Annotated in this window: 38 protein-coding genes and 1 pseudogene (1 of these 39 running past the window's edge); 27 read left to right on the plus strand and 12 right to left on the minus strand. The window is 73.2% G+C overall.

The window, feature by feature from the left end; all coding sequences use genetic code 11:
- Positions 1 to 977: aminoglycoside phosphotransferase family protein (locus AB0M28_RS19910; RefSeq protein ID WP_365406244.1), on the minus strand; the 977-nt coding region annotated here is incomplete at its 3' end.
- 329 nt (positions 978 to 1,306) lie between these two features.
- Between AB0M28_RS19910 and AB0M28_RS19915 the strand changes: the two genes are divergently transcribed.
- Entirely contained in the window at positions 1,307 to 2,809 is a 1,503-nt protein-coding gene (locus AB0M28_RS19915) for a hypothetical protein (protein ID WP_365406247.1), read from the plus strand.
- Positions 2,810 to 2,872: 63 nt separating this feature from the next.
- Here AB0M28_RS19915 and AB0M28_RS19920 read toward each other — a convergent pair whose 3' ends face one another.
- On the minus strand, positions 2,873 to 4,228 hold the full coding sequence (locus tag AB0M28_RS19920) for a SpoIIE family protein phosphatase (RefSeq protein ID WP_365406250.1): 1,356 nt from the start codon (positions 4,226 to 4,228) through the stop codon (positions 2,873 to 2,875).
- 292 nt (positions 4,229 to 4,520) lie between these two features.
- Between AB0M28_RS19920 and AB0M28_RS19925 the strand changes: the two genes are divergently transcribed.
- The 5 genes from AB0M28_RS19925 to AB0M28_RS19945 all read left to right on the plus strand — a co-directional run bounded on the left by AB0M28_RS19925 (position 4,521) and on the right by AB0M28_RS19945 (position 13,187).
- Positions 4,521 to 5,933, plus strand: coding sequence for a HEAT repeat domain-containing protein (locus tag AB0M28_RS19925; RefSeq protein ID WP_365406252.1), 1,413 nt, complete (start codon positions 4,521 to 4,523; stop codon positions 5,931 to 5,933).
- Between the two features lie 210 nt (positions 5,934 to 6,143).
- Entirely contained in the window at positions 6,144 to 7,268 is a 1,125-nt protein-coding gene (locus AB0M28_RS19930) for a glycosyltransferase family 1 protein (protein ID WP_365406255.1), read from the plus strand.
- Entirely contained in the window at positions 7,265 to 8,674 is a 1,410-nt protein-coding gene (locus tag AB0M28_RS19935) for a glycosyltransferase (RefSeq protein ID WP_365406258.1), read from the plus strand. The genes AB0M28_RS19930 and AB0M28_RS19935 overlap by 4 nt, the downstream gene beginning before the upstream one ends.
- Complete coding sequence (locus AB0M28_RS19940; protein ID WP_365406260.1) at positions 8,671 to 9,585, plus strand: SGNH/GDSL hydrolase family protein; 915 nt, start codon at positions 8,671 to 8,673, stop codon at positions 9,583 to 9,585. The genes AB0M28_RS19935 and AB0M28_RS19940 overlap by 4 nt, the downstream gene beginning before the upstream one ends.
- Complete coding sequence (locus tag AB0M28_RS19945; RefSeq protein ID WP_365406263.1) at positions 9,582 to 13,187, plus strand: hydantoinase B/oxoprolinase family protein; 3,606 nt, start codon at positions 9,582 to 9,584, stop codon at positions 13,185 to 13,187. Before AB0M28_RS19940 ends, AB0M28_RS19945 begins: the two co-directional genes overlap by 4 nt.
- A 575-nt stretch (positions 13,188 to 13,762) precedes the next feature.
- On the opposite strand, the gene AB0M28_RS19950 is transcribed toward AB0M28_RS19945, so the two are convergent.
- Positions 13,763 to 14,764 carry a transcriptional regulator TrmB gene (locus AB0M28_RS19950; RefSeq protein WP_365406266.1) on the minus strand — a complete coding sequence of 334 codons (1,002 nt, stop codon included), beginning with the start codon at positions 14,762 to 14,764 and terminating at the stop codon, positions 13,763 to 13,765.
- A gap of 137 nt (positions 14,765 to 14,901) precedes the next feature.
- Positions 14,902 to 18,636, minus strand: coding sequence for a S8 family serine peptidase (locus AB0M28_RS19955; RefSeq protein WP_365406270.1), 3,735 nt, complete (start codon positions 18,634 to 18,636; stop codon positions 14,902 to 14,904).
- Positions 18,637 to 18,856: 220 nt separating this feature from the next.
- On the opposite strand from AB0M28_RS19955, the gene AB0M28_RS19960 reads away from it, so the two are divergent.
- The 8 genes from AB0M28_RS19960 (at position 18,857) to AB0M28_RS19995 (ending at position 28,831) form a co-directional block, all read left to right on the plus strand.
- Positions 18,857 to 19,270, plus strand: a complete 414-nt coding sequence (locus AB0M28_RS19960) for a hypothetical protein (RefSeq protein ID WP_365406273.1) — start codon at positions 18,857 to 18,859, stop codon at positions 19,268 to 19,270.
- Positions 19,240 to 20,796, plus strand: coding sequence for a gluconokinase, GntK/IdnK-type (locus AB0M28_RS19965; RefSeq protein ID WP_365406276.1), 1,557 nt, complete (start codon positions 19,240 to 19,242; stop codon positions 20,794 to 20,796). The genes AB0M28_RS19960 and AB0M28_RS19965 overlap by 31 nt, the downstream gene beginning before the upstream one ends.
- A gap of 32 nt (positions 20,797 to 20,828) precedes the next feature.
- On the plus strand, positions 20,829 to 21,746 hold the full coding sequence (locus AB0M28_RS19970; protein WP_365406344.1) for a cyclase family protein: 918 nt from the start codon (positions 20,829 to 20,831) through the stop codon (positions 21,744 to 21,746).
- A gap of 149 nt (positions 21,747 to 21,895) precedes the next feature.
- Positions 21,896 to 23,476, plus strand: a complete 1,581-nt coding sequence (locus AB0M28_RS19975) for a GMC family oxidoreductase (protein WP_365406346.1) — start codon at positions 21,896 to 21,898, stop codon at positions 23,474 to 23,476.
- A 209-nt stretch (positions 23,477 to 23,685) separates the two neighbouring features.
- Positions 23,686 to 24,525, plus strand: a complete 840-nt coding sequence (locus AB0M28_RS19980) for an SDR family oxidoreductase (protein WP_365406279.1) — start codon at positions 23,686 to 23,688, stop codon at positions 24,523 to 24,525.
- Positions 24,526 to 24,567: 42 nt separating this feature from the next.
- Positions 24,568 to 26,031 (plus strand): cytochrome ubiquinol oxidase subunit I, encoded by a 1,464-nt coding sequence (locus AB0M28_RS19985; protein WP_365406282.1) that lies wholly within the window; start codon positions 24,568 to 24,570, stop codon positions 26,029 to 26,031.
- The gene (locus AB0M28_RS19990; RefSeq protein ID WP_365406285.1) at positions 26,028 to 27,059 is read left to right on the plus strand and encodes a cytochrome d ubiquinol oxidase subunit II; all 1,032 of its coding nucleotides are present in this window, start codon (positions 26,028 to 26,030) and stop codon (positions 27,057 to 27,059) included. Before AB0M28_RS19985 ends, AB0M28_RS19990 begins: the two co-directional genes overlap by 4 nt.
- Positions 27,056 to 28,831 (plus strand): cation:proton antiporter, encoded by a 1,776-nt coding sequence (locus AB0M28_RS19995; protein WP_365406288.1) that lies wholly within the window; start codon positions 27,056 to 27,058, stop codon positions 28,829 to 28,831. Before AB0M28_RS19990 ends, AB0M28_RS19995 begins: the two co-directional genes overlap by 4 nt.
- Before the next feature lie 45 nt (positions 28,832 to 28,876).
- Here the strand turns inward: AB0M28_RS19995 and AB0M28_RS20000 are convergent, their stop codons facing one another.
- Entirely contained in the window at positions 28,877 to 30,703 is a 1,827-nt protein-coding gene (locus tag AB0M28_RS20000) for a glycoside hydrolase family 15 protein (RefSeq protein WP_365406291.1), read from the minus strand.
- A gap of 253 nt (positions 30,704 to 30,956) precedes the next feature.
- Here AB0M28_RS20000 and AB0M28_RS20005 point away from each other — a divergent pair, with 253 nt between their 5' ends.
- The 7 genes from AB0M28_RS20005 to AB0M28_RS20035 all read left to right on the plus strand — a co-directional run bounded on the left by AB0M28_RS20005 (position 30,957) and on the right by AB0M28_RS20035 (position 42,713).
- Positions 30,957 to 32,243, plus strand: a complete 1,287-nt coding sequence (locus AB0M28_RS20005) for a DUF2254 domain-containing protein (protein ID WP_365406294.1) — start codon at positions 30,957 to 30,959, stop codon at positions 32,241 to 32,243.
- 111 nt (positions 32,244 to 32,354) lie between these two features.
- Positions 32,355 to 33,887 carry a hypothetical protein gene (locus AB0M28_RS20010; RefSeq protein ID WP_365406296.1) on the plus strand — a complete coding sequence of 511 codons (1,533 nt, stop codon included), beginning with the start codon at positions 32,355 to 32,357 and terminating at the stop codon, positions 33,885 to 33,887.
- A 17-nt stretch (positions 33,888 to 33,904) separates the two neighbouring features.
- On the plus strand, positions 33,905 to 34,780 hold the full coding sequence (locus AB0M28_RS20015; protein WP_365406299.1) for a hypothetical protein: 876 nt from the start codon (positions 33,905 to 33,907) through the stop codon (positions 34,778 to 34,780).
- A 71-nt stretch (positions 34,781 to 34,851) separates the two neighbouring features.
- Positions 34,852 to 39,408: a hypothetical protein gene (locus AB0M28_RS20020; protein WP_365406302.1), complete on the plus strand. Its 4,557-nt coding sequence runs from the start codon at positions 34,852 to 34,854 to the stop codon at positions 39,406 to 39,408.
- Between the two features lie 44 nt (positions 39,409 to 39,452).
- Entirely contained in the window at positions 39,453 to 39,896 is a 444-nt protein-coding gene (locus AB0M28_RS20025; protein ID WP_365406305.1) for a helix-turn-helix transcriptional regulator, read from the plus strand.
- 10 nt (positions 39,897 to 39,906) lie between these two features.
- On the plus strand, positions 39,907 to 40,317 hold the full coding sequence (locus AB0M28_RS20030; protein WP_365406308.1) for a VOC family protein: 411 nt from the start codon (positions 39,907 to 39,909) through the stop codon (positions 40,315 to 40,317).
- 2 nt (positions 40,318 to 40,319) lie between these two features.
- Complete coding sequence (locus tag AB0M28_RS20035) at positions 40,320 to 42,713, plus strand: excinuclease ABC subunit UvrA (protein ID WP_365406311.1); 2,394 nt, start codon at positions 40,320 to 40,322, stop codon at positions 42,711 to 42,713.
- A gap of 32 nt (positions 42,714 to 42,745) precedes the next feature.
- Here the strand turns inward: AB0M28_RS20035 and AB0M28_RS20040 are convergent.
- Positions 42,746 to 43,114, minus strand: a pseudogene (locus AB0M28_RS20040) (hypothetical protein); the annotation flags it as partial.
- A 325-nt stretch (positions 43,115 to 43,439) separates the two neighbouring features.
- Here AB0M28_RS20040 and AB0M28_RS20045 point away from each other — a divergent pair.
- From AB0M28_RS20045 to AB0M28_RS20055, 3 genes are read left to right on the plus strand one after another with little or no spacing between them, the layout of a single operon-like run.
- On the plus strand, positions 43,440 to 45,797 hold the full coding sequence (locus tag AB0M28_RS20045) for a nitrate- and nitrite sensing domain-containing protein (protein WP_365406314.1): 2,358 nt from the start codon (positions 43,440 to 43,442) through the stop codon (positions 45,795 to 45,797).
- Entirely contained in the window at positions 45,794 to 46,222 is a 429-nt protein-coding gene (locus AB0M28_RS20050) for a roadblock/LC7 domain-containing protein (RefSeq protein WP_365406317.1), read from the plus strand. Before AB0M28_RS20045 ends, AB0M28_RS20050 begins: the two co-directional genes overlap by 4 nt.
- A 4-nt stretch (positions 46,223 to 46,226) precedes the next feature.
- Positions 46,227 to 46,616 carry a DUF742 domain-containing protein gene (locus AB0M28_RS20055; protein ID WP_365406320.1) on the plus strand — a complete coding sequence of 130 codons (390 nt, stop codon included), beginning with the start codon at positions 46,227 to 46,229 and terminating at the stop codon, positions 46,614 to 46,616.
- A 28-nt stretch (positions 46,617 to 46,644) separates the two neighbouring features.
- On the opposite strand, the gene glpK is transcribed toward AB0M28_RS20055, so the two are convergent.
- The 4 genes from glpK to AB0M28_RS20075 form a co-directional block, all read right to left on the minus strand.
- On the minus strand, positions 46,645 to 48,156 hold the full coding sequence (gene glpK, locus AB0M28_RS20060) for a glycerol kinase GlpK (protein WP_365406323.1): 1,512 nt from the start codon (positions 48,154 to 48,156) through the stop codon (positions 46,645 to 46,647).
- A gap of 19 nt (positions 48,157 to 48,175) precedes the next feature.
- Positions 48,176 to 48,922 carry an MIP/aquaporin family protein gene (locus AB0M28_RS20065; protein ID WP_365406326.1) on the minus strand — a complete coding sequence of 249 codons (747 nt, stop codon included), beginning with the start codon at positions 48,920 to 48,922 and terminating at the stop codon, positions 48,176 to 48,178.
- A 266-nt stretch (positions 48,923 to 49,188) separates the two neighbouring features.
- Complete coding sequence (locus tag AB0M28_RS20070; RefSeq protein ID WP_365406329.1) at positions 49,189 to 50,376, minus strand: lipid-transfer protein; 1,188 nt, start codon at positions 50,374 to 50,376, stop codon at positions 49,189 to 49,191.
- Positions 50,373 to 50,801, minus strand: a complete 429-nt coding sequence (locus tag AB0M28_RS20075; protein WP_365406332.1) for a zinc ribbon domain-containing protein — start codon at positions 50,799 to 50,801, stop codon at positions 50,373 to 50,375. The genes AB0M28_RS20070 and AB0M28_RS20075 overlap by 4 nt, the downstream gene beginning before the upstream one ends.
- 157 nt (positions 50,802 to 50,958) lie before the next feature.
- On the opposite strand from AB0M28_RS20075, the gene AB0M28_RS20080 reads away from it, so the two are divergent.
- Both AB0M28_RS20080 and AB0M28_RS20085 read left to right on the plus strand, forming a co-directional pair.
- On the plus strand, positions 50,959 to 51,723 hold the full coding sequence (locus AB0M28_RS20080) for an NUDIX domain-containing protein (protein WP_365406347.1): 765 nt from the start codon (positions 50,959 to 50,961) through the stop codon (positions 51,721 to 51,723).
- Between the two features lie 64 nt (positions 51,724 to 51,787).
- Complete coding sequence (locus AB0M28_RS20085; protein ID WP_365406335.1) at positions 51,788 to 53,107, plus strand: adenylosuccinate synthetase; 1,320 nt, start codon at positions 51,788 to 51,790, stop codon at positions 53,105 to 53,107.
- Here AB0M28_RS20085 and AB0M28_RS20090 read toward each other — a convergent pair.
- On the minus strand, positions 53,090 to 53,935 hold the full coding sequence (locus tag AB0M28_RS20090; protein ID WP_365406338.1) for a M15 family metallopeptidase: 846 nt from the start codon (positions 53,933 to 53,935) through the stop codon (positions 53,090 to 53,092). The genes AB0M28_RS20085 and AB0M28_RS20090 overlap by 18 nt on opposite strands.
- A gap of 42 nt (positions 53,936 to 53,977) precedes the next feature.
- The gene (locus AB0M28_RS20095; protein WP_365406340.1) at positions 53,978 to 56,329 is read right to left on the minus strand and encodes a glycoside hydrolase family 31 protein; all 2,352 of its coding nucleotides are present in this window, start codon (positions 56,327 to 56,329) and stop codon (positions 53,978 to 53,980) included.
- Positions 56,330 to 56,586: 257 nt separating this feature from the next.
- On the opposite strand from AB0M28_RS20095, the gene AB0M28_RS20100 reads away from it, so the two are divergent.
- Positions 56,587 to 57,671, plus strand: the 5' portion of a protein-coding gene (locus AB0M28_RS20100; protein ID WP_365406342.1) for an acetoacetate--CoA ligase. 919 nt of this gene lie beyond the right edge of the window; 1,085 of the gene's 2,004 nt are visible here — the first part of the coding sequence; it begins with the start codon at positions 56,587 to 56,589; the stop codon falls past the right edge of the window.

The following is a 57,671-nucleotide window of genomic DNA, read 5'->3' on the forward strand; positions in this document are numbered from 1 at the left end:
CGAGCCCTCCCTCCCGTCCCAGGCCGAGGCGCCGTCCGGCGAGGACACCGAGCGGGAGAAGGTCCCCGCCGGCGTGTGACGCCATCGGTTGTGTGCTGGCTGATCTGCCGGCGCGCGTCGGGGGCGTCGCCCAGCACCATCCACATGGTGGCCAGGTCGTACCCCGGCAGGTACCAGCCCGCGCGCTCCCAGTCGAGCAGCACCGGGCCGGCGGGGGAGAGCAGCATGTTGGACAGCAGCGCGTCGCCGTGGCAGAACTGCCCGTGTCCGTGCGCCAGTCCGTGCAGCAGGGACTGCATGTCGCTCATGTCGCGGTCGGTGAGCAGCCCCAGCTCGTGGAAGCGCCGCATCTCCTCGGGGTAGTCCAGCGGCGCGCCGAACACGCCGGACGGGGGCCGCCACAGGTTCACCCGGCAGATCGCGCCCAGCACCGTGCGGATGTCCGACCGCGGCGGCGCCTCCGCCGGATGCCGCTGCAGCGCCGCGACCCGTCCGGGGCTGCGTTCGATGACCAGCGTGCACTTCTCCGGGTCCGCGGCGATCAGGCGCGGCACCCGCACGGGTGGCCGGTGGCGGACGAAGGACCGGTAGGTGGCTATCTCGTGCTGGAAGCGCTCGATCCACTGCGGGGAGTGGTCGATCAGGCATTTGGCGACCGCGGTGGCGCGGCCCGTCGTCCCGATCAGCAGGACGGACCGGCTGCTGCGCCGCAGCACCTGCACCGCGTTGAAGTCGGGGCAGATCCGCTGCACCGAGGCCAGGGCCGCGCGCAGCGGCGCCCCTTGCGGGCCGGACAGGTCGAGTCTCCCGCTCAGGGTCTGGCGGCCGTTCGCCGGCGTCCGCCGTACCCGCGCGCCTCCCGGGACCGTAACCGGCGCCAGGCCGGGCTCGGCGTGGGGGTGTCCGCCGCCCACGGGCACGGTCAGCGTCCGGTGCGGACGGACCTGGGTGGGCGCGGAGGCAGATGTTGCGTACATGGGCGTAACGGGTCCCTTCGCGTGCCGACACAAGGCGTGCACGATGCCGGCCGGGAGAACCGGTGGCGGTCCCGGTCGTTGTACTGACCGGATGCCGCACCGGTGCCGGATCGGTAGGCAGAGGCGGCACCACTGACAGGATCGCCCGCACCCTGGGGAATGCGGTTGGCATGTGCCACCGGTCTACCGGCCGGATCGCGCATCCCTACACCACACCCTGGAGCGGGTGGCACACCATCTGGCGGACCCTGGCGAACCATGGCGAATAGTCGCCCGGCAAGTGAAGCAGGACTAGTGTCCAACTCAGCCGAGCAACCTGGGGGCTTGACGTGAGCAGGGAACCCAACACCAGACTGGCCGACCTCTTCGGGCTGGCCGGCTGGTCGAAGGGCGAGCTGGCGAGACTCGTGAACCGGCAGGCGGGGTCGATGGGTTATCCGCAGCTGGCGACCGACACCTCGCGGGTACGGCGCTGGATAGAGACCGGAGAGATCCCCCGCGATCCCGTGCCGAAGGTGCTGGCGGCCCTGTTCACCGAGCGTCTCGGCCGTGTCGTGACCATTGAGGATCTCGGTCTCGCCCGGGCCGGGCGCGCGAAGCGGCGCCGTTCCGACGGGAACACCGACGGGCTGCCCTGGGCGCCGGAGCGTACGGCCGAGGTACTCACCGAATTCACGGGAATGGACCTCATGCTCAATCGACGCGGCCTGGTCGGCGCGGGCGCCGCGCTCGCCGCCGGCTCAGCACTCACCAGCGCCATGCACGACTGGCTGCACGCGGATCCCGCGTACGCGGCCGAGTCCGCACTGTCCCGCGCCCTCGACCCCCGCTCCTCCTACGACTCCTTCGACCGCGCCACCCCCGTCTCCTACGACCGCTACGAGGCCACCCCCGTCGGCACCGCCGAGGTCGAGGCCCTCGAGCGCTCCGTGGAGGTCTTCCGCGCCTGGGACGCGGCCCGCGGCGGCGGCCTGCAGCGCAAGGCCGTGGTCGGCCAGCTCAACGAGGTGGGCGGCATGCTCGCCTACCAGCACCCCGCGCAGCTGCAGCGGCGGCTGTGGGGGGTGGCGGCGAACCTCGCCGTGCTGGCCGGCTGGATGTCCCACGACGTGGGCCTGGAGCCCACCGCGCAGAAGTACTTCGTCATCGCCACCCACGCGGCCCGCGAGGGCGGCGACCGCCCGCGCGCGGGCGAGGCGCTGTCCCGGGCGGCCCGCCAGATGGTCCATCTGGGCCGGCCCGACGACGCGCTGGATCTGATGAAGCTCGCCCGGTCCGGCTCCGGTCACGCGACACTGCCGCGCACCCGCGCCCTGCTGTGCACCATCGAGGCGTGGGCGCAGGCGGCCAAGGGCAAGGGGCAGGCCATGCGGCGGACGCTCGGGCAGGCGGAGGAGCTGTTCGCGGCGGACAAGGGCGATGTGCCGCCGCCCAGTTGGATGCAGATGTTCGACGAGGCCGATCTGCACGGCATGGAGGCCCTGGCGTACCGCACGCTGGCCGAGTTCGACGCGACCGCCGCCGGGCACGCGCAGGAGCACGCCCGCCAGGCCATGCTGCTGCGGGCGGGCGGGCGGCAGCGGTCGCAGATCTTCGACTACATCTCGATGGCGTCGGCCTGCTTCATCGCCGACGACCCGGAGCAGGCGGACCGCTATGCCCGGCTGGCCCTGCTGACCATCGGGGAGACCTCCTCGCACCGCACCTGGGACCGGCTGCGCGAGATGTACCGGCTGACGGGGCAGTACGCGGGCTATCCGAAGATCCACGAGCTGCGCGAGGAGATCCGGCTCGCGCTCCCGCGCGGGGGGCGCAGGACGGCGAAGGCCTGAGGGCGGGCGGCTCGCGGTCGGGTCGACGTCACGCGGGGGTTCAGTCCGCCGTCACGCAGGGATTCAGTCCGTCGTCACGCGGGCGACGAGCAGGCACGCGCCCGGCGCGCCCGAGGTGGCGTCCGTCAGCACGCTGAGGCACGACTGCGCGTCCGGCGCCTCGGTGATCGCCGGGGCCAGGGACTGCGGGTCGAGTACGGCGTTGAGCCCCGCGGTGTGCAGCACCAGCACCTCGCCGCCGCCGAGTGCGTGCTTCGCCAGCCCGTACAGGGACTGCGCGCCGGTGCCCAGCACCTCGCCGTGCGGCCGGTCCAGGGCGCGCCCCCGGCCGGCGGCGAAGAGCAGCGGCGGCGGATGGCCGGCCTGTGCCCACTGCAGGGTGCGCGTCGCGGGGTCGTACCGGCAGCACAGCGCGCTGCCCAGCATGGGCTGCGCCGAGGCCTCCAGCAGCTGGTTGAGCCAGCCCAGCAGGGGGCCGGGGCCGACGCCGGAGAGCGCCATGCCGCGCAGCGCGCCCAGCAGCATCGCCAGCCCCGAGGTCACCGTCGCCCCGCGGCCGGCGAGATCGCCGACGCTCAGCAGGGTGCCGCCGTCCGGCAGCTGGGTGGCGTCGTACCAGTCGCTGCGGGCCGCCGCCTCGCCGGGCTCGGGGACGAAGTGCACGGCGAGGTCCAGCCCCGCCGGACCGCCGTGCGGGAACCGCAGCGGGCCGCGCCACGGCGGCAGCACGGCCTCCTGCAGCTCGACCGCGAGCCGGTGCTCCTGGCGGCTCAGGGAGTCACGGGCCGCCTTCATCGCCTGTTCGCTGCGGCGTAATTCGCTGACGTCGCGCAGCACCGCCCACATGGAGGCCGTACCGCCGTCCGGGTCGAGTACGGGCTCGCCCACCATGTGCACGGTGCGCTGGGTGCCGTCGGGGCGTACGACGCGGAACTCGCCGTCGATGGTGCGGCCGTCGATCAGGCAGTCCGTGACCATCGCGGTCAGCCGGGACTGGTCGGCGGGCGCTATGGCGGACGGTAGCTCGTCGAGGGAGAGCGGTCCCTCCTCGGCCGTCCGGCCGAATATCGCGTACAGCTCCTCCGACCAGTCGATCCGGTCGGTGAGCAGATCCCACTCGGCGCTGCCGACCCGGGTCAGCAAGGAGCCCGCCGTGCGTCCGGGCGCCGCGGCGCGGGGTTCGCGCAGCTGGGCGAGCTGGGCGTCCAGATCGTCGAGCTGGCTGTCGGCCAGATCGCACACCGCGCGCCGCCAGCGCGCTCCGGGGTCCGCGGTGCCGTACTCCGCGCCGCCGGCCTCGTCCCGTACCGCGTCCACCCCACCGCGTAAGCGCCTGAGCTGCTCGAGCAGCGCATCCACGGCGCCCCGGTCGTGCGGCTCGGCCGCCGGGGAGCGGTCCGGGGAGAGAGGGGACGGCATGAGCACTCCGTTGTCTGCCAGGAACTGCCAGGTGAGGTGGAGAGGGCCGTTACGACTGTGGCACAGAGCGCGACCAAGTGTAAGCAATTTCGCAATACTCGGGGTGGTCATTCCTCTGGCATATGCCAAAGGCCCGCGTTCCGGACAGCGGGGCCGCCGGAACCGGCCGGTCCAGGTAGGCTTCCTCGACGCCGCGGCCCGGACTCCCCCTTCCTGCCGGACGTGGTGTCCGGTACGTCCGTTCGCGGATAATTCCGTTGCCAGCCCAGTCCCCACAACGGATGCTGACCTCATGTTCGAGCCAGTCATAGCGCCCAGCGGAACCCTGCTCGGCCTCCTGCAGAGAGGCCGCGGTGACGGGACTCTGCATGCTCTAGCCGCACCGAAGGCGGAGGCCGCCGTCGCGCTGCAGCAATGCGTCACCCAAGACCCGCGGCGGGACTGGCAGGTCGAGAACCGCTCCTTGTACTACGCCCGGCTCTGGCTGGATCTGGACGCCGGTCTGCAGACCGTGGAGGACCACCTCTTCCACCCCGACGACGTCACCGCCCCCGACGAGCAGCGCACCGGGCTCACGCTCGCCGTCCTCGGCCATCTGGCCGGCTACGGGCGCACCGACGCCCTGGCGCTGCTGCGCCGCTACGCCGCCGGCGGAGCCGGCTGGCAGTGGGCGCTGGACGAACTCGCCGTACGCGACGACGACGAGGGCCTGCGCCGGCTCGGCCCCGCGATCCTCGCCCGCTTCCCGCGCACCCCCGAGGGCGAACAGGCGCTGTCCGCCGCCGTCGCCGAGTCCTTCGAACCGCGCCCCTGGAACCTGTGGGCCGACGACCCCGTGCTCGGCGAGCGCGTCCGGGCCGCCCAGGAGCGCCGCAGCTTCGAACTCTGGCAGCGGCAGCTGCGTCCCCGCGGCCCGCGCCCCGACTGGAGCGTCACCGCCGTACTGGAGTGGGCGCAGCAGGGCTACGAGGAGAATCCCGGACAGCCCCGCCACTCGGCGGCCGCCCGCTGTCTCGCCGCGGTGGCCGTCGCCGGCGACTATCCGGAGCTGCTGTCGGCCGCCCGCGGCGGCCCCGACGGAGCCCGTGCCGCCGCACTGGCCCATCTGGCGGCCGTGCACGACGCACAGGCCCTCGACCTCATCGAGACGGCTTCCCAGACCGGCTCCGCCTATGTGGCGGAGGTCGCGCTCTGTGTGTACGGCTGTATGCGCTCCGTCGCCGCGGTGGCACGGGCGCGACGCTGGGTGCACCGGGACGACGCGCTCGGCACGGCCGCGGGGGTGATGCTCGCCCGGCGCGGCGGTGCGAAGGACGCCGAGTCCGTGCGCGCCGCCCTGCTGCGGACCGTGCGCCTGCACGGGCCCGACACGGCGTCCCTGTGGGCGCTCACGGAGGGCGCCGGACGGCTGGCGATCCGCGACGCCGCACCGGTGCTGCGGCACATCTACCGGGAGACCGCCTCGTCCCAGCTGCGGGGGCTCGCCGCCACCGCCCTGGCGGTCACCGATCCGGCCTTCGGCAAGGGCTTCGCCGTCGAGTGCCTGTGGGACTGCGAGGAGACGACCCGCGAGCTGGCCGCGCGCAGCGCCGAGACGGCCGACTCCCGGGTGGTGGACCAGCTGCGGCGGCTCGCCGCCGATCCGGCCGAGGAGGCCGGCGTACAGACCGCCGTCCGCACGCGCATCGCGCCGGAGGGCACGTGAGGGGCTGAGCCCTCCTTGACGGGCGGGTGGCGAGTGACCCCCGCTGAGTCCTCGCAGTGCGCGCGGCACCCGGCGCGGTGGGCGCGACAGAGGCTGATTTCCGTCTTGCGGTCACGGCTCCGGCGGTGCGCGCCAACTGCTCATGGGACGTTCTCCGCGGCGACAGCTTGACGTGGCCCGGACCACGACCGGCCCGGCCAGAACTCGGGTATGCGTATCGCCATCGTCACCGAGTCCTTCCCGCCCGACGTCAACGGCGTGGCCCACTGCGCCCTGCAGACCGCCCGCCATCTGGTCCGCCGCGGCCACGACGTCCTGGTCGTCGCCCCTGCCGCCCCCCAGGGCACGCCCGAGGGCGCGCCATCCCCCTGCCGGGTGGTGAGACTGCCCGCGATCTCCCTGCCCGGCTACCCCCAGGTGCGGCTCGCCCTGCCGAGCCGGCGGCTGGCCGCAGAGCTGACCGCCCACCGCACCGACCTCGTCCACCTGGCGAGCCCCTTCGTGCTCGGCGCACGCGGCGCGGCGGTCGCCGCCCGGCTGGGCATACCGGCCGTCGCCGTCTACCAGACCGACCTCGGCTCCTACGCCCGCACCTACATGGGCGCCGGCGAGGCCCTCGCCTGGCGGCGGATCCGCGCCGTGCACACGGCAGCGGCCCTCACCCTCGCCCCTTCCTCCGCCGCCATGACACACCTGACGGGCCACGGCGTGCCCCGGGTCCGGCTGTGGCCGCGCGGGGTGGACGCGCACCGCTTCGACCCCGCGCGGCGGGACGAGGCGCTGCGCGCGGGGCTCGTGGGCGACGCGCACACGCTGGTCGGCTACGTGGGACGGCTGGCGCCCGAGAAGCACGTCGAGCTGCTGGCGCTCGCGGCCCGGCTGCCGGGGGTACGGGTCGTGGTGATCGGTGACGGACCGAGCGCCGCCTCCCTGCGCGAGAGCCTGCCGCAGGCGCGCTTCCTGGGGATGCGTACGGGCGACGAACTCGCCCGCCTCTACGCCTCGCTGGACGTCTTCGTCCACTCGGGTCCCTTCGAGACGTTCTGCCAGACGGTGCAGGAGGCCATGGCCTCGGGCGTGCCGGTCGTCGCACCCGCGGCGGGCGGCCCGCTCGATCTGGTGACCCACGGCCGGACGGGGCTGCTCGTGCCCCCGATGGACGCGGAGGCGGTGCGGGACGCCGTCGCGGAGCTGGCGCAGGACCCGGCGCGCCGGGCGGAGTTCGGCGCCCAGGGGCGCGCGGCGGTGGCGGGGCGCACCTGGGAGGCGGTGGGCGACGGGCTGCTGGCGTACTACGACGAGGTCCTCGCGGAGCGCACGGCGGTGGCGGCATGAGCGAGACACGCCCGCAGGGTCCGGCGCGGATGCCGGGGGACGGGGGCGCGGAGGGTGCCTGGGGCCTGTCGGAGGACGAGGCCACACAGGGTGCCGCGCGCCTGTCGGGAGACGGGGTCACGCAAGGTCCCGCGGGTCTGCCCGGGCTCACGCAAGGGCCCGCGGGCCTGTCGGAGCACCCGACGCCGCACCGCCCCGCACACCCACCCAAGGGTACGCGCGGCCTCCGACAAGGGACGTCCTCCGAGGCCGCCCCCGGCCGCGACGGGCTGCGCATCGTCCGGCTCGCGAACTTCGTCGCACCCGCATCCGGCGGGCTGCGCACCGCACTTCGGGAGCTGGGCGCCGGCTACCGCGCGGCCGGCCACGAACCGGTGCTGATCCTCCCGGGACCGGCCGCCACCGACGAACAGACCGAGCAGGGCCGGGTGATCACCCTTCCGGGACCCGTGCTGCCCGGCACCGGCGGCTACCGGGTGCTCGTCGAACGGCGGCCCCTGACCCGCCTGCTGGAGGAACTCGCCCCCGACCGGCTGGAGGTCTCGGACCGCACCACCCTGCGCTGGACCGGCGGGTGGGCGCGCCGTGCCCGCGTGCCCTCGGTGATGGTCTCCCACGAGAGCGTCGACGGCGTGCTGCGCACCTGGGGCGTGCCGGAGAACGCGGCCGTACGGGCCGCCGACACGCTCAACCGCCGTACCGCGTACGCCTTCGGCCGCGTCGTGTGCACCACCGAGTGGGCCGCCCGCGAGTTCGAGCGGATCGGCGCGCGCAACATCCTGCGGGCGCCGCTCGGGGTGGACCTCACCCGCTGCCACCCCGCGCACCGCAGCAGCACCCTGCGGCGGCGACTGGTCGGCGACGACGACGTGCTGCTCGTCATGTGCTCGCGGCTGTCGCCGGAGAAGCGCCCGGGCCGGGCCCTCGACGCGCTGGCGGAGCTGCGCCGCCGGGGCGTACGCGCCCGGCTGGCGGTGGCGGGCGACGGTCCGCTGCGCGAGCGGCTGCGGGCCCGCGCGCGGGCCGAGCGGCTGCCGGTGCGGTTCCTGGGGCATCTGCCCGGCCCGGAGGTCGCCGCGCTGCAGGCGAGCGCCGACATCGCCCTGCAGCCCGGCCCCGTGGAGACCTTCGGGCTCGCGGCGCTGGAGGCGCTGGCCGGCGGAACGCCCGTGGTGGCCAGCGCCCTGTCCGCCCTGCCGGCGATCATCGGCTCGGCGGGGGACACGGCCGTGGATGACGGCGCGGCGTTCGCGGACGCCGTCGAGCGGCTGCTGGCCCGCGACGAGCCGGCCCGCCGCGGCGCGGCGCGGCGGCGGGCCGAGCGGTACGGATGGCCGGCAGCCGTGGACGCGTTCCTGGCGGCACACGGGGCCGCCCGGCTCCCCGCCGCTCGGGAGGCGGCGTGAACGGCCGTGGGGCGTCGCCCAGAAGCCCCGACGGGGGCACGCTCGCCCCCGTCTTCGCCGCCCTCGGCGACTCGCTCACCGAGGGCATCGGCGACCCCGTCCCCGGCGGCGCCTGGCGGGGCTGGGCGCAGCTCCTGGCCGAGGCGCTGCCGGGCGTGGTGTTCGCCAAGCTGGCGCGCAGCGGGGCGCTGAGCGCCGACGTGGCGCACCGGCAACTCCCCGAGGCCCTGCGGCTGCGCCCCTGTGTCGCCTCGGTGGTGGTCGGCGGCAACGACACGCTGCGGGCGTCGTTCGACATCCACTGCGTCGTCAGCGCGCTCGACCTGACGCTGGGCGCCCTGCACGCGCAGGGCGCCACCGTGCTGACGGCCTGCCTGCCGGACCCCGGCCGGGTGCTGGGCCTGCCGTGGCCGCTCGCCCGGCCGCTGGCCCGGCGGATGGACGCGGTGAACACCGCCGTCCACGAACTCTCCGCCCGCTACCGCACCCGGCACGTCCACCTCGCCGGCCACCCCCAGCTCACCGACCGCCGCCACTGGAGCGTCGACCGGCTGCATCCCAGCGAGCGCGGCCACCGGCTGATCGCCCGCGACTTCCACACGGGGCTCGCCGGCACGGGTCTGCCCCTCGGCCCGCCTCCCGCCCCCGAGCCCGCCTCCCCTCCGCCCACCCGGGCGGACAGCGCCCGCTGGATGGCGGTTCAGGGCACCCGGTGGATCGCCGACCGCTGTACGGATCTGCTGCCCGGTCTGCTCGGCCTGGCGGTGAGCGAGGGACGCCACCGGCTGCTGCGGACGGGCGCGACCCTCGACGAGCGCGCGCGCGACGCCACCCGGATCGCCCTCGTGTACGGCACGGCGGCCGCCGCCGACCGCGCTCCGGCGCCCGTCACTGCGACAATGGCCGGATGACGACGGGACGCTGGGAATTCTGGATCGACCGGGGCGGCACCTTCACGGACGTCGTCGGCAAGACGCCCGACGGCCGTCTCGTCGCCCGCAAGCTCCTCTCCCACGACCCCGGCCGCTACCGGGACGCCGCCGTCGCCGGGATCCGGCTGACCCTGGGGCTCGCTGACGGCGAGCCCGTTCCGGCGGAGCGGATCGCGGTCGTCAAGATGGGCACCACGGTGGCCACCAACGCCCTGCTGGAGCGCAAGGGCGAGCCCACCGTCCTGGTCGTCACCCAGGGCTTCCGCGACGCGCTGCGCATCGCCTACCAGAACCGCCCGCGCCTCTTCGACCGCCGCATCCTGCTGCCCGAGGCGCTGTACGACCGGGTGATCGAGGTACCCGAACGCGTCACCGCCCAGGGCGACGTGGTGCGCGCGCTCGACCTGGACGCCGTCTCCGCGGACCTGCGGGCCGCCCACGCCGACGGCTTCCGCAGCGCCGCCGTCGTCTTCCTGCACGGCTACCGGCACGCCGAGCACGAGCAGCGGGTGGCCGAGGAGGCCGGCCGGCTCGGCTTCACCCAGGTCAGCACCTCGCACGAGGTGAGCCCGCTGATGAAGCTCGTCCCGCGCGGCGACACCACCGTCGTCGATGCCTACCTCTCCCCGATCCTGCGCCGCTACGTCGACGAGGTCGCCCGCGAACTGCGCGGCATCCGGCTGATGTTCATGCAGTCGAACGGAGGACTGCGGGAGGCCGCCCATTTCCGCGGCAAGGACGCCGTCCTGTCCGGACCGGCGGGGGGTGTCGTCGGGATGGTGCGGGCGGCGGGCGCCGTCGGGCACGAGAGGGTCATCGGCTTCGACATGGGCGGCACGTCCACCGACGTGTCGCACTACGCCGGGGAGTACGAGCGGGAGTTCGGCACCGAGGTGGCGGGCGTGCGGATGCGCGCGCCCATGATGAGCATCCACACCGTGGCCGCGGGCGGCGGCTCCGTGCTGCACTTCGACGGGCGCCGCTACCGTGTCGGCCCGGACTCCGCGGGCGCCGTCCCGGGCCCCGTCTGCTACCGCAGGGGCGGTCCGCTGACGGTGACCGACGCCAACGTGATGCTGGGCCGCGTCCAGCCCGCCCACTTCCCGGCTGTCTTCGGCCCCGCCGGGGACCAGTCGCTGGACGCCGACGCCGTACGACGCGGGTTCACCGAGCTCAGCCAGGAGGCCGCGGAGGCGACCGGCGACACCCGGACGCCGGAGGAGGTCGCGGCCGGCTTCATCGACATCGCCGTGCTCAACATGGCCAACGCCGTCAAGAAGATCTCCGTGCAGCGCGGCCACGACGTCACCCGGTACGCGCTGGTCAGCTTCGGCGGCGCCGGCGGCCAGCACGCCTGCGCCGTCGCCGACCAACTGGGCATCAGCGCCGTGCTGGTGCCGCCCCTCGCGGGCGTACTGTCCGCGTACGGGATCGGGGTGGCGGCCGCGACCGCGATGCGTGAGCAGTCGGTCGAGGCGGAACTTGACGCGGACTCCCTGCCGGGGATCCGCGAAACCTGCGAGCGGCTGGCGGAGACGACGCGCGAGGAGCTCCGGGCGGACGGTATCGCCGACGAGGCCGTCGGCACGGCCGCCCGCGTCCATCTGCGCTACGCCGGGACCGACTCCTCGATCCCCGTCGAGCTCGCCGAAGCCGACGCGATGGCCGCCGAGTTCGCCGCCGTGCACCGGGCGCGGTACGGCTTCACGATGGACAAGCCGCTGGTCGCCGAGGCGGTGTCCGTCGAGGCCTCCTCCGCACCGCCGCCCGCGTCCCTCGACGCCGTCGAACAGCCCGCGTGGGAGGGGCCGCTGCGGCCGGCCGACCGGATCCGGATGTTCGCCGACGGGCAGATGAGGGACGCGGACCTGTACGAGCGCTCCGCACTGCGCCCCTCCGACACCGTCACCGGTCCCGCGCTGATCGCGGAAGCGGACGCCACGACCGTCGTCGACCCCGGCTGGCAGGCGACCGCCGACAGCCACGGCCACCTCGTACTCACCCGGGTGCGCCCGAGGCCGGAGAGCTACGCCGTCGGAACGGACGCCGATCCGGTGATGCTGGAGGTCTTCAACAGCCTCTTCATGTCGATCGCCGAGCAGATGGGACTGCGGCTGGAGAACACCGCGCACTCCGTCAACATCAAGGAGCGGCTCGACTTCTCCTGCGCGCTGTTCGACCGGACGGGCAACCTCATCGCCAACGCCCCGCACATCCCGGTGCACCTCGGATCGATGGGGGAGTCCATCAAGGAGGTGCTGAAGCGCCGCGAGGACGACATGCGTCCGGGGGACGTGTACGCGATCAACGATCCGTACCACGGCGGCACCCATCTGCCGGACGTCACGGTCGTGACCCCCGTGTTCGACGAAGCGGGGACGGAGCTCCTCTTCCTCGTCGCGTCCCGCGGTCACCACGCCGAGATCGGCGGTATCACCCCGGGCTCGATGCCCGCGTTCAGCCGCACGATCCAGGAGGAGGGCATCCTCTTCGACAACTGGCTCCTCGTCCGCGACGGCCGGCTGCGCGAGGACGAGACCCGTGGGCTGCTCACCTCCGGCCCGTACCCCTCCCGCGCGCCCGACGCGAACCTGGCGGACCTGCGCGCCCAGATCGCCGCCAACGAGAAGGGCATCCGCGAACTCCGCCGGATGATCGACCAGTTCGGCCTCGACGTGGTCCGCGCCTACATGCGGCACGTGCAGGACAACGCCGAGGAGTCGGTACGGCGCATCGTGGCCGGCCTCGACAGCGGCTCGTACCGCTACGAGACGGACAGCGGCGCCGTGATCCAGGTCGCCGTCGACGTGGACCGCGAGGCCCGCGGCGCTGTGATCGACTTCACCGGCACCTCCGAGCAGCAGCCGGGCAACGCCAACGCCCCCAGCTCGGTCGTGATGGCCGCCGTGCTGTACGTCTTCCGCACGCTCGTCGCGGACGACATCCCGCTGAACAGCGGCTGCCTGAAGCCGCTCACGGTGCGCATCCCCGAGGGCTCGATGCTGGCGCCCGTCCATCCGGCGGCGACCGTCGCGGGGAACGTCGAGACCTCGCAGGCCGTCACCGGCGCGCTGTACGCGGCGCTCGGCGTGCAGGCGGAGGGCTCCGGGACGATGAACAACGTCACCTTCGGCAACGACCGTGCCCAGTACTACGAGACGGTCGCCAGCGGCTCCGGCGCGGGCGACGGGTTCGCCGGGGCGGACGCCGTACAGACGCACATGACCAACTCCCGGCTCACCGACCCCGAGGTGCTGGAGTGGCGCTTCCCGGTGCGCCTCGAGGAGTTCTCGGTCCGGCGCGGGAGCGGCGGTCGCGGCCACTGGCCCGGCGGCTGCGGCGTGACCCGGCGGATCCGGTTCCTCGAGCCGATGACGGTGACCCTGCTCAGCAACCACCGGCGGGTCCCCCCGTACGGCATGGCGGGCGGGGAGCCCGGCGGCACCGGCAGCAACCGGATGGAGCGCGCCGACGGCACCGTGACGGAGCTCGCGGGCTGCGACACGGCGTCGGCCCAGGCGGGCGACACGCTGGTCGTCGAGACACCCGGCGGGGGCGGGTACGGCGCGCCGCAGGCCTAGGGCGGGGCCGTGCGCGGCGACGACGGATCTCGAGTAGCCGTGATCGCGGGCGGTGGGAAGGATGGGGGCGTGAGGCCCACCGACAGCCCGAAACCGCGCGAGTCCGTCGGCGAGACTCGGTGGCCGATGGCTGCGGCCGTCGTCGCCGCACTGGTGCTGACCATCCTGCTCCCCGAGGACTTCCGTCTGGCGCCCCGCTGGTGGGTGTACTGGCGCTCAGCGCTGTCTGGTCGACCGTCCACCTGGTCGACGACATCCTCAACGCGGGGAAGGAGACCGGCTCCGCGTCGAGCCTGCTGCAGACCGGCGGCACGGTGTGGGCCTGCACCGTCCTCGTCTTCTCCCTGCTGTATTACGAACTCGACTGCGGTGGACCAGCCGCCCGCGCCCACCGCATGCCCCGCACTCCCGCCCTCGCCTTCCCGCAGCAGCTCAGCCCCGAAGTGAGCCCCCCGGCTGGCGACCCCGCTTCATCGACTACCTCTACCTCGGGCTCACCAACGCCACGGCCTTCAGCCCCACCGACGTCATGCCGCTGGCCCCCTGGGCCAAGACCGCCATGGGCGTCCAGGGCGTCATTCCCTCGCGCCCGGCTCCGTCCAGCCGTGTCGCACGGCGTGGGCGCCGAGCTGCATCCGGGTTCCGACCCCGGAGATGTCCATGAGGTGGCGCAGGCGCCGGTGCAGCGTGCGCGGAGACAGACCGAGTTGTGTCGCGGCCGTCAGGTCCGTCACGCCGGCCAGGAGCAGTGCGAGGATCCTGCGGTCGAGGTCGGTCGGGCCTTGCGGACCGGACTCGACGGTGGGTTCGGCTCCGCCTCCGGTGCCCGCCAGCTCCAGCGGGTGGGCGGCGCGCCACACCGTCTCGAACAGCGCGTCCATCGCGTCCAGCAGGCCGCTGCGGTGCAGCAGCACGGCGCCGGGCTCTCCGACCGGTGTGACCGCGAGCGGGACGAGGCCGAGGTCGGCGTCGGCAAGCACGAGCTTCATCGGCAGGTGGTCGGCGACTCGCAGCTGCACGCCGTTGCGCACGGATTCGATCGCGTCGTGGACGATGCCCGGCTCCGCCAGCACGGCCCGGTCCAGTACCGCGCGGAAGCGCACTCCGCGGTCGAGGGCCATGGGTTCGGCCGTGTTCTCGTCGGGAGGCAGGGCGACGAAGGGTGCGGTGATGAAGGTGCGGACCTGCGTGCGGGCTGCCTGCTGCACCTGGAGGAAGCGATGGCGGATGGCGTCGACACCCGTGACGACCTCGATCAGATCGCTGATGCTGCCGCCGGTCATCGCCGCCCGGTGCTCCTCGGCGAAGGTCACCAGTGCCCGTTCGGCCATGCGCAGCCCGTCCCGGCGCTGGCTGATGAGAGCGCCGAGCGCCATGGCCGGCGGCGCGGCGGTGAACCGCCCGTCCGCCGCACTGGTCGCCAGGCCCCACTCGACCAGGCGGGACAGTGCCTTCTCGACGTGTGCCCGCGACAGCGCGAGCAGGTCGGACAGGAGGACCGCGGTGGAGTCCGGCCGACCGAGCAGCGCCCGGTAGACGCGCTCGTCCTCGGGTTCGAGGCCCAGAACATCCAGCATCGACGATCGACTCTCTTCCGCTTGCCGCAGCGGGGAGAGTATGCGCCATGGCGGCAGATCCTGAAAAGTCCCTGCTGGGAGCAGGTGGGACGGGAAGGGCCCCGGGGAGTCGCCTCCCCGGGGCCCGATGGTGGGGCTCATCGCAGGCCGTACGCCCTGATGATCTCGTTCTTGACGCTGTAGCCGCTGTCCGTCTCGGCGCTCGCGCGGACCGAGACGAAGCCGCCGGGCTTCTTCGCCGTCTGGAAAGTCCCCGTCCAGTAGCCGCCGGTGCCCTTGTGCACGGTCACCTTCTGCCAGGTGGCGCCGTCGTCGTAGGAGACGTCCAGCTTCACCGCGGTGACCTTGCCCGGTACGGTGCCGAGGTCCATCGACACCGGCTTGAGCGCGATCTCCTGGGTCGCATTGGCACGGATGTCGCCGTGCAGGTCCGACTCCAGCTTGTAGTCAAGGTTCAGCACCGAGAACGGCTCGAAGAAGTCCGAGTCGGTGGTGTCGGACATGAAGGTCCACTCGGTGTGGGTGCGCGTCGACAGCCGGAAGACGTCGCCGGGCCGCTCCACGTCGAGGACGGTGCGGTAGGGCAGATTGCCCGCCGGCACCTCCACCCACTGCATGTCCCCGCTGACCGGGTTGTCGTGGATCAGCGTGTCGCCCTGGAAGACCTGCAGGTGGGACGGCGTCTCACCCCACGGCAGATAGCCGCCCAGCCGCATGTTGTCGCTGGAGGAGGCCCACGCCTGCACGTTCCAGGTCATGAAGTTCTGCCAACGGGAGTTGTACACGCCGAAGGACTCGCTCTGAGCGGGCCTGGTTGCCGGCGCGTACCAGTCCAGGCCGGTGGTGCTGCCCTTGGTGTAGGTGTTGTCGCCCGACACCATCACCCACGGCAGGTTTCCGTCGATGCCCTGGGCGTGGAACTCCCGCCACACCTGGCCCGGGGTCACCCATTCGGTGCGGGTGCCCGGGTGCCACTCGGCCTCGGGGAAGTTGAACGACGGGCTGAGGGTGAAGTCGGACCGGTAGCCCTCCGACAGCTTGCCGTCCGTGGCCGAGTAGTAGCGGGCGTCGATCCGGGCGAGGTCGTCCTTGGTCGGCTTGTAGACAAGGGGACGGTCCGGCACCTGGCCGGGGTAGTCCCGGGTCAGGTCGTAGACGTACGGCGTGAACTCCCGCTGCTTCACGGTCAGCTTCACGATGCCGGTCTTGGCCATCGCGATGAGGGCCCTGCCCGCGTCGCGGTGCACGGTGGCGACCGGAATGGCCGACTCGCCGCCGTACTCCATCAGGCCGCCGACACCGTCGTTGACCACGATCAGCGCTTTCGCACCGGCCGCGACCGCGGCCTCGACGCGCTCCTGCGGCGAGACCTCGTCGCCGCGCTCGACGACGACGAGCTTGCCCTTGGCGCTGACCTTCTCGTACGCGGCCGCCGCGCCGTCGCCCGCGTAGACGGCGTTCAGCCTGTCCGTGGAGGTGCCCAGGTCGCTGCCCGCCTGCACCAGCGCATCGAAGCGGATCCGGCCGTCCAGGGTGCTCAGGCCGAGCATCGGCTCACCCTTGCGCCAGCGGGTGATGAGCGTGAACTCGCCCTTCGTCATCGGCTCCGTCGGCGCGACGTAGATGTCGTCGATCATCGGCGGCACCAAGTAGGCGCTGCGGTAGTCCATGAACGGGTCGAGGCCCTCGTAGTGGACGTTGAAGTCGACCTTGCGCTGGCGGTCCTCGGTGCGCTGCGGCGCCTCGGTCTGCAGCAGGCGCGCCTTGCTCGCGTCCAGCACCACGTCCGCGGAGCCGTCCTTGATGATGGTCTCCGGATCGACCAGTACGGCCACACCCGAGCGGTCCGCCTTCTCACCGGCCACGTCCACGTACGCCGCGACGGAGTACTGGCCGGGTGCCATACGCATGGTGGTCGAGCCGTCGACGTAGAGGTTCCACGGCCAGAAGTCGCCGGCGAGGTTGACCGTGACCCAGCCGGCGGCGGGCTTGCCGTCCCGGCCGACCAGCTTGATGTTCAGGTCGTAGCGCTCCTCCTCCTTGAGCAGTGCCACGGAGGTGCGCGTCACCGGCTTCCCGGTGGCCGCGTCGGTGGCCGTCACGTAGCCGACGTGCCGGCCGGCCGAGGCGGCCTGCGGGTCACCGGTCACCGGGACGGTGGCCTTGCTGCCCGCCGGGACGGTCACCGTGGTGGCGCCCAGGATGAACGGGTCGCCCTCGCTGGTCAGCGCCAGGTTCAGCGTGACGTCGGCGGAGCCGGTGTTGGTGTAGGTCAGGTCCTTCGTGACGGGGACGTCACTCGGTTCGTGCGGCCACGTGTAGTTGCCGAAGAACAGCGACCCGGTGCCGCGGACCGTGGCGTTCACGGCGGCGGCCACGTCGAGCCGGCCGGTGCCGACCTCGTACGGCGAGTACCCGTCGGCCAGTCCCTTCGCGGTGCTCATCAGGTGTTCCTTGAGCTGCGCGCCGGTCCAGTCCGGGTGCTGCTGGGCCAGGATCGCCGCACCGCCGACCACGTGCGGGGTGGCCATCGAGGTGCCGCTGATGGTGCGGTAGAGGCCCTCTCCACCGTCGGTCATCTCCTGCGAGCGGGCCGCGGTGATGTCCACGCCGGGCGCCGCGATGTCCGGCTTCATGCCGCCGGAGTAGGCCAGCGGGCCGGTGCTGGAGAAGGACGCGAGCCGGTCCTGCTTGTCCGTGGCGGCCACGGTCAGCGCCGAGGCGGCCGCGCCGGGGGAGGAGATGCTCTCCGGGCCGGCGTTGCCGGCGGCGATGACGAACAGAGTGCCGTACTGCTCGGACAGCGCGTCGACCGTCTGCGACATCGGGTCGCTGCCGTCCGTCGGGTAGGTGTCGCCGAGGCTCATGTTGACCACGTCCGCACCGGACTCGGCGGCCCACTGCATGCCGGCCATCACCCAGGAGTCCTGGCCGTAGCCCTCCGCGCCGCCGAGTACCTTGCCGACGAACAGGTCGGCGTCGGGGGCGACGCCCTTGTTGTCACCGCCGGAGGCGGCGCCGGAGCCGACGATCGTGCCGGCCACATGCGTGCCGTGCCCGTTGACGTCGGTGACGCCCTCCTCCGGTACGAAGCTGGCCGTACCGTCGATCAGGCCGTCGAAGTCGGGGTGGTTGACGTCGATGCCGGTGTCGAGCACCGCGACCTTGACGCCCTTGCCCGTGTACCCGGCAGCCCAGGCCTCGGGTGCGCCGATCAGCGGCACGCTCTCCTTCAGGCTGGCCTTCACGCGGCCGTCGAGCCACAGCTTCGCCACACCCGCGCCCAGCGTCGTGCTGCCCTGCGGGGCGACGGCGGTCCAGAAGGTGCGGGCCTGCCGCTTCGGGGTGGTGAGGGCGGCACCGCGTATGCCCTTGAGCTTGCGGGTCAGCTTGCTGCCGCGGGGTGCCGTCGGCTCGACGGCCGCGCGGGACTTCGGCTGTGTGTACGTCGCGATCAGCGGCACCGCGGCCGCCTTCGCGTCGTCGTAGCCCATCTCGATCAGGTCGGTGACGTTGAACAGCCGCCGGTCCAGCTTGCCCGCGCCCAGCAGCGACTCCGCCTCGTCCGGGACGACGAAGAGATCACCCTTGATCTCCTGGAACTTCACGCCGCCGACGGCGCTGTCCGGCCGGTCGACGTCAGCTGTTTGCTTGCCATCGGCCATCGTCGTGACCGTGACGACATCGCCGGTGACCAGGGTGACCTTGTGGGTCGCCGAAGCCTTGGCGGGAACGGAGGGCTTGCTCGGGGAGGCTTCTGCGGGCGCTTGCACAACGGCGAGCACCGATGCCAGCAGGGGCACCGCGGCGGCGGCCGAGAGCAGCTGCCGGCGCCTGCGCCGGAAGGCGGAAGCATGGGAGGTGGAGGACATGCCATGGGTCTATCGACCGGGGAACGCCGCCGTGAAGGCCTCACGACGGCAAGTCCTCGCCATGGCAAACACTTGCCACCCGGGCCCGGACCTGCCCAGCAACGCGAGGGTCTCGTTCCGCCGATATGCGCCGGGGGGCGAAGGGGGTCAAATTGGAAGTATCCGACCCGCCGGACGAACGTGCCCGGCGGGCAGGCAGTACGGCAGGGAGGTACCTGTCATGACAACGCACGTGAGTGACACCGGCCCGCGGGAGCTGACACACCGCAGCGGCTGGTGGGTGTTCGCTGCTGTGATCATGCTCTTCAGCGGCATCATGATGCTGCTCGGGGGCATCTCGGCCATTGCCGAGGACGACGTGTTCCTGGCCACCCCCAACTACATCTATGAGCTCGACCTCACCGGATGGGGATGGATCCATCTCATCCTGGGCATCGTGATCGCGCTCACCGGCGTGGCCCTGTTCACGGGCGCCGCCTGGGCCCGGATCGTCGGCGTGGCACTGGCCGGTCTCAGCATGATCGCCAACTTCCTGTGGCTCCCGTACACGCCTTGGTGGGCACTGCTGTTCATCGCCATCGATGCCCTCATCATCTACGGTCTGTGCGTCACGCCCAGGCCGACGAGCTCCTGACATCCGGGACCGCCGCGGCCGCGGCGAACACGACGGCCGCCGGGCGGCAGCCCGCCCTGGTGCTCGTCGTCGGCGTCGCCGGGTCGGGCAAGACGACGGTGGCGCGCCTCCTTGCCGAGCGGCTGGGCTGGGAGTTCCGGGACGCGGACGACTTCCACTCCGAGGCCAACCGCACCAAGATGGCCGCGGGCCACGCGCTCACGGACGGCGACCGTGGCCCGTGGCTCGCGGTCGTCGGCGAGTGGATGAACCAGGAGATCGCGGCCCGCCGGCCGGCGGTCCTGGCCTGCTCCGCACTCAAGCGGGAGTACCGCGACAGGCTGCTGGCGGGGCGCCCGGGTGTCCTCCTGGTGTACTTGACGGGATCCCGCGAGCTGATCCGCTCCAGGCTGGCCGCCCGGCACGGGCACTTCTTCGCGGCCGAGCTGCTGGACAGCCAGTTCGCCGACCTCCAGCCGCCCGGGCCCGACGAACACCCGTTGGTGGTGGAGATCGACCAGCCACCGGACGCGGTCGTCCGAGCGGTGCTCTCCCTGATGCCGGAAACGGCCTCCGCGCAGCAACCGCCGGTCCACGCCGGCGTGGACGGTGGCCCTTCGGCCGCTCCCGGCGCCACGGGCGCGCAGTGGCGGCTGAGCCGCGGCGGGCACAGTGCCGTGGTGGTCGAGCTGGGCGGAGCCCTGCGCGACTACAACGTGAACGGCCGACCGCTGCTCGACGGGTTCGCCGCCGATGCCGCCATCACGGGCGGACGGGGGCAGCTGCTCATCCCCTGGCCCAACCGCGTGGGCGGCGGACGCTACCGCTTCGACGGCCACGACCTGCAGCTCCCCTTGACCGAACCGGAGCACGGCAACGCGATCCACGGACTGCTCCGCTGGACCCCGTGGCGGCTCCTCGCCCGCACCGAGGACGCGGTGATGGTTGGCACGACGCTCTGCCCGCAGCCCGGATACCCCTTCCTCCTCGAGGTCCGCGCCGAGTACCGGCTGGGGCCCGAGGGCCTCGAGACCGCCGTACACACCACCAACACCGGTACCGCGCCCGCACCTTACGGGGTGGGGCAGCACCCCTATCTGACCGTCGGCACCGACCTCGTCGACACCGCGCTGCTGACCGTTCCCGCACGGGACCTGCTGCGTACCGACGACCGGGGCCTGCCGGTCGGCACGGAGCCCGTCGACGGGACCCCGTACGACTTCCGCACCGCCCGCCCCATCGGCGGTCTGCGGCTGGACACCGCCTTCACCGGGCTCGACCGGAACTCCGACGGCCGGGCCGTCGTGCGGCTGGCGCATCCCTCCGGACTGCGGGGCGTCGATCTGTGGCTCGGTGAGGGCGCCCGGTATGTGCAGGCATACACCGGCGACACGCTGTCCCAGCCCGAACGGCGGCGTCGCGGCGTCGCCGTCGAGGCGATGTCCTGTCCGGCGGACGCGTTTCGCAGCGGCACGGATCTCACGAGGCTGGAAGCGGGCGCCACTCACGTGCTCCGCTGGGGCCTCACCCCGTGGGGCTCCCCGTGAGCCCGTCCCCGCACCGTTCGGCCGCCTCCGGCATGACCGCCGACGAGTTCCGCGCGCTCTACGAGCGCCTGCGGCGTGAGGGGGCGCCATCCACCGGAGACGGCCGGCGCGGCGCGCTGCGCCGTCTGACGCCCGAGCGCGTGGCGAAGGCCGTCGCGGAGGTCCGCCTGGGGCGCACGGTGTCGCTGGCGGCTCCGATCGAGACCGTGCCGGGCCCCGACGACCCCGAGCCCGCCGTGCACCGGATGACCGGGCCGAGTGCGCACGACCTCCGGGCGGAAGGGCTGCACTTCGCCACCGACCGGTTCGCCATGAACGTGCACGGGGACGCGGACAGCCATCTCGACGCCCTGTGCCACGTCGTGTTCGACGGTGAGCTGTACGGCGGAGTACCCGCGAGCACCGTGACGGCCGAGCGCGCCCGCACGCTCTCCGTGGACCTGCTCCAGGACGGCATCGTCGGCCGGGGTGTGCTGCTGGACATCCCCCGGCTGCGCGGCGTGCCCTGGCTGGAACCGGGCGACCATGTGACGGCGGACGATCTGACGGCCGCCGAGTCCTCGCAGGGCGTCGGTGTCGGGCCGGGGGACCTGCTGTTCGTCAGGGTGGGGCACCGCCTGCGCCGTACGGAACTCGGGCCGTGGAACGCGGCGAAGGCCCGGGTCGGCCTCCATCCGACCGCCGTCGGGTTCCTGGCCGAGCGGCAGGTCGCGGTCCTGGGCGGCGACGGCAACAACGACACCGCGCCCAGCGCGGTGGAGGACATCGGCTTTCCCGTACACGTCCTGGCCATGCGCGCCCTGGGGATCCACCTCATGGACTACCTGCAGTTCGAGGATCTGGCCCCGCTCTGCGCGCAGACCGGGCGCTGGAGCTTCCTGTGCGCGCTCGCCCCCTTGCGGCTGCCCGGAGCCACGGGCTCGCCCGTGAACCCGGTCGCGGTGCTCTGACGGAGTCCGGTCCGGCGACCTGCCTCCGGTCGCCGTTCCAGGGCGGGGCGGATACGTTCGGTGGGGGGTGGGACCGCGTGGGCCCTTCGCGGCCGGGAGACAGGGTGTGACGCCAGGTCAGGCCCGTGATCACAAGGACGGTGGTCGCCGTGGGCGACGCCCCTCACTACGACGTCGTCATCATCGGTACCGGGGCCGGCGGCGGCACCCTCGCCCATCGGCTCGCCCCGTCCGGGAAGCGGGTGCTGCTCGTCGAACGCGGCGGCTACCTGCCGCGTGAGCGGGACAACTGGGACTCGACGGCCGTGTTCGTCAAAGGCAAGTACCGGGCACCGGAGTTCTGGATCGACCGGGACGGGACGGAGTTCCCTCCCGAGGTCAACTACTACGTGGGGGGCAACACCAAGTTCTACGGCGCCGCCCTGTTCCGGCTGCGGCCCGAGGACTTCGGCGAGCTCCGCCACCACGGCGGGCTCTCACCCGCCTGGCCGATCGGGTACGACGAGCTGGAGCCGTACTACACGCAGGCCGAGCACCTCTACCTCGTCCACGGACGGCACGGCGAGGATCCCGGCGAGGGTCCGGTGAGCGCCCAGTACGCCCATCCGCCGGTGGCGCACGAACCGCGCATCCAGCAGTTGAGCGACGACCTCGAGAAGCGCGGCCTGCACCCCTTCCACCTGCCGATCGGCGTCAATCTCAGCCAGCTGGACGGCGGGCGGGCCGCCCACTCCAGTGTCTGCATCCGCTGCGACCGGGTGGACGGCTTCCCGTGTCTGGTACGCGGGAAATCCGACGCCGAGGTGATCTGCGTCGAGCCGGCCCTGGAGCACCCCAACGTCGAGCTGGTCACGGACACGCAGGTGGTCCGCCTGGAGACCGACGCGCGCGGACGCAGTGTCAGCGCGGTCGTCGGGCGGCTCCCCGACGGCACGCAGGTGCGGTACACCGCGGATGTGGTGGTCGTCTCCTGCGGGGCCGTCAACTCCGCGGCACTGCTGCTGGCCTCTGCCAACGACCACCATCCCCGCGGACTCGCGAACAGCTCCGACGTGGTCGGCCGGTACTACATGCGGCACAACAACATGGCCCTCATGGCGGTGTCGAAGGAGCCCAACGACACCCGGTTCCAGAAGACCCTGGCGCTGCACGACTGGTACTTCGGCGCGGACGACTGGGACTTCCCGCTGGGCGGGATCCAGATGCTGGGCAAGTCGGACGCCGAGCAGATCCACGGCCAGGCCCCCAGATGGGCCGGCGCGGTCGCACCCGACATGCCGTTCGAGGTGCTGGCCCACCACGCCGTCGACTTCTGGCTGTGCGGCGAGGACCTGCCGCTGCCGGACAACCGGGTCACCCTCGACGCCGACGCCCGTATCCACCTCGCCCTCGACGAGAAGAACAACGTCGAAGGCCTGGAGCGGCTGCGGCACAAACTGCAGGGGATGCTTGGCCATCTGGGCATGCACGAGCACCACCTGCTGTCCCGCAGCATCTACCTGCACAAGGGCATGCCGATCGGGGCGACCGCGCACCAGGCGGGCACCGTGCGCTTCGGCGACGACCCCGCCTCCTCGGCTCTGGACACCGACTGCAAGGCCCACGATCTCGACAACCTGTACGTCGTCGACACGAGCTTCTTCCCGAGCATCGGTGCGGTCAACCCGTCGCTGACGGCCATCGCCAACGCCCTGCGGGTCGGCGACCACCTCCTGGCCCGACTCGGCTGAGGGGCGGCACTGGTCGGACGACGATGCCCGGCCCTGCCCCGACCGGACGAAGACGCCCCGCACTGCCCCGATCGGACGAAGATACCCGGCCCAACGGCCTAACGGCCGCTCCCGCGACATGCCCTCCGCCGCGGCCGGTGATTGGGTGACGTCCTGCCCGCCCGGCCCCGAGGGCGGAGCGCAGCCGCGCAGCGAGGAGGCAGGACGTCATGGATTCGGCCGTACAAGCACCGCAGGGTGTGATCCCGGCACGTCTGCTGCACGGGCAGAAGGCGCTGGTCACCGGAGCCAATTCGGGCATCGGCAAGGCCACGGCCATCGCCCTCGGCCGGGCCGGCGCGGACGTGGTCGTCAACTACGTGACGGACCGTGAGGCCGCCGAGCAGGTGGTCGAGGAGATCACTTCCGCCGGGGTGCGCGCGGCGGCGTACGAGGCGGACGTGTCGCAGGAGGACCAGGTCGTGGCCCTGATGGACCGGATGGTCAAGGAGTTCGGGACCATCGACGTCCTGGTCGCCAACGCGGGACTGCAGCGGGACGCCCGGCTGACGGACATGACCCTGGCCCAATGGCAGAAGGTCATCGACGTCAATCTCACCGGTCAGTTCCTGTGTGCCCGGGAGGCTGCCAGGGAGTTCCGGCGCCGCGGCGTGGTCCCCGAGGTGTCACGCGCCGCCGGGAAGATCATCTGCATGAGCTCCGTGCACCAGCTCATCCCCTGGTCGGGCCACGTCAACTACGCGTCGTCCAAGGGCGGTGTGCAGATGATGATGCAGACCCTGGCCCAGGAGCTCGCTCCGGAGAAGATCCGGGTCAACGGGGTCGCCCCGGGGGCGATCAAGACGCCGATCAACCGTGCCGCCTGGGAGACGGCGGAGGCCCGGGAGGACCTCATGCGGCTGATCCCGTACGAGCGGATCGGTGAACCCGAGGACATCGCCGACGCGGTGGTCGCACTCGCCTCCGACCTCATGGACTACGTGGTGGGAACCACCTTGTACGTGGACGGCGGCATGACGCTCTTCCCGGGGTTCGCCACCGGCGGATGACCCCCTCCCGGTCCGTCGCAGTCACGAACCCCGAAGGCTCGTATGCCCACCTCGCTCCACCTGCTGGCGGAAGCCCCGGCCCAGCTCCTGCCGGCCCGGGAACTCATGGCCTTCACCCTGGCGTCGCACATCATCCTGGTGCCCCTGGGCGTGGCCTTCCCCTTCATCACCCTGGTCATGCACTACCGCGGGCTGCGCCGCAAGGACGCCACGGCCCTCCTCCTGGCGCGGCGCTGGTCGGCCGTCATGGCGGTGCAGTTCGCGGTCGGCATCGTCACCGGCACGATGCTCTCGTTCGAGTTCGGTCTCCTGTGGCCCGGCCTGATGGGGAGGTGGGGTGATGTCTTCGGGATCGGATTCGGCGTCGAGGCCTGGGCGTTCTTCCTGGAAGCCGTGCTCATCGCCATCTACCTGTACGGGTGGCGGCGGCTGAAGCCCCGTACACACTTCCTGCTCGCCCTGCCGCTCCCGGCCACCGCGCTGCTCGGGGCGTTCGGGATCCTGGCCGCCAACTCCTGGATGAACACGCCGCAGGGCTTCTCCCTCGACGCCGAGGGCAACCCGGTCGACGTGAACGTACGGCAGGCGATCTTCACGCCGATGTTCGGTCCGCAGTACTGGCACTTCGTCGTGGCCATGATCGTCACCGCGGGCTTCATGGTGGCCGGCGTCTACGCCGTGGGCTGGCTGCGCGGCCGCCGCGACCGTTACCACCGGATCGGCTTCGCCGTGCCGTTCACCATCGCCGCGGTGGCCGCTCCGCTGCAGTTCATCCTTGGCGACGCCATCGCCCGGTCGGTGTTCCACAAACAGCCGGTGAAGTTCGCCGCGATGGAGATCGTCTGGGAGACCGACACCCGGGTACCGGAGTACCTCTACGGGCGCCTCCAGGAAGACGGGACGGTGTCGGGCGGCATCAAGATCCCGCTGCTCGACTCCGTACTGGCCGGATTCAGTCCGGACACCAAGGTGGTGGGACTGACCTCCGTCCCGGCCGACGAGCGTCCCACGGCCCTTCAGGCGACCATCGCCCACTGGGGCTTCGACACCATGGTCTTCATCGGGACCGCCCTGGTGCTCCTCGCCCTCTGGTACGGACTCGTCTGGCTGCGGCACCGCCGGCTGCCCGCCTCGCCGTGGTTCTACCGCTCCGCGGCCTGTGCGGGCGTCGCCTCCGTCCTGGCCGTCGAGTGCGGCTGGATCACCACCGAGGTGGGGCGCCAGCCCTGGATCGTGTACCAGAACATGCGGGTCGCCGAGGCGGTGACGTCGACCCGCTCCACCAGTCTGTGGATCATGCTCGGCGTGGTGGTGGTGGTCTACGTGTTCCTCTTCGGCTCGTTCCTCGCCGTCCTGCTCAAGATGCGCACCCGGTGGCGGCTCGCCGACGAGCAGCAGTCCGCGGGAGGCCCGGGCCACGTACCCGAGGCGGACGCCCCCTACGGTCCGCGGGGGCCGCTCCCCGCCGGCACGGGAGCCGCCCGGTCCGAGGACGGCCGCCCGTGACCGCCGACGTGATCGCCGTCGTGCTGCTCCTGGCCGTGACCGCCTACACGTGCGCGGGCGGCACGGACTACGGGGCCGGCTTCTGGGATCTGACGGCCGGCGGGGCGCGACGCGGCCAGCGTCCCCGGTGGCTCATCGACCACGCCATGGCGCCCGTGTGGGAGGTCAACAACGTCTGGCTGATCTTCGTCCTGGTCATCATGTGGACGGGCTTCCCCGTCCTGTTCCAGACCGTGTTCACCGCGCTGTGGCTCCCGCTGGTGCTGGCCGTCACGGGCATGGTCCTGCGCGGCGCCGGCTTCGCGTTCCGCAAGCCCTCCCGGCGGCTCGCCGGCCGCCGCCTGTACGGCGCCGCGTTCGCCTCGGCCTCGGTCGTCACGCCGTTCTTCCTCGGCGCCGCTGTCGGCGGCGTCGCGTCGGGGCGCGCGTCGCCCGGTACCGAGGCCTCGGCGGACGCCTGGTCCAACCCCACCTCGCTGGTGTTCGGACTGGTCGGCGTCGCCACCACGGCGTTCCTCGGCGCGGTGTTCCTCACCGGGGACGCCCGCCGGTTCGACGCGCCCGATCTGGTCGCCTACTTCCGGCGGCGGGCGCTGGGCAGCCTTGCCGTCCTCACCGTGCTGGCCGTGGTCACCGGGTTCATCACCCACGAGGACTCCCCGCATGTGTGGCACGGCCTCAGCCACGGGCTGGGACTGTTCTTCGTCGTCCTGGCCGGAGCCGCCGCACTCGCGACGGCCTGGCTGGCCATGCGGACACCGGGCGTGTGGGTGCGCGTCACGGCGGTGGGAGTCGTCGCGTCCGCTGTCCTCGCCTGGGGCATGGCCCAGCGCCCCTACCTCGTACCCACCTCCTTGACCGTGGCCGAAGCGGCGGGCGCGCCGGCCACCCTGACGTGGCTGGTGATCGTCACGCTGGTGGCCCTGGTGCTCGTCGTGCCCGCCGTCGTCCTTCTCTACTGGCTGGACACCCACGGTGAGCTGGCGGAGCTCACCGACGCCGAACTGCGGCGAAGCGAGCCGCGGTGAGCGACGACGAGATCCTGCTGGGAATCGCCCTGACCGTGGCGCTCGCCACCGGTTCGCAGATCCTGGCGAGCAAACTGCGCGTACCGGCACTCATCATCCTGCTGCCGGCCGGGTTCACCGCCGGTGCGATCACGGACGTCGTCCATCCGGACAACCTGCTGGGCTCGTCCTTCTCCGCCATTGTGTCGATCTCGGTCGCGGTGATCCTCTACGACGCGGGTCTGGGGCTCGACCTGCGCTTGCTCGGCGGCCGCACCCGGGGGGTCGTGGGCAGGCTGCTGGCGTACGGCGTGGTGCTCACCTTCCTCGTCACCGGGTCGGTCGCACCGGCGATGTTCGGGATTCCGCTGCACATGGCAGCGATGCTCGGCATGATCCTCGTCGTGTCGGGGCCGACCGTCGTGGGTCCGCTGCTCGACTTCGTACGCCCCAGCGACAAGGTACGGCGCATCCTGATCTGGGAGGGGACGCTGACCGACCCGATCGGCGGCATCCTCGGCGCCCTGACGTTCCACGCGGTCGCCTCGTCGCACCAGGTCGACATCGGCCGGGGCTACCAACTGGGCCAGTTCGGCCTCAGTCTGGCCGTCGGGCTGGCCGGCGGGGCCGTGGGCACGGCCCTGCTGTGGTTCACGCTGCGCGTCCTGCGGCTCGGCGAGACCCTGGGCACACTGGCTCAGCTCGCCACCGTGCTCGTCGTCTCCGCGGGCTCCGACATCGTGCGGGACGACACCGGACTCATCGCCGCGATCGCCACGGGCCTCGCCGTCACCAACCTCCCGGGCTTCGACATGCCCGCGCGGCGCCCCTTCTTCCAGACCCTGGTGCAACTGGTCATCGGGCTGCTGTTCATCTCCATCTCCGCGACCGTCACACCGGCCTCGCTGGTGCCGGTGCTCCTTCCCGCGCTCGGCCTCGTCGCGATCCTCGTCCTGGTGGTACGCCCGATCGTGGCACTGGCGGCGTCCGCGCGCACGGACCTCACCCGGGGCGAGCGCGGGTTCGTCGGATGGATGGACCCACGCGGCATCGTCGCGGCCGCCACGGCGTCGGCGTTCTCCGCCGGCCTGATCGAGCGTGGGGTGAACGGGGCGGAGAAGCTCCTCCCGGTCACCTTCCTGGTGATCGTGGGGACCGTTGTGCTGTACGCGCTGACGGCGGCACCGGTGGCCCGGCGGCTGGGTGTGGTCAAGGCGGCGGGCACGCGCGTCCTCCTCGTGGGCGGCGAGCCTTGGGTGGTCGACATGGGGCGGGCCCTGAAGTCCGCCGGCCTCGACGTGCTGATGTGGGCCGGACTCGACGAGGAGCGGCGACGGATCAGCGGAGCGGGAGTGGATCTGGCCAAGGGCGACCTGCTGGCCACCGGAATCAACCCCGGGGCGCGGCTGGAGGGCGTGACCGCGGTGTTCCTGGCCACGGACGACGACGACTTCAACGCGCTCGCGTCGGTCGTGATGCAGGACAGCGTGGAGGGGCCGGTCTTCCGCGTCGGGCCCCCGCACGACAGCCACGGAGTGGTCGCCCCGTACACGGGCGGCGACATCCTCTTCGGCCGCTCCCTGGTCCGGCACGTCCTGGCGGAGCGCTACGAGCAGGGCGCCCGGTTCGTGGTGCAGCCGGCCACCGTCCCGCCGCCGCCGGAGCACGACACCCTCTTCGTCGTACGGGCCGACCACCGGCTGTACCCGGTCACGGAGAGCCAGCAGGTCGCGGCGGGCGAAGGGGACACCGTCGTCCTCCTCGGCCCCGTCCCGACGGCCGCCGCCCGGTGAACCGGGCACGCGGGCAACCGTCCGCCACTGCCGGCTCCTTCGCGGTCAGCCGAGCATCCTGTCCAGGGTGATCGCCGCGTCGATCAGGGCCAAGTGCGTGAAGGCCTGCGGGAAGTTGCCCAGCTGCCGGCCCGTCAGGGCGATCTCCTCGGAGTACAGGCCCAGGTGGTTGGCGTAGGTGAGCATCTTCTCCAGCACGAGCCTCGCCTGGTCCGTGCGTCCGGCCCGTGCCAGGGCGTCGACGTACATGAACGTGCACAGCGAGAAGGTTCCCTCGGAGCCGGTCAGCCCGTCGGGTGACGCCGCGGGGTCGTAGCGGTAGACCAGGCTGTCGCTGACCAGTTCCCGGTCCATCGCGTCCAGGGTGGACTTCCACATCGGGTCGCCCGGCATGATGAAGCCGACGGTCGGCATCCGCAGCAGCGACGAGTCGAGCACGTCGGCGCCGTAGTGCTGCACGAAGGCCTGCTTCGCCGGATCCCACCCGCGGTCGAGGACCTGCACGTAGATATCGTCGCGCGCGTCGGCCCACCGGCCGCGTGCCGCGGGACGGCCGTCGTCGTCGGAGATCCGCAGGGCGCGGTCGAAGGCCACCCAGGACATGACCCGGCCGTAGGTGAAGTCCTTCCGGCCGCCACGGGTCTCCCACAGCCCTTCGCCGGGCTGGTCCCAGTGGTCGACCAGCCAGTCTAGAAGGGTGTGCAGGGCCTTCCAGCCCCCGATGTCGAGATGCATGCCGTGCTGGTGCGCGAAGTAGATGCTGTCGAGCGCCTCGCCGTAGATGTCCATCTGCAGCTGGTTCGCGGCGCCGTTGCCGATGCGGACCGGGGCGGAACCGCAGTATCCCTCCCAGTGCTCCAGCGTCTCCTCGACCAGGTCGGAGGAGCCGTCGACGCGGTACATGATGTTCAGCGGACCGGCGCCGTTCTCCGGGCCGGAATCCTCCTTCACCCGGTGGTGCAGCCAGTCCATGAACGCGGCCGCCTCTTCCTTGAAGCCCATCCCCAGCAAGGCGTACACGGAGAACGACGCATCGCGGATCCAGGTGTACCGGTAGTCCCAGTTGCGCTCTCCGCCCAGCTGCTCGGGCAGACCCGCGGTGGGGGCGGCGACCAGCGCGCCCGTCGGTGCGTAGGTCATGAGCTTCAGCGCCACGGCCGACCGTTCCAGCGCCTCCCGCCAGCGGCCCGTGTAGGTCGACTGGCCGAGCCAGGAGCGCCAGAAGCGCACCGTCTCGTCGAAGAGCTGCTGGAACTCCGCCACTCCGAACTCCCGCGGCGGCCCGCCGGGGGACGACTCCACGACCACGCCGCGCTGCTGGCCCGCCCGCAGGGTCAGGCTGAAACGCAGGTCGTCGCCGGCCCGGACGATGCTCAGCAGCCGCTGGTCGTGCGGCTCGCGGACCGGGTGGACGGCGAGGTGCAGGTCCGCCGAGGTGAACAGGGCCCCGTGCGCCAGGAGGTGCAGCTCGTGCGGCTTGCGGCCGTAGTCGAAGCGCGGAGCGATCTCCCCTTCGAACGTCATGCTGCCGCGTACGCAGCGCAGCATCCGGACCAGACGGTGCCGGTCGGTCGCGGTCGTTCCGGTCACCGGCATGAAGTCGACGACCTCTCCCGTCCCGTCCTCGGTCATGAACCGCGTCACCAGGACGGCGGTGTCCGGGTGGTAGAGCTGCTTGGTCGTGTACGAGTCCGCGGCCGGCCGTACGGAGAAGTGGCCGCCCTTGCGCCGGTCGAGCAGGGCGCCGAAGACGCTGGGCGAGTCGAAGCGCGGACAGCAGAACCAGTCGATCGTCGCGTCGGTGGCCACAAGCGCCGCCGTCTGCAGATCACCGATGAGGCCGTGGTCCTCGATCAGGGGGTAGTCGTCCATGATGAGCCTCTTCCGGCCCCGGTCGACCGCGCTGGGGCACCGTTGGGCGGCGGACGGGTTGGAACGGGCGCCGCTCGATCAGCTTAGGCCGACGGCGCCGCCCCGTCCTGGGGAGACGCACCAGGTGGCGGCGGTGGCCCTGCCGCTGCGCGGGCCACGGAACCGCTCTACCGTGAGCTGACGGGCCCTGCCGAGGGCCGTCGTCCCGTGTGCTTCCCCAGCACCGGTGTCCTCCAGGGTGAAGGGGCGTGACGTGGGTGTCCTGCCGCCCTGGGCGGCCAGGTTCCGGTTCCGGCAGTACGTGAAGGCAAGCCTGTGGATCGTGCCGATGTCCGGTCTCGTCCTGGGCGCCCTTCTCGCCGAGCTCGCACTGGCCGCCGACGGCCTGGACTGGCCGCCGAGCGGCTGGCACTACTCCGCGACGACGGCGAGCGGCGTGCTCACCGCCATCGTGGGGTCGATGGTGGCCCTGCTCGGATTCGTCGTCACCATCAGCGTGCTGGTCGTGCAGCAGGCGACGGGGACCCTCTCCCCCCGGTACATGCGGCTGTGGTACCGGGACCGGCTGCAGAAGGCCGTGCTGGCGACCTTCACCGGGACGTTCGCGTTCGCCTTCGGCCTGCTGCGCAGCATCGAATCCGGCTCCGTCCCCGACCTCGGGGTCACCCTGGCCGGCGTGGCGGTGGGCGTCAGCCTCGTGCTGCTGCTCGTCTACCTCAACCGCTTCACCCACAGCCTCCGGCCGGTGGCCATCGCCGAGCTGGTCGCGCGCATGGGGCGGACCGTCTTCACGACCGGGGCCGACGAGATCCGCAGCGCCGCGCCACGAGGACACGGAACCGTGCCGGCTGCCGGACCCACGATGAGCGTTCACGCCCGGCGGGGTGGGGCGATCCAGGCGTTCCACCTGGCCGCTCTGGTCGCGGAGGCGGAGCGCCACGACTGCGTCATCGTCGTGACCCGTCTGGTCGGGGACTTCGTGACACCCGGCACCGTGCTCGCCGAGATCCACGGGGGCACGTCGAAACCGGACCCGGCGCGGCTGAACGGGTTCGTCGCCCTCGGGCCCGAGCGAACCATCGAGCAGGACCCCGCCTTCGCACTGAGGATCCTCGTCGACGTCGCCATCAGGGCCCTGTCGCCTGCGGTGAACGACCCCACGACAGCCGTACAGGTGATCAACTACATCGAGTGGCTCCTGCACACCGTCGGCGGCACGCACCTCCCCGGCCGCTACGTCCTCGCCGATCGCCACGGGCGCGCCCGGCTCGTGCTGCCGGGGCGGGACTGGGACGAGTACCTGGAGCTCGCCGTCTGCGAGATCCGCGACTACGGGGATTCCTCCGTGCAGATCTGCCGGAGGCTGCGCGCCCTGCTCGAGGGGCTGCTCGACGCCCTGCCGCCGGAGCAGCACCCCGCGGTGCGTGCGCAGCTGAGCCTGCTGCGGGAGTCCGTCGAGCGGGAGTTCGCCGACCCGGGCCGGCGTGCCATCGCGCAGCAGGCGGACCACCAGGGCATCGGGGGGCAGCACCCCGCGTGACCCCGTTCCTGTCCGGCAGGGGCGGCCCGGTAGCCTGAACGGTCGCGGTCGGGGGACGTCTGATCCGTGCCGTTTCGATCGTTGTCGGTGGCACCGCCTAATCTGTCCGTCGTGACTGCACCTGCCACCGTTCCGACCGAGGCCGGGCCGCCGTACCCGGGCGCGGCCAGGCCCGCCCCGGGCCCGGCCGCCGACGAAGGCCTGGCCAGGCGGCTGCGCGCGCTCGCCTGCACGGCTCCGCTGCACGACCTGGACATGCGCAAGGCGATGCTGGCGGGGGAGTACGGCGTCTACGCGATGGCGGAGGTGGCGCTGGCGGCGATCGACCTGGTCACCCTGCAGATGGACTTCGACACCGGCGCGGACCACGAGCAGGTGGTCGCCAAGCTGCTGCCGCGGGTCGCCGCCCAGGCGCCGCGCCGGTCCGCGGAGGAGCACGAGCGGGTCGCCCGGTGGGTGCTGGACAACCTGATCAACGTCGGCAGCGTCGACCGCGGCTTCCGGGCGGTGTACGGCACGTTCGCCCCGGACGGCTCGTACATCCGCCGGGACTACGACTTCAAGCTGATCGAGGAGGTGCCGGGACCGGGCGGCGCGGTGTACCTCCGTACCACCGACGAGGCGGTCAACGTCCTGGTCGGCGCCCTCGACACCGACGTCACCAGCGCCCAGATCGCCGCCGAGGTGAAGCTCGAGGTGCTGATCCAGCGCGGCAGGCTCGCCGACGCCCAGCTGGCCGCCGAGCAGGCGCGCTACCGCACCGTGCAGTACGCGGAGACCCTGCGCCGGGCGCTGGAGGCCACCCGGCGCAACGTGCGCGCGGTGGACTGGCTGCGGGCCGTCCCCGACATGATCAACGAGGCGCTCGACCACGTCGCCGACCGGTACCGGCACGAGAACGCCATCCTGACCAACATCCGCAAGTCCCGCGACGAGGCGGAGGACCACGAGCACAAGCGCCGCGCCGCCGAGCTCGTCGACATCGTGAAGGACTGCATCCGCCGGCACACGCAGCTTCAGTCGCGGCTGCTCGACGCCGGCCCGCTGTTCCGCGCCGAACAGGACCGGCAGGCGTTCGCCACCCCCGCCGCGCACTCGGGGCTCGACCTGTACGGCCAGCTCCTCGCCCCGGTACTGCCGCTGCCGCTGGAGCAGTCGATCCGGGTCACCGACGCCTGGTTCGCACGCGGCACCGGGCTGCGCTCGCCCCATTCCGTACGCGTCGTGGACCTGGTCGAGATGCTGTTCACCCCGCCCGTGGAGCGCGATCACCTGGGCGCGGAGATGCCCGAGCCGGACCTGATCGCCACCCCCGACGACAGCCGTTTCAGCGAGGAGCAGCTGGCCCGCGCCCTGGAGCTGCTGGAGCTGCCGCCCGACGCCCCGCGCCGGCTGTCCGGCCTGCTGGCCGAGGCCCGCCGCCGCGACCCCTCGCTGCCGTACCTCGTCGCCCTGCTCGCCGTGCACGCGGCCAGCCCCGCGGTGGGCACCGCGTACCGCCAGGGCGAGGAGCGGCTGCTGTTCGCCGTCGACGACGGCACCGAACTCGACGACCCCGAGTTCGGCGGGGCCGACCTGATCGTCGGCACGGCCCTGCTGGACGCCGCGGGCATGGCCGCGGCCCGGACGGAGGCCACGCCGTGACACTGAACGGAGCACCGATGACCAGCGAGCAGCTGACGGCGGCGGACGCCGCGCCGGCCGCCGTCACGCCCGCCGACACCGCCGACGCGGCCCGGCTCGTCGCCTTCGGCCTGCAGCCCAAGCTCCTGCCGGCCCGCGATCTGGAGTACGCCGAGCTGCTGCGCCGCTACCGCGAGGACCCGCCGTTCGCCCGGCTCGCCGACGCCGTCGCCACGGGCCTGGGGCTCGTCGTGCTGGAGGTCTCCGGCCGCGCCGGCATGGCGCTCACCGCCGCCGAGGACTCCGTCTTCGCGGTCCGCATGGGCGAGTACGCCCGCCGGGCCGGCGCCGACTCAGCGGACCGCTTCCTGCACGGCCTCGCCCACCTCGCGGTCGCCGCGATGGCCTTCCCCCGCCCCGACGACCTCGCGGACGACGGCTACATCGGCCGGATCACCGTGAACGGCGTGGACGCCTTCGTCCGCCAGGCCTGCCGCAGGCTGGAGGAGCGCGCCGAGGCCGCCGGCGAGAACACCGACCCGGCCAGCGACGCCCCGGGCCTGGAGTCCGCCTGGCGGGTCTACGCCCGGCGCAGCGCCACCGGCGCCACCAAGGACGCCCGCCGGCTGGCGGGCTCCACCACCGGCATCATCGGCAAGGCCGTCGCCTTCCTCACCGACTCCGGCTTCCTGCAGCGCACCTCCGACGAGGCCGGCGGCACGTACCGCACCACCGCCCGCTACCAGCTGCAGGTGCGCGACATGGCGGGCAGCGCCGCCATGGCCGAGCTGCTGGAGCTGGGGGTCGTGCCCGTCGGCGACGGCACGGCCAGCCTCGTCGGCCCCGAGGAGGACCTCGACCTCGGCGCCGACGCCGCCCTGCCCTTCTTCCCGGACCAGCGCGACCGCGCCTGACGTCGCCCGCCGCCGACCCGGCCTGACGCCACGCCCAGCAGACCTACCGCCCCCGACCCCCTGCGAGAGCCATGTACGAGCTGTCCCGGATCCGCCTCTACTCCATCGGGCCCGCCGGTGCGCGCTACGCCGACACCGTGCTGGACCTGCGCGGAGTGGGCGAGCCGGTGCCGGAACCGGCCCCGGCGCAGGGCGACTTCTTCGCCGCGGAGCCCAGCGGGCCGCCGCGGCGCCCGGCCCCGGCGGGCGTGCTCTTCCTGGAGAACGGCGGCGGCAAGTCCGTCCTGCTCAAGCTGATCTTCTCGGTGATGCTGCCCGGCCACCGCAACACCCTGGGCGGCGCCAGCTCCGGCGTCCTGCGCAAGTTCCTGCTCGCCGACGACTGCGGGCACGTCGCCCTGGAGTGGCAGCACACCCGCACCGGCGAGACCATCGTCGTCGGCAAGGTCAGCGAGTGGCGCGGCCGCCAGGTCTCCACCGACCCGCGCAAGTTCTCCGAGGCGTGGTACTCCTTCCGCCCCGGCCCCGGGATGAGCCTGGACTCGCTGCCGGTCGCCGAGGCCGGCTTCGTACCGTCCCCGGCCGAGGCGCTGGAGGGCGTGTCCGGCGCCCGCGGGCGCCGCCGCACCATGAAGGGCTTCCGGGACGCGCTGACGGAGGCGGGCAAGTTCTACCCGCATCTGGACGTCACCTGGGAGGAGATCCACGAACGCTGGAACGAGCATCTGACGGAACTGGGCCTGGACCCGGAACTGTTCCGGTACCAGCGGGAGATGAACGCCGACGAGGGTGAGGCCGCCGGCCTGTTCGCGGTGAAGAACGACTCCGACTTCACCGACCTGCTGCTGCGCGCCGTCACCGACACCCGCGACACCGACGGCCTCGCCGACCTGGTGCACGGCTTCGCGCACAAGCTGGGCCGCCGCGCCGAGCTGGGCGCCGAACGCGACTTCACCGCCGGCTCCCTGGAACTCCTCGAAGCGGTCACCGAGGCCACCGGACACCGCGCCCGGGTCCGGGAGATCCACGCCGGTGCCGAGCGCCGCACCGTCGCGCTGGTCAGGCGCCTGGTCGCGCGGGCCGCCGAGGAGCGCGGGCGTACCGCCACCCTCGCCGCCGAGGTCACCTCCGCCGCGCACGCCGTCAGCGACGCGCAGCGAGCCCGCGACCGCAGCAAGGGCATCGCCGCCGAACTCGCCCACCGGCATGCCTGCCTGGCGCTGGCCGCCGCCGAGAAGGACGCCGCCGCCCAGCGCCGCGAGCTGCTCGAGGCCCGCACCCTGCAGTCCGCCTGGCAGGCCGCGGAGGCGGTGCTGCGCCACCGTGCCGCCGCCGACCGCGCCGCCCGGGTCTCCGCGGCCATCCACGAGGCGGAACGCGACGCGGCCCCCGCGCTGGCGGCCCGGGCCAGGGCCGCCGGCGATCTGGTCCGCGCGCTCGACCACGCCGCGCTCGAGGGGGAGCGCCGGGCGAACGAGGAGGAGGAGCGCTCCACGGCGCTGCAGGCCGGGTCGGAGGCCGCCCACCGCGACGCCACGGCGGCCGCCACCGCCGCCGAGCGGGCCCGCAGCGAGTCCGGCCATCTGCGCCAGCGGCTCACCGAGGTCGAACAGGAGACGGCCGCCGCGGTCAGCGCCGGCTGGCTGGACGACAGCGTTCCCGAGGCCGACCCGGCGCGCGCCGCGCTTGCCGCCGCGGACGCGGAGAAGGCAGCCGTCGCCGCCTGGGACACCGCCCGGGAGGCCGCCGCCCGCACCGCCGAGCGGGCGCAGGAGGCCGCCGCCGGCCTGTCCCGCGCCGAACTGGCCGCCGCCCGCGCCTCCGACCACATGCTCGCCGCGGAGGCCGCCCACGACGCCGAGCAGCGCGCCGCGCTGAGCCTCGGCGGCGAACCGCGCCTGGCCGAGTTGCTCGGCAGCGCCGACGCGCTCGGCGACGACGACCTCGACCGCAACGCCGAGACCCTGCGCGACCTGCTGGACGAGGCCAACACCACCGCCGAGCGGCGCCTGTTCGACCTGCGGACCGCGGCCGCCGACGACGCCCGTATCCTCGGCGCGCTCGGCGACGGCGGCCTGCTGCCGCCCGGCCCGGACGTGCTGGCGACGGTGGAGTACCTCGGCGAGCACGGCATCCCCGCCCTGCCCGGCTGGCGCTATCTCGCCCAGGCCGTCGACCCCGCCGACCACGCCGCCGTGCTCGCCGCCCGGCCCGAGCTGGTCGACGGCGTCGTCATCACCGACCCCGCCAGCCACGCGCGCGCCCGCGAGGTCCTCGCCGAGGCGTCGCTCTTCCCGCGCTCCGCCGTCGCCGTCGGCACCGCGGCCGCCCTCATCGCGCCGACCCCGGCGCCGGACACCGCGGACGACAGCGTCTTCCTCGTCCCCCCGAACCCCGCGATGCACGACGAGCGCGCCGCGGACGAGGAGCGCCGCCAGCTCCGCGGCCGCGCCACCGCCCGCGACGAGGACATCCGCGCGCTGGCCGCCCGCCTCACCGCCGATCGGGCACTCGCCGCCCGCCTCGCGTCCTGGCGCACCGGCTGCCCCGCCGGACGGCTCGTCGAGCTGGCGCGGGGCGCCGAGTCCTCCCGTACCGCCGCCGTGGCGGCCGACGAGACGCTCGCCGAGGCCCGTACCCGGCGCGACGCCACCGCCGAGGCCGCCGCCGACGCGGCCCGTACGCGTGAGGAGCGGCAGGAGGCGGCCCAGCGCGCCCGCCGCTCCGCCGACGCCCTCGCCGGGCTCGCGCACCGGCTGCGCGAGCGCTCCGGCTGGCAGTCCCGGCTGCGCGAGCTGGCCGACGCGGCGGGTGAGCACGAGGCCCGCGCCACCACCTGTCTGACCCGCGCCCGCGCCGCCGACGAGGACCGCCGCGCCGCCCAGCGCGCCGCCGACGACGCCCGCCGTACCGCCCGCGCCCTGCGCGGCGAGCGCGCCGAGATCGCCGGCGCCGCCGAACCCGTCGAGGGCGACGCCCCGTCGGGCGCCGCGCTGCCCGCCCTGCGCGAGGCGTACCGCGCCGCCTCCCAGGTGTACGAGAAGGTCGGCGTCGGCGCCGATCTGCGCGCCGAGCAGGCCCGCGCCGAGTCCGAGGAGACCGCGGCCCTCGCCGAGCTGGGCCGCCTCACCAACAAGGTCCGCACCCGCGCCGCCCAGCTGCTCGAGTCCACCGACGGCGCCGACGCCCCCTCCCGCCAGGCGGCAGCCGCCCGCGCCGAGGAGCTGGTGGCGCTGCTGGAGTCCCGCGCCGAGGCCGCCAGCGAGCACCTGGGCCGGCTGCGCGGCGAGGCCGAGCGCCTCGCCCCGCAGGGCCAGGACGCCCATGCCGACCTCCCGGACGAGCTGCGGCCGGCGGACGCCGAGCAGGCCCAGTCGCTGCTGCGTACGGCGAGCGGCGAGCTGTCCGCACACGCCGCCGCCCTGGACGAGGCCGGCGCCGCCCACGCCGAGCTGCTGCACACCCACCGCGCCGCGGAGGATGCCGCCCAGGGCTTCGAGGAGACGGCCGCCCTGCTGCGCGACCTGCTGCGGGGCGCCCAGGACGAGGACCCGGCCCAGGACGGGGACGAGCCCCACGCCGGCACGCTGGAGGCCGCCCGCCAGGCGGCCGCCGAGGCCCGCCGCTCGCTGCGCGGCTGCGCCGCCGACCTCGCCACGGCCGAGACCGCGCTGCGCGACGCCTGCGACGTGCTGGTCCGGCACGCCAACTCCACCCGCTACGAGCAGGTCCGCACCCCGGCCCGCCAGCAGATCCGCGAACTGCCCGCCTCCGCCCTGCCCGAGCACGCCCAGTCCTGGGCGAAGGCGTTCGCCCCGCGGCTGCGGGTCCTCACCGACGAGCTGGAGCAGCTCGAGCGCAACCGCGACAGCATCGTCGACCGGCTGCGCGGACTGGTCGAGTCCGCGCTGGCCACGCTCCGCTCCGCCCAGCGCCTCTCCCAGCTCCCCGAGGGGCTGGGGGAGTGGTCGGGCCAGGAGTTCCTGCGCATCCGCTTCACCGACCCCGACCAGGCCACCCTCACCGAGCGGCTCGGCGAGGTGATCGACGAGGCCACCCGCGCCGCCCTGCGCAAGAACGGCGACCTGCGCCGCGACGGGATGTCCCTGCTGCTGCGCGGTGTCGAGGCGGCCCTGAAGCCCAAGGGCGTCTCCGTGGAGATCCTCAAGCCCGACGCCGTGCTGCGCGCCGAGCGGGTGCCGGTCGGGCAGATGGGCGACGTGTTCTCCGGCGGCCAGCTGCTCACCGCCGCCATCGCCCTGTACTGCACGATGGCCGCCCTGCGCAGCAACGACCGGGGCAACGAACGCCACCGCCACGCGGGCACGCTGTTCCTCGACAATCCCATCGGCCGCGCCAACGCCACGTACCTGCTGGAGCTCCAGCGCGCCGTGGCCGACGCGCTGGGCGTCCAGCTGCTGTACACCACCGGCCTGTTCGACACGACGGCCCTCGCCGAGTTCCCCCTCGTCATCCGGCTGCGCAACGACGCGGACCTGCGGGCGGGCCTGAAGTACATCAGCATCGAGGAGCATCTGCGCCCCGGCCTGCCCGAGCAGCGGACGGACGGCGAGACGGTGCACGGGGAGGTCACGGCGACGCGGCTGTTCCGGCGTACGGCGGACTGACGCGAGGCACCGTCGCGCCTCCTCGGATATGGCACGATCGTGGCGTGACCAGCACCCCCGCCGCGACCCAGCACCTGCGCGACCTCGCGCGGCTGCGCCGGGTCAAGGACCGCATCGACCGGGAGTACGCGCAGCCGCTCGACGTGGCCGCGCTGGCCCGCGGCGAGCACATGTCGGCCGGCCACCTCAGCCGCGAGTTCCGCCGCGCCTACGGCGAGTCGCCGTACTCGTACCTGATGACGCGGCGGATCGAGCGGGCGATGACGCTGCTGCGGCGCGGTGATCTCAGCGTCACCGACGTCTGCTTCGAGGTCGGCTGCTCGTCCCTGGGCACCTTCAGCACCCGCTTCAGCGAGCTGGTCGGCATGCCCCCCAGCGTCTACCGCGAGCAGGCCGCGATGGCCACCGAGGGCATCCCCTCGTGCGTCGCCAAGCAGATCACGCGACCGGTCAGGAATCGAGAAGCGGGGCCATCGGGGCCCGCCTAGGCTGAGGGCCATGGACATCACGATTCACGCGAGCTTCCTCGCGCACGACGACCCGGAGGCCGCGCTGGCCTTCTACCGCGACATCCTCGGCTTCGAGGTCCGCAAGGACGTCGGGTACGAGGGGATGCGCTGGATCACGGTCGGTCCCGTCGGACAGCCCGGCACGAACATCGTCCTGCACCCCCCGGCCGCCGACCCCGGCGTCACCGACGACGAGCGCCGGGTCATCACCGAGATGATGGCCAAGGGCACCTACGGCGGCATCATCCTCGCCTCCGCCGATCTGGACGCCACGTTCAAGCGGGTGCAGGAGGGCGGCGGCGAGGTCGTCCAGGAGCCCGTCGACCAGCCGTACGGCGTGCGCGACTGCGCCTTCCGCGACCCCGCGGGGAACATGGTCCGCATCCAGGAAGTGCGCTGAGGATGGCGAGGACGTCACAGGCGAAGACGGCGGCGTCCGAGCCGCACGCCGCCGACAGCCACGATCTGATCCGGGTGCACGGCGCCCGCGAGAACAACCTCAAGGACGTGAGCATCGAGATCCCCAAGCGCCGGCTGACGGTGTTCACGGGGGTCTCCGGCTCGGGCAAGAGCTCGCTGGTGTTCGACACGATCGCCGCGGAGTCGAAGCGGCTGATCAACGAGACGTACAGCTCCTTCGTCCAGGGCTTCATGCCCTCGATGGCGCGCCCCGAGGTCGACGTGCTCGACGGGCTGACCACCGCGATCACCGTCGACCAGCAGCGGATGGGCGCCGACCCGCGCTCCACGGTCGGCACCGCCACCGACGCCCACGCGATGCTCCGCATCCTCTACAGCCGCCTCGCCGAGCCGCACATCGGCCCGCCGAGCGCGTACTCCTTCAACGTGGCGTCGGTCTCGGCGAGCGGCGGGATGACCGTCGACCGGGGTGCCGAGAAGACGAAGACGGAGAAGGTGACCTTCAACCGCACCGGCGGCATGTGCACCGGCTGCGAGGGCCGCGGCACGGTCACCGACATCGACCTCGCCCAGCTCTACGACGACACCAAGTCGCTGAACGAGGACCCCTTCACCATCCCCACCTACACCGGTGGCGGCTGGGTGGTGCGCGTCATCACCGAGTCGGGGTTCTTCGACCCGGACAAGCCGATCCGCAAGTACACCAAGAAGGAGCGGCACGACTTCCTGTACCGCGAGCCGACCAAGGTGAAGATCAACGGGATCAACCTCACCTACGAGGGGCTCATCCCGAAGCTCCAGAAGTCGATGCTCTCCAAGGACAAGGAGTCGATGCAGCCCCATATCCGGGCGTTCGTGGAGCGGGCGGTCACGTTCACCACCTGTCCCGAGTGCGACGGCACCCGGCTCAGTGAGGGGGCCCGGTCGTCGAAGATCAAGGGCAAGAGCATCGCCGACCTGAGCGCGATGGAGATCCGGGACCTGGCCCAGTGGATCCGGGGCCTTGCGGAGCCGTCGGTCGCGCCGCTGCTCACCGCGCTGCAGCAGAACCTCGACTCCTTCGTGGACATCGGCCTCGGCTATCTCGCACTGGACCGGGCGGCGGGCACGCTCTCCGGCGGCGAGGCGCAGCGCGTGAAGATGATCCGCCATCTCGGCTCCTCGCTCACCGACGTCACCTACGTCTTCGACGAGCCCACCGCCGGCCTGCACCCGCACGACATCCAGCGGATGAACGACCTGCTGCTGCAGCTGCGCGACAAGGGCAACACGGTGCTGGTCGTGGAGCACAAGCCGGAGGTCATCGCGATCGCCGACCACGTCGTCGACCTCGGTCCCGGCGCGGGCAGCGCCGGCGGCTCGGTCTGCTTCGAGGGCACGGTCGAGGGCCTGAAGGCGGGCGACACCATCACCGGCCGCCATCTCGACGACCGCGCCTCGGTCAAGGCCGAGGTGCGCGAGGCCGACGGGGCACTGGAGATCCGCGGCGCGACGGCCAACAACCTGCGGAACGTGGACGTCGACATCCCGCTGGGCGTGCTCTGCGTCATCACCGGGGTCGCCGGCTCCGGCAAGAGCTCGCTGGTGCACGGTTCGGTCCCGGTGGACGCGGGCGTGGTGTCCGTCGACCAGAGCCCGATCCGCGGTTCGCGGCGCAGCAACCCGGCGACGTACACCGGTCTGCTGGAGCCCATCCGCAAGGCGTTCGCCAAGGCCAACGGCGTCAAGCCGGCGCTGTTCAGCGCCAACTCCGAGGGCGCCTGCCCCACCTGCAACGGGGCCGGCGTCGTCTACACCGATCTGGGCATGATGGCCGGCACCGCGACGACCTGCGAGGACTGCGAGGGCAAGCGGTTCGAGGCGTCGGTGCTCGAATACCGGCTCGGCGGACGGGACATCAGCGAGGTGCTCCAGATGTCGGTCGCCGAGGCCGAGGAGTTCTTCGGCGCGGGCGAGGCGAAGACCCCGGCCGCGCACAGGGTCCTCGAGCGGCTGGTCGACGTGGGGCTCGGCTATCTGACCATCGGGCAGCCGCTCACCACGCTGTCCGGCGGCGAGCGCCAACGGCTGAAGCTGGCCACGCACATGGGGGACAAGGGCGGCGTCTACGTCCTGGACGAGCCGACCACCGGTCTGCATCTGGCCGATGTGGAGCAGCTGCTGGGTCTGCTCGACCGGCTGGTCGACTCGGGGAAGTCGGTGATCGTCATCGAGCACCACCAGGCCGTCATGGCGCACGCCGACTGGATCGTGGACCTGGGGCCGGGCGCGGGCCACGACGGGGGGAAGGTCGTGTTCGAGGGCACCCCCGCCGACCTTGTCGCCGCCCGCTCGACGCTCACCGGCGAGCATCTCGCCGAGTACGTGGGGGCCTGAGGGCTCCCCGCCCGGAGTCCCGGATCCCCTGGTCAGGCGGCCTTGCTGAGCTGACCGGTGGCCCGGCCGCCGGGTGCCGTACGCCGGGAGCGGCGCCGTTCGCGGCGTCGCTCCCGCCGCAGGGCGCGTGCCGCGCTGCTCGGGCTGGACACGACCCCGTTGCGCTGGTTCCAGACCTGCCGCGTCACCCAGACGTCCAGCACGCCCCAGGTGGCCACCACGGTGCTCACTATGGTGCTGAGCGCCATCGGGAACCCCAGCCACGATCCGGTGAGCGTGGCGAGGAACGCGACCATCGCCTGCACCATCGTCAACGCCACTATGACGACCGCGCGCACGGCGGCGCCGCGCACCGGATCCGGCAGACGTGGCGTGCCGATCGCGTCCTCGACCCACAGCGGCCCCCGCTGCCGGTTCGACCTGCCCACCCTGCCCATGGACTCTCCTCCCCCTGTTCGCGCCTTCGATCTTAGTGCCGGGCTCCGACAAGGAACCCGGGGGTGTACCGGTGACCGGGCAGGCGCCGTCTCCCCGGGGGCGAGATGCCCGGCTCCAGACTGACTGCCCCGCTTGGCCCGGTTTGAAAAGTGGCGATCCCAGGCGTTCAAACGTTCCAACGGCTGGATCCCCCTTCGAGTTGTGGTCCGGGCAGTAGTAGGCTCGCGCCGTTTACGGGGGTAAGCACGCAGTACACGACCCGCGCGCCTGAAGTGACCTGGGGAGTCCATGCGCCGTCACGGGAAGTCGATTCGCCGCACGATGGTGGCGCTGCTCATCGTGCCCCTCGCGTCACTCACCGCGATCTGGATCTTCACCACGGTGCTCACGGGGCGCGAGGCCGCGCGTCTCTTCGCCGCACCGCCACTTGTCGACAAGCTGACATATCCCACCGAGGACGTCGTCCAGGCGGTGCAGGCCGAACGGCGCCAGGCGCTGGTGCTGTTGGCCGACCCGATGGACAAGACCGCCCCCGGCCGCTACCGCGAGCTCCAGCGGCACACCGACGACACCGTCAAGGCCCTGCTGGCGAACGCCGGCGCCCAGGACGTACGCGAGCATCTGGGCACCGAGTCGACCGCCCTGCTGAACGGCACCCTCTCGGCCCTCGGCGGACTGGACACCCTGCGCAACGGCGTGGAGAAGGGCAACACCGCGCGCGGGACGGCCTTCTCGGCGTACAACCAGCTGATCGACCCCTGCTACACGTTCCTCGGCACGCTGCGCACCGTGGACGACGTGGAGCTGGACCGGCAGAGCCGGGCGCTGACCGTGCTGGGCCGCGCCCGCGAGGCCGTCGCCCGTGAGGACGCGCTGCTGACCGCCGCCGTCGTCTCCGGGAGGATGGGGGACGCGGAGCTGCGGGACTTCGAACGGTACGTGCAGGAGCGGGAGCTGCTGTACGCCGTGAGCCTGCCGATGCTCCCCGAGGAGGACCAGGAGGCGTACGAGCGGTTCTGGCAGGGCCCCGAGGCGACCGCGCTGCGCGACCAGGAGCAGGCCGCCGTCATCGTCGGCGCGTCCGAGGCGCCGGGCCGCACGGACGCCGCCGAGTGGACCCGTGCGGCGGGCGCCGTCCTCGACGGCACCGCCGAGCTGGGCGTGCAGTCCGCCGACCGGCACGAACAGCGGGTGGAGCCGCGGGCGTCGAGGGTGCTCACGGAAGCGGCGATCGCCGGCCTGCTCGGACTGCTGGCCGTCACCGTGTCGATCCTGCTGCCCGTACGCATCGGGCGGCGGCTGGTGCGCGATCTGTCGGCGCTGCGCCGGCACGCCCGGACGGCCGCCGAGGTGCAACTGCCGCGCGTGCAGCGCCGGCTCGCGGCGGGCGAGCGGATCGACGTCGAGGCGGAGGTGCCGCGGCCGGCGCCGGCCGGCGGCGAGATCGGACAGGTGGAGCAGGCCGTCAGCACCCTGCAGCGGGCGGCGGTCGAAGGGGCGGTGAAACAGGCCGAGATGCGGCAGGCGGTCGGCGAGGTCTTCGTCAACCTCGCCCGCCGCAGCCAGGCCCTGCTGCACCGGCAGCTGTCCCTGCTGGACGAGATGGAACGCCGTACGAAGGACTCCGCGGAGCTCGCCGACCTGTTCCGCCTCGACCACCTCACCACCCGGATGCGCCGGCACGCCGAGGGGCTGGTGATCCTCTCCGGCGCCGCCCCCTCCCGGCAGTGGCGCCGCCCCGTGCCGCTGCTGGACGTGGTGCGGGCGGCGATCGCGGAGGTCGAGGACTACGAACGCATCGAGGTGCGCGCCCTTCCGCCCGCCTTCGTACAGGGCCACGCGGTCGCGGGGCTGGTGCATCTGCTCGCCGAACTGATGGAGAACGCCACGGTGTTCTCCCCGCCCTCCGCGCCGGTGGAGGTGGGCGGCGCCGCGGACGGCACGGTGCGGATCACCGACCGGGGTCTGGGGATGTCGGACGAGTCCCTGCTGCAGGCCAATCTGAGGCTGGCGGAGACCCCCGAGTTCTCGCTCACGGACACCGACCGGCTGGGCCTGTTCGTCGTCAGCCGGCTGGCCCGCCGGCTGGGGCTGCGGGTGACGCTGGAGCGGGCGCGGGGGGACGGCGGGATCAGCGCGCTCGTACGGATCCCCGCGGAGCTGCTCACGGACGACGGCGAACCGCCCGTACACCGGCGGCCCGACGCGCGGATCCCCGAGCAGCGCGCCCCCCGGGTGCCCCGGCAGCCTGGAGAGGAGCACGAGTTCGCGCCGGACCGGACGGTCCGGCTGCGTCCCTCCGCGCGGCGAACGCGGGTCCCGGCCGCCGCCCCGGCTCCGTCCCCGGCTCCGTCCCCAGCCCCCGCCCCGACCCCCGCCCCCGCGGGCGCCCCCGCCCCGCTCCCGCGCCGCGCGCCGCGGCCCGAGGGCGGCGGGCAGGTCAAGGCGGCCCAGGTGGCCGACCGCAGACCCGGCGCGGACGAGCGCGACGCCGACGAGGCGCGCAGCACCATGGCGGCCATCCAGAGCGGCTGGCGCCGCGGCCGCGCCGACAACGCCTCCGCCGAGCGGCGGCAGGACTCCCGGACCCCCCAGTCCCCGACGGCCGGGCCCACGCAGCACACCCCGGAAGGAGACCGCACGTGACCGCGCAAGACCCCAAGGCCCGGCAGGCGACGAAGGACCAGGGCCGGCTGAGCTGGCTGCTGGACGACCTCGTCGAGCGGGTGCCGAGTGTCCGCATGGCCCTCGTGCTGTCCGGGGACGGACTCGCGATGGGCGTCTCCCGCGACGTCGAGCGGGAGGACGCCGAGCATCTGGCCGCCCTCTCCTCGGGCTTCCACGGCCTGGCCAAGGCCGTCGGAACCCGCTTCGAGGCCGGCGAGGTGCGCCAGACGGTCATCGAACTCGACGACGCCTTCCTCTTCGTCACGGCGGCGGGCAGCGGCAGCGCGCTGGCGGTGATGGCGGAGGCGGCCGCCGACATCGGCCAGATCGCCTACGAGATGACGCTGCTCGTCAAGCGCGTCGGCGACCACCTCGCCGCCGCGCCACGCGACGCGGAGGAGTGACCCCGTGGCCGCCGCCCCCCAGCACAAGAGCGACCCGTACTACTACGACGACGAGGCGGGCCCCGTGGTCCGCCCGTACGCCATGGCCCGGGGACGGATGGAACGTGCCGAGGACGCGGCACTCTCCCGGCCGGTGGAGGCCGTTCCCGGCGTCCGGCTGCCGGACACGTTCGCCGGCGAGCACGCGGGGATCCTGCGCCTGTGCCGCCAGGACGCGCTTACGGCGGACGAGCTGGCGGGCGCGCTGGACCTGCCGTCCGCCGTCGTACGCGTCCTGGTGGCCGATCTGCTCGACGCGGGGCTCGTCCGGGCGCGGCCGGCGGACGAGGCCGCCCCGCCGGTCTCGGACGAGACCCTGCTGCGTCAGGTGATCGAGGGCCTGCGGGCGATCTAGGACGAGCAACCCGCGGCCCTCGCCGTGGTCAGCCGGCGCTGTCGTCGTGCCAGCCGAAGGAACGCTCCACCGCCTTGTGCCAGTTGCGGAACTCGCGGTCGCGGGTCTCCGCGTCCATCCGCGGCGTCCACTCCGTGTCGCGCTTCCAGTGCGCCTTCAGCTCGTCCAGGCTCTGCCAGACGCCGGTCGCCAGACCGGCCGCGTAGGCGGCGCCCAGACACGTGGTCTCCGCCACCACCGGGCGGATCACCGGCACGCCCAGCACGTCCGCCTGGTGCTGCATCAGCAGGTTGTTGCCGGTCATGCCGCCGTCGACCTTGAGGTCGGTCAGCTGGACACCGGAGTCCTGGTACATGGCGTCGACGACCTCACGGGTCTGCCAGCTCGTCGCCTCCAGCACCGCCCGCGCCAGATGCGCCTTGGTGACGTACCGGGTGAGCCCGGTGACGACCCCGCGGGCGTCGGAGCGCCAGTACGGGGCGAACAGGCCGGAGAACGCGGGCACGATGTACGCGCCGCCGTTGTCCTCCACGCTCGCCGCGAGGGGCTCGATCTCCTCGGCGGACTGGATGATGCCGAGCTGGTCGCGGAACCACTGCACCAGCGCGCCGGTGATGGCGATCGACCCTTCGAGGCAGTAGACGGGCGCCTCGCCGCCGATCTGGTAGCCCATGGTGGTGAGCAGGCCGTTCTTCGACGGGACCGGACGAGTGCCGGTGTTGAGCAGCAGGAAGCTGCCCGTGCCGTAGGTGTTCTTTGCCTCGCCGACCTCGAAGCAGGTCTGCCCGAAGATGGCCGCCTGCTGGTCGCCGAGCGCGGAGGCCACCGGCACGCCGGAGAGCTGGCCCACGCACTGGCCGTACACCTCGGCGGAGGACCTGATCTCCGGGAGGACGGCGGCGGGCACGTTCATCGCGTCGAGGATCGACTGGTCCCACTGGTGGGACTCGATGTTCATCAGCATGGTGCGGGAGGCGTTGGTGACGTCCGTGACGTGCACGCCGCCGTCCGCACCGCCGGTGAGGTTGTAGATGAGCCAGGAGTCGATGGTGCCGAACGCGATCTCGCCGTTCTCCGCGCGCCGCCGCAGCCCCGGCACGTTGTCGAGCAGCCAGGCCGCCTTCGGGCCCGAGAAGTAGCTGGCGAGCGGCAGGCCCGTGCGGTCGCGGAAGCGGTCCTGGCCGTCGGAGCCGCCGAGTTCGTTGCACAGCGCCGAGGTGCGGGTGTCCTGCCAGACGATGGCGTTGTGCACCGGCTTGCCGGTTGCCCGGTCCCACAGGACCGTCGTCTCGCGCTGGTTGGTGATGCCGACCGCGCTGAGCTGGTCGGCGCGCAGTCCGGCCTTGGCGAGCGAGCCCGCCACCACGGCCTGGACCTTGGACCAGATCTCGGTGGCGTCGTGCTCCACCCAGCCCGGCTTCGGGAAGATCTGGCGGTGCTCGCGCTGGTCGACGGCGACGATGGCGCCGTCCTGGTTGAAGATGATGCAGCGGCTGGACGTGGTTCCTTGGTCGATCGCGGCTACGTACGTGTCCGTCATGATGACGTCCCCCAGGGGGTCAGAGCTTGAACGCGAGGTTGTAGATGCCGGCCCCGATGGCGGCGCCGATCAGCGGACCGGCCACCGGGATCCAGGCGTAGCTCCACTCGGACGTGCCCTTCCTGGGGATGGGCATGAGCGCGTGGGCGATGCGCGGCCCCAGGTCGCGGGCGGGGTTGATGGCATAGCCGGTGGGCCCACCGAGGGACATGCCGATGCCCACGACGAGGAAGGCGATGAGCAGGACGGGCAGTCCGGCGTCGCCGATGCCCGCGACGTGCTTGTCCCCGCCGACGAGCGCGAGGATGGGGAGCATCAGCGCCACGGTGGCGATGATCTCGGTCAGCAGGTTCTGCCACCAGTTGTAGATGGCGGGCCGGGTGGAGAAGATCCCGACGGTCTCCATCCGGTTCTCGTCGGTCTTGTTGGCGTCGAACTGGCCGTAGTAGAGCAGCCAGCACAGCACGGCACCGAGGAACGCGCCCACCATCTGCCCGAGGATGTAGTACGGGACGTCCTCCCACTCGGTGGTGCCCTCGATGGCGAACCCGAGCGTGACGGCGGGGTTGATCTGGCCGCCGGACAGGGGCGCGGACGTGTACGCGCCCGCCAGCACGCCGAAACCCCAGCCGAAGGTGATCACTACCCAGCCGGCGTCCCTGGCCTTGGAGTGGGAGAGCAGCACTCCGGCCACCACGCCGGCGCCGAAGAGGATCAGGATGGCCGTTCCGATGAGTTCGCCGACGAAGATGTCCCCATTGCTCATTTGCGGCTCCTAGGGCTGCCCGGGACGCCTGCCCCGGTCTGCGTTCGGGGTTCCCTTGCCCGCGGAGCCGGAGGGCAGGGCAGGACGACGCGCCCCGCTCGGCATCCGCGACGAGCGTGCCAGTGCTTGCGGATCGCCGGAGGTCCAGGCGCGGCTCACTGCCGTCGTCGGCGATGCCGAACTGACATCCGGCAGTGTTCACCTGGGGTGATGGGTCGTCAAGACGATGGACACGACGGGCTTTTGTGTCATCGGGGCGATCCTGGTCAGCGCATCGCGACCACCGCGGAGCCGTGGCCGAACAGCCCCTGGTTCGCTGTGATCCCGATCCGTGCGCCGGGCACCTGGCGGGCGCCGGCCGCCCCCCGCAACTGCGTCACGAGTTCGCAGACCTGGGCGATCGCCTGCGCCGGCACGGCCTCGCCGAAGGACGCCAGCCCGCCGCTCGCGTTCACCGGGACGCGTCCCCCGAGGGCGGTGGCGCCGGAGCGCAGCAGCTTCACCGCGTCGCCGCGCGGGCACAGCCGCAGGTCCTCGTACCAGTCGAGCTCCAGCGCGGTCGACAGGTCGTAGACCTCCGCCAGATCGATGTCGTCCGGGCCCATGCCCGCTTCGTCGTACGCCGCCTGCGCGAGGGACGCCCGGATGCCCGGGGCGGGGGCAGCGGCCACGGCGGAGTCGGTCGCCAGGTCGGGGAAGTCGACCGTCTGCTGCGGGAAGCTCGGGGAGACGGTCGACACCGCCCGGATGCGAACCGGGGAAGGGCCGCCGCGCCGGCGGGCGAAGTCCATGCTCGACAGGACGAGGGCCGCCGCGCCGTCGGAGGTGGCGCAGACGTCCAGCAGCCGCAGCGGATCGCAGACCACGGGGGAGGCGGCGACCTCCTCGGCGGTGACCGCCGTGCGGTAGCGGGCGAGGGGGTTCTGCGCGCCGGCCGCCGCGTTCTTGACCTTCACCAGCGCGAAATCGTCCGCCGTGTCGCCGTACAGGGCCATCCGGCGGCGGGCGTAGAGGCCGAAGTACGCCGGGTTGGTGGCACCCAGCAGGGCGAAGCGCAGCCAGTCCGGGTCGTCGGGGCGAGCGCCGGCGGACGGCGCGAAGAAGCCCTTCGGAGCGGCGTCCGCTCCCACGACCAGAACGACGTCCGTCTCGCCCGCGAGGATCTGCGCCCGAGCCGTCGCGACGGCCTGCGCTCCGGAGGCGCAGGCGGCATACACGCTGGTGACCCGTGCGCCCTGTTTGCCGAGGGCGCGCGCGAAGGTGGCACCCGAGACATGGCCGGGGTAGCCGCCCCGGACGGTGTTGGCGCCGACGACCGACCGGACGGCGCTCCATTCGAGCCCGGCGTCCGCCAGCGCGGCGCGCGCCGCGGCGACCCCGTACTCCGCGAACGGCCGCCCCCACTTGCCCCAGGGGTGCATGCCGGCGCCCAGGACGGCGATGTCGCGGGTCATGTCCGCGCCCCTTCCCCGGCGGGGAGCGGCCGCCAGTGCCAGGTCCGCCGCCCGCCGTGCAGCTCACCGGGTACGGCCTCCGCCTCCATGCCCACGGCGAGGTCCGCCACACCCACCCCCGGCGGTGCCTGTCCCAGCACGACCATCCGCTCGGCCTCGAGCTCCACCGCGACCAGGGCGTACGGCTCCCACTCCCGCTCCGGATCGGAGGAGTACGGGGCGGGCGGGCGGTAACGGCAGTCGGTGTACGACCAGATCCGTCCGCGCGGTGAGAGCGCGTGCTCCGCCAACTCGTCCCCCCCGCAGACGGGATTGGCGCAGCCGGTGGTCTGCCGGGGGAAGGACACCGTCCCGCACTCCCGGCACCGCGTCCCGAGCAGCCGGAAGCCCCGCGGATCGCCGGGAGCGGTGAACCAGCCTTCCATGGGCGCCCCTTCGCTGTGATCTGACGGATCGTCAGAAGTCTGGCACGGGTGGAGGGCCGGCGAAAGAGTGCCGGTCGCCCCCTTCCCTCCGCCTCCCTCTCTAGTTATTCTCATGACGAGAAAGACTCATGGTGAGAACAACATCACGGAGGCGCCGATGCCCGGCGACGACGAGGACCTCCTCGCCGACTACGACCCGACCGCCTACCCGCCCGTCGCGGTGACCGTCGACGTCGTCGCGCTGACGCTGCGCAACGGCGCGCTGAACGTCCTCCTCGTACGGCGGGGCGGTCCGCCGTACCAGGGCGCGTGGGCGCTGCCCGGAGGGTTCGTACAGGCCGGGGCGGAGACGCTCGGCCAGGCCGCCGCGCGTGAACTCGCCGAGGAGACCGGGCTGGACGAGGAGCGCGGGCTCGCCCGGGTACATCTGGAGCAGCTCGGCAGCTACGGCGATCCGGGACGCGATCCGCGGCTGGCCGTCGTCTCCGTCGCCCATCTCGCCTTCGCCCCGGACCTCCCCGAGGCCCGTCCGGGCAGCGACGCCGCCGACGCCCGGTGGGTGCCGGTGGACGAGGCGGTCGCTGCGGACCTCGCCTTCGACCACGCCCGGATCCTCGCCGACGGCCTGGAGCGGGCCCGCTCGAAGATCGAGTACACCCCGCTCGCGACGGCCTTCCTCCGCAAGGAGTTCACCATCAGCGAACTGCGCGCCGTCTACGAGGCCGTCTGGGGCGCCGGGCTGCACGCCGGCAACTTCCACCGCAAGGTGCTCTCCGTTCCCGGCTTCGTCGAGTCGACCGGCGCCACCGCCGAACGGTCCGGCTCCCGCGGCGGGCCCCGCGCCCGCCTGTACCGCGCCGGCGACGCCCGGCTGCTGCACCCCGCACTGCTGCGCCCCGACCGCGAGGACAGCGTGCGCTGACACCCGCACCGACGACACGACAGGGGGAACCCGCCATGGGAAGCGGACGCGGGAGAGGGCGCCGATGAGCGCGCGGGAGCACACCGTCGTCGTCGACCTGGGGTACGGCGACGCGGGCAAGGGACGCGTCGTGGACCTGCTCTGCCGACGGGGCACGGGGGACGCCGACCGGCCGGGCGGGGCGGCGGTGGACCGGCTCGGCAGGGGGGAGCCGGTCCGCGCCGTCATCCGCTTCAACGGCGGTGCGCAGACCGGGCACAACGTGGTCACGGCGGACGGGCGGCACCACGCCTTCGCCCAGTTCGGATCGGGCACGTTCGCCGGCGTGCCGACGTACCTCTCGCGTTTCACGCTGGTCGACCCGGCGGCCCTCGCGGCGGAGGCGGACCGGCTGGCGGCGCTCGGCGTCCCGGCGCCGCTGCGGCTGCTCACCGTGGACCGGCGCGCGCCGCTGACCACGCCGTACCACGCGGCCGCCGGCCGGCTGCGGGAATCGGAACGCGGCGAGGGACGGCACGGATCGTGCGGCAGGGGCGTCGGCGAGGCGGCGGCGTACGCGACGGCGCATCCCGGCGACGCGCCGCTGGTGGGCGACTGCTCGTCCCGGATGCGGCTGCTGCGCAAGCTCGTCCTGCTGCGCGACCGGCTGACGGCCGAACTCGGCCCGCTGGGCGCGCCGCCCGTCGAGGACTGCGCGCGGGCCTACGCGGAGTTCGCCCGCGTGGTGGAACTGGTCGACGAGGCGCATGCGCGGCGGCTGCTGCGCCAGGGGCCGGTCGTCTTCGAGGGCGCGCAGGGCGTGCTACTCGACGAGCGGCTCGGCTTCCACCCGTACACCACGTGTTCGACGACGACCTTTGAGAACGCCGAGCGCGTCCTCGCCGAGGCCGGTCAGCCGCGCGCGGCCCGCCGCATCGGCGTCCTGCGGACGTACACCACCCGCCACGGCCCCGGCCCGCTGGTCACCGAGGACGCGCGGCTGGCGGCAGCCCTGCCGGAGCCGCACAACGGCGACGGACGCGGGCAGGGGCCGTTCCGCGTCGGGCACTTCGACGCCGTGGCGCACGCCTACGCGCGCGCGGTGTGCGGCGGCGTGGACGGGCTGGCCGTCACCCATCTCGACCGGGTGGCCGGCTGCCCGTCCCTCGGGCTCGTCGGGGCGTACGACATCGACGGACGGACCGTCGAACGGCTGCCGGTGGGGGCGTGCGGCGGCCAGGCACGGCTCACCGAGCGGCTGCTGCGCGCCGTCCCCGGGCGCCGCGTGTCGCCCGGGCCCGATCCACGGGACTGGGTCACGGCGGTGGAGGACGTGCTGTCGGCCCCGGTGGTGCTGGAGTCGTACGGGACCGGGGGCGGCGCGGCGTCAGCCGTCGCGGCGTAGCGACGCCCGCCGGACGGGGAAGTCGAAGCGGGTGCGCTCGAAGGGCTCGGGGCGGAAGTTGAAGTGCCACCACTCGTAGCGGAAGTTGCGGAAGCCCTCCCTCTCCAGCGCGTCCTTCAGCAGCAGGCGGTTGGACCGGGCCTTGCCCGTGACGGCGGGGCTGAGCGTGTGGGACAGCGTGTCGAAGCAGTCGTAACCGGTGCCCATGTCGATCGAGTTGTCCGCGAACCGCTTGCCCGCGCGGGCGGTGCACGGGGTCAGGCGCTGGCCGGGGCGGTAGCCGGCCTGCTCGACGGCCGGCAGCCGCACCAGCGTGATGTCGACCTCGCTGCCCCGGCTGTGGCCGGAACGCTCCGCGAGGTAACCGTCGGCGAACAGGCGGCTCTTGGGCAGGTTCGGGTAGAACTCCGTCCGCATCAGCGTGTCCCGGGGATCCGCCGCCCAGCGCACGAAGCGGTCGACGGCGCGCTGCGGCCGGTAGCAGTCGTAGACCTTCAGGGAGTAGCCGCGCTTGCGCAGCGCGCCCTGCGCCCGCGCCAGGGCTCGCGCCGCCGGCCGGGTGAGGACGCACAGCGGTTCGTCGTAGCCGGGGACACGGGCGCCGGTGAAGTTGTGCGGGCCGGCGTAGCGGATGTCCCGCAGGATCGTGGGGTCCACGTCGTCCAGGGCGACGAACTCCCGTGGCGCCCGCGCGGCCCGCGACACGGGGTCCGGTGCGGCGGGGGTGCGGTCCGCGGGGCCGGGGTCGGCGGCCGCCGTAGACGCGGCGGCGGACAGCAGGACGGCGGACAGCAGGAGGGCACGCCTGACGGAGGCGAAGAGTGGCATGCGCCCTGACTACCGCATTCCCGCCCCGAATCCAGGTATTGCTCAGACGCCCCTCACCCGTACCGGGTAGCGCGGCCGCGCTCCGTCCGCCCGTTCCACGGACACCCGCCCGGCCCACCGCACCGTGTACTGCTCGACCGTCGCCGGCTCCCAGCCGTCCGGCGGCCCGACGGCGACCGTCCCGCCGCCGCTGCGGCCCGGCGCCGGCGGCCAGACCTCCAGCTCCAGGCCGCCGTCCCGGCCGGTGACGGGCAGCACGCAGCCCGCCCGCGCCAGCACCGGCACCTCGCCGAGCGGGGCCGCCAGCGTCACCCGTCCGGGGCCGTCGTACGCCCGCCCGTCGCGCGTGTCGTACCAGCGTCCCTTGGGCAGCGGCACCGAGCGGCTGCGCGCCCCCTCGTCGAGCACCGGGGCGACGAGGAGGTCGTCGCCGAGCAGGAAGGCGTCCTCGCAGTCGCGCAGCGCCCGCCGCCTCGGCTCGTGCCACCACAGCGGGCGCGCGTACGGCGCCCCGGTGCGCTCCGCCAGGACGGCGAGGGTGGCGAAGTACGGCAGCAGCCGCTGCCGCTCCTCCAGGCAGGCGCGGGCGTGTTCCAGTACCTCGGCGCCGAACTCCCAGGGCTCCCGGCGGCCCGCGTGGCGCGCGCAGTGGGTGCGGAACAGCGGGAGGTACGAGCCCAGCTGGAACCAGCGCAGATACAGCTCGGGGGAGGGGCGGCCGTCGAACCCGCCGATGTCCGGCCCCGAGTACGGCACCCCGCACAGGCCCAGCCCCAGGGTCAGCGACAGCGAGGCGCGCAGCCCCGGCCAGCCGGTGGCGACGTCACCCGACCAGGTGCCCCCGTAGCGCTGCATCCCGGCCCAGCCGGAGCGGGAGAACAGGAACGGGCGGCGGTCCGGGCACAGTTCGCGCAGCCCTTCGTAGCCCGCGCGGGCCATCGTCAGCCCGTAGACGTTGTGCGCCTCGCGGTGGTCGCCCGACCGGCCGTCCATGACGTGGCGGGTGTTCAGCGGGAGGCTGCGGTCGCCGAAGGCCGCGGACCATCCCCCGACGGGGGGAAGGGCGGTCGGTTCGTTCATGTCGTGCCAGAAGCCCTCGAAGCCCTGCTCCAGCCGCTCGGCGTAGAGCCCGCCCCACCATTTGCGGACCCGGGGGTCGGTGAAGTCGGGGAAGACCGTGTACCCCGGCCAGGCCACCCCGCGCACCGCGTGCCCGTCCGGGGCGCGCACGAAGGCGTCGATGGCCTGCCCGCCGTCGTACACCGGATCGCCGGGAGCGGCCGCCACCCCGGGGTCGACGATCGACACCAGCCGCACGCCCTCCTCGCGCAGCTCCCGGGCGAGGTGCGGCAGCCGCGGGAAGCGGTCCGTGTCCACGGTGAAGACGCGGTGGTCGCGGTAGTGGTCGATGTCCAGATGCACCGCCGACAGCGGCAGCCCGCGCTCCCGGTAGCCGGCCACGACCCGGCGTACCTCCGCGCCGGAACCGAACCCCCAGCGGGCGTGCTGGTGGCCGAGCGCCCACCCGGGAGGGACGGCGGGCGAGCCGGTGAGGGCGGCCCAGCCCTGCAGCAGCCGGGCGGGCGTGCCGACCAGCGCCCAGTAGCGCAGCGGGCCGCCCGACATCCGCAACCGGCTGCGGCCCGGCCGGTCGTGGCCCGAGCCGTGGCCCTCCGCGCCCTCGCCGATCTCGCACAGCCCGTCCCAGCTGTTGTCGACGAACAGCAGATGGCAGCCCGCGTCCGCGACGACGAACTGCACCGGCATGGTGACGGACAGCGGATCGTCGCCCGGTCCGAAGGAGCCGCCCGGATCGGTGTTCCACAGCCGGAAGGCGCCCCGCAGCCGCGGCCCTCCGGCACGGCCGCCGAGCCCGAAGAACCGCGCGTCGGCAGCCACCCGGGCATGGCTCACCCAGCGCACGTCGCCGGCGGCCGTCTCCCACCAGCGCGGCGGCTGCTCGTGGCGCAGCAACCGCCCGCCCGGGGTGCGGATCTCCACCGCGCCGTGCCGGGAGACGGCCACCGTCATCCGCTCCGAGACGATCTGCCAGCCGCCGTCCTTGTCGGGTTCCAGCTCGGTCCGCACGTCGGGTTCCGGACAGTCGCCGTCCAGCGCGTACGACGGCTCGGGAGCGGCACCGTCCCAGCCGAAGAAGACCGCCCCGCCGACCGTCACCCGGATCTCCAGGGTGGTGCGCGAGAACCGCAGCAGCCCGCCGCCGGGCCCCGGCCGCACGTCCAGCAGCCGCCCGGGTACCCGGGCCCGCTCCGGCGCCCGGCCGCGGCGCGCGGCGCCGTCGGCCCGGCGGGTGCGCAGGGCGGCCCGGACCGCGCGCGCCGACTGCGCCACGCCGACCAGCCGCACCGCCCTGACCAGGGCACGAACTCTCATGCAGCTCACAGTGCCACCCGTCGCCCGGGAAGCGGAAACAGTTCAGGGTCTGTTCACCCCCGCGCCTCTTTCCCCTGTACGTGGGAGGCACACATCACAACCTGCGTCACTATGGGCGGCGCACCCTGGTGCACAAGTCGATCACGTGGCATCGTCCTGCGTGGAGCCCTCGACAGGGGCATCCGGTCCGCGTACCGCGCACACTCCGCACCGGGCGCGGCGACGCACACGACGCGTACGTACGGGAGCCGCCAGCCATGTCCACATCCCAGCAGCACCTCGCCACCGACCCGCCCGCGCCCCTGTGGGAGCCGGCCGCGGACCGGATCGCGGGTGCCCGCGTCACGGAGTTCCACGCCTGGGCGGCGGAGCGGCACGGCGCACCGGCCCCCGAGGGCGACGGCGGGGACTACGCGCGGCTGCACCGCTGGTCGGTCGAGGAGCTGGAGCGGTTCTGGGCGGCGTTCACCGAGTGGGCCGGGGTCCGGTTCGCCACGCCGTACGCATCGGTGCTGGGCTCCGCGGAGATGCCCGGCGCGCGCTGGTTCCCCGGCGCCACGCTGAACTACGCCGAGCACGCGCTGCGCCCGGGCGCCGACGACGCGCAGGCGCTGCTGTACGTCACGGAGGACCAGGACCCCGCTCCCGTCACCTGGGGCGAGCTGCGGGCCCAGGTGGGCTCGCTGGCCGCCGAGCTGCGTCGGCTCGGGGTGCGGCCGGGCGACCGGATCAGCGGCTATCTGCCCAACATCCCGCAGGCCGTGACCGCGCTGCTCGCCACCGCCGCCGTGGGCGCCGTGTGGACCTCCTGCGCCCCGGACTTCGGGGCGCGCAGCGTGCTCGACCGCTTCCAGCAGGTGGAGCCCGTCGTGCTGTTCGCGGTCGATGGGTACCGCTACGGCGGCAAGCAGCACGACCGCACGGAGACGGTGGCGGAGCTGCGCCGCGAACTTCCCTCCCTGCGCGCCGTCGTGCACATCCCGCTGCTCGGCACCCCGGCCCCCGAGGGGGCGCTGGAATGGGCGGAGCTGACGGCGGGGGACGCACCGCCTGTCTTCGAGCAGGTCCCGTTCGACCACCCGCTGTGGGTGCTGTACTCCTCCGGCACCACCGGACTGCCCAAGGCCATCGTGCAGTCGCAGGGCGGCATCCTCGTCGAGCACCTGAAGCAGCTCGCACTGCACTGCGACCTCGGGCCCGGGGACCGCTTCTTCTGGTACACCTCCACCGGCTGGATGATGTGGAACTTCCTCGTCTCCGGCCTGCTGGTGGGCAGCACGGTCGTGCTGTACGACGGCAGCCCCGGCTACCCCTCGACCGGCGCCCAGTGGCAGGTGGCGGA

This window comes from Streptomyces sp. NPDC051940, from assembly GCF_040680895.1.
Classification (GTDB): domain Bacteria; phylum Actinomycetota; class Actinomycetes; order Streptomycetales; family Streptomycetaceae; genus Streptomyces.

What these genes read in the sequence shown, in the direction of transcription:
- AB0M28_RS19920 (WP_365406250.1), bottom strand. Translation starts at nt 4,228, where the DNA reads ATGCCGTCCCCTCTCTCCCCGGACCGCTCCCCGGCGGCCGAGCCGCAC.
- AB0M28_RS19925 (WP_365406252.1), top strand. Translation starts at nt 4,521, where the DNA reads ATGTTCGAGCCAGTCATAGCGCCCAGCGGAACCCTGCTCGGCCTCCTG.
- AB0M28_RS19930 (WP_365406255.1), top strand. Translation starts at nt 6,144, where the DNA reads ATGCGTATCGCCATCGTCACCGAGTCCTTCCCGCCCGACGTCAACGGC.
- AB0M28_RS19935 (WP_365406258.1), top strand. Translation starts at nt 7,265, where the DNA reads ATGAGCGAGACACGCCCGCAGGGTCCGGCGCGGATGCCGGGGGACGGG.
- AB0M28_RS19945 (WP_365406263.1), top strand. Translation starts at nt 9,582, where the DNA reads ATGACGACGGGACGCTGGGAATTCTGGATCGACCGGGGCGGCACCTTC.
- AB0M28_RS19950 (WP_365406266.1), bottom strand. Translation starts at nt 14,764, where the DNA reads ATGCTGGATGTTCTGGGCCTCGAACCCGAGGACGAGCGCGTCTACCGG.
- AB0M28_RS19955 (WP_365406270.1), bottom strand. Translation starts at nt 18,636, where the DNA reads ATGTCCTCCACCTCCCATGCTTCCGCCTTCCGGCGCAGGCGCCGGCAG.
- AB0M28_RS19960 (WP_365406273.1), top strand. Translation starts at nt 18,857, where the DNA reads ATGACAACGCACGTGAGTGACACCGGCCCGCGGGAGCTGACACACCGC.
- AB0M28_RS19970 (WP_365406344.1), top strand. Translation starts at nt 20,829, where the DNA reads ATGACCGCCGACGAGTTCCGCGCGCTCTACGAGCGCCTGCGGCGTGAG.
- AB0M28_RS19980 (WP_365406279.1), top strand. Translation starts at nt 23,686, where the DNA reads ATGGATTCGGCCGTACAAGCACCGCAGGGTGTGATCCCGGCACGTCTG.
- AB0M28_RS19985 (WP_365406282.1), top strand. Translation starts at nt 24,568, where the DNA reads ATGCCCACCTCGCTCCACCTGCTGGCGGAAGCCCCGGCCCAGCTCCTG.
- AB0M28_RS20000 (WP_365406291.1), bottom strand. Translation starts at nt 30,703, where the DNA reads ATGGACGACTACCCCCTGATCGAGGACCACGGCCTCATCGGTGATCTG.
- AB0M28_RS20015 (WP_365406299.1), top strand. Translation starts at nt 33,905, where the DNA reads ATGACCAGCGAGCAGCTGACGGCGGCGGACGCCGCGCCGGCCGCCGTC.
- AB0M28_RS20020 (WP_365406302.1), top strand. Translation starts at nt 34,852, where the DNA reads ATGTACGAGCTGTCCCGGATCCGCCTCTACTCCATCGGGCCCGCCGGT.
- AB0M28_RS20030 (WP_365406308.1), top strand. Translation starts at nt 39,907, where the DNA reads ATGGACATCACGATTCACGCGAGCTTCCTCGCGCACGACGACCCGGAG.
- AB0M28_RS20035 (WP_365406311.1), top strand. Translation starts at nt 40,320, where the DNA reads ATGGCGAGGACGTCACAGGCGAAGACGGCGGCGTCCGAGCCGCACGCC.
- AB0M28_RS20045 (WP_365406314.1), top strand. Translation starts at nt 43,440, where the DNA reads ATGCGCCGTCACGGGAAGTCGATTCGCCGCACGATGGTGGCGCTGCTC.
- glpK (WP_365406323.1), bottom strand. Translation starts at nt 48,156, where the DNA reads ATGACGGACACGTACGTAGCCGCGATCGACCAAGGAACCACGTCCAGC.
- AB0M28_RS20065 (WP_365406326.1), bottom strand. Translation starts at nt 48,922, where the DNA reads ATGAGCAATGGGGACATCTTCGTCGGCGAACTCATCGGAACGGCCATC.
- AB0M28_RS20070 (WP_365406329.1), bottom strand. Translation starts at nt 50,376, where the DNA reads ATGACCCGCGACATCGCCGTCCTGGGCGCCGGCATGCACCCCTGGGGC.
- AB0M28_RS20075 (WP_365406332.1), bottom strand. Translation starts at nt 50,801, where the DNA reads ATGGAAGGCTGGTTCACCGCTCCCGGCGATCCGCGGGGCTTCCGGCTG.
- AB0M28_RS20080 (WP_365406347.1), top strand. Translation starts at nt 50,959, where the DNA reads ATGCCCGGCGACGACGAGGACCTCCTCGCCGACTACGACCCGACCGCC.
- AB0M28_RS20085 (WP_365406335.1), top strand. Translation starts at nt 51,788, where the DNA reads ATGAGCGCGCGGGAGCACACCGTCGTCGTCGACCTGGGGTACGGCGAC.
- AB0M28_RS20090 (WP_365406338.1), bottom strand. Translation starts at nt 53,935, where the DNA reads ATGCCACTCTTCGCCTCCGTCAGGCGTGCCCTCCTGCTGTCCGCCGTC.
- AB0M28_RS20095 (WP_365406340.1), bottom strand. Translation starts at nt 56,329, where the DNA reads ATGAGAGTTCGTGCCCTGGTCAGGGCGGTGCGGCTGGTCGGCGTGGCG.